Consider the following 56,417-nt stretch of genomic DNA (forward strand, 5'->3'; position numbering starts at 1 on the left):
GAGGAGTGGGCGTTGCCGTGATGTTGGTGGGGGTTGCGGCTCATTTGATTAAGCGGGTGTCCAGGCCAAAACGCTCCTGGGAGACAAGCTTGAACTTGTCGTCAGCCAGGTCACAACTCACCAGTAAATTCCAAGAGTGACCCGTTACCGCAGAAGGGATGAGCACGAAAGGATGGCGGGCCAGTAACAAATCGGCAAACTGCTGCTGATTGGGCGAGGGTTGCGACGGGATGAGCCAGTTCGGGTTAGGCACATCTTCGGGCTGAACAACCTTGATGATGTCGGGATCTATCACTTCGAAACAAGTCAGCACGTGCGGAACCCTGTCGAGGCTATCGAAGCCAACGTGGGCCGCAACTTCCAGGATCGCGGTGGACGGGTCGGCCGATGCATAAATCACCCGGCGACCGGGAGGGTTCCATCGGCCACCGGATCGTTGTGCGCCAACGCCACTGTTCCAGGTGTCCTTGAAGACCTCGCGGTCAAGTCGCCAGGCATGCCACGTCCCGTCCCAGGGCAGAGGATTCATTGATAGACCCCGTATTCAATCCGGGTCAGGTAGTCCTCAACCGCTTGAAAACCCAGCGAGTTATCGATGAGATTCAGCGGAACATGACCGTCCAGGTACTTGCAGGGTTTCTGCAGCCATTCCTCCGCCAACGACAAATTGCCGAATACGTCGGTGGCGTGCTCCAGTGTCTGCGCGTATTGGAAGGCGACGGTGCTCTGCTGCTGATTGAGGCGCACCTTTTGAGTCTCTTTCGTCAGGCGTTGGACAGTCCTGATAGATTTTCCGGTGATGCGTTGAATGAGGTCGTGCTCCATGTACAGCGTTGATATGGCCAGCATGTCCCTGACATCGCTCAAGTCAAAACCTTCCAATGTGTACCGGATTACCAGCATGCGCGTGTCACCTTTGCGGCCATGCAAAAGCACTTCAGTAGGCTTTCTGGGTTTCTTTGCCCCCACCGCCACTGCTGACTTGTTTGCTTGATTCGCTGCGGGCATATCAATGACCTCCCTACGACATTTGACGCAAGCATAGCGCCAAATGTCGTAGTCTGGGCAACTGTGTGTTGTCGGTTTTTGCGTGTCTTACTTGCTGAGCCCATTCATCCGTACTCCATGAAATGAAATCTTCCAGCCACCTGATCGGCGACGCCGTCTTCCCTGATTGCACCCACCACGCTACCCGCCTCGCTTCCGAGCGCCAACCTTAAAATCGTGTGGGATGTTTCCTCGATTTCATGAAAAATTTCATGCGTCTTACAAAGCTGTTTAAGGAAACTCGGTGTTATTTCCGGGAGGCTACAAGACCTTGCGTCTTTCCCTACGACATCGCCTGAATCCACGGGCGTGCGTCTCTATGACCTGCCCTTCAAATCAAGACAATACGTGTAATACCCCTCATCACGCACATACCCCAACGCCTCATACAACCGCTGCGCACCCACATTGTCGGTGGCGGTTTCCAGCACCATGCCCTTGGCACCGCTCGATACCGCAAACTCACGGGCGGTGTTCATCAGCAACGTTCCCACCCCTAGCCCACGGGCCTCGGGGGTGGTGAACAGGTCGCTGAGCAACCAGGTGCGGTGGGCGTCGATGGAGGAAAACGTCGGGTACAACTGCACGAAACCCAACGCGTGGCCCGCAGTGTCTTCGGCGAGGAAAATCACCGATTCGTTGCGGGCGATGCGTTCGGCGATGAAATCCCGGGACTGGATGGGGTTCGAAGGCTGGCCGTAAAAGCCTCGGTAGGCGTCGAAAAGGCGCGCCACCTTATCGAGATGGCTGGCGTCGACGCGCAGGGCTTTTACGTCCATTTTGGGGATCCCTCGAAGGTTGGATTACTTGGGCTGCGCCACAGTGCGCAAGTACGGCTTGATGGTTTTGAAACCGTCCGGGTATTTTTTCCGTGCGTCTTCATCGGACACCGATGTCGGGATGATCACGTCTTCGCCCGGACGCCAGTTCACCGGGGTGGCGACGGTGTGTTTGGCATTCAGTTGCAGGGAATCGAGCAGTCGCAGCACTTCATCGAAGTTGCGCCCGGCACTCATCGGGTAGATGAGCATGGCCTTGACCTTTTTGTCCGGGCCGATGATGAACACCGAACGCACCGTGGCGTTATCGACGGCGGTGCGGGTGCCGCCACTGGCATTCGGGTGGATCATGTCGTAGAGCTTCGCCACCACCAGGTTTTCGTCACCGATCATCGGGTAGTTGACCGCGTGCCCCTGGGTTTCCTCGATGTCCTTGGCCCAGCTTGCATGGTTGCTGACCGGGTCGACGCTCAGGCCGACGATCTTGGTGTTGCGCTTGTCGAACTCAGGCTTGAGCCCGGCCATGTAGCCAAGTTCAGTGGTGCACACCGGGGTGAAGTCCTTGGGGTGCGAAAACAGGATGGCCCACTTGTCGCCAATCCATTCGTGGAAATGCAGCGTGCCTTCGGTGCTCTCGACGGTAAAGTCCGGTGCCTCGTCGCCAATGCGGATTGCCATGTTCGTTCTCCTTACTGTGGGGTCGTAGGGAAAACCGTCGGAGTGCTGGGTGCGTCTCCAACGGCATTCAGGATCGGTGTTGGACCTGCCAACGCGGAACAGTATAGGAGACGCTGCAAGACAAGGCCGTTACCGCTAAAACCGGCCTCAAAAACACAAAAAAGCCAGATCGACTCGGCGTCGACCTGGCTGTTGTTGAGCAAAGAACAACGCCATTAAACCCGGACGTTGCGCCCCGGCAGCGTCGAGCGCTGGCTGTTTTCCCAATTCTCCACCAGGCCGACCGGTGCATCCGAGGCCGGCAGCATGTTGCGTCCGCGCACCAGGTCGCTGGCCCGCTCGGCGAGCATGATGGTTGGCGCGTTGAGGTTGCCGTTCGGCTCGGTCGGGAACACCGACGAGTCGATCACGCGCAACCCGGCGATGCCATGCACGCGCAATTCGGAGTCCACCACCGCCATGTCATCCTCGCCCATGCGGCACGAACCGCACGGATGGTAGGTGCTTTCGAGGTTGTCACGTACGAAGGCATCGAGCTCTTCATCGGTGTTCACCAGCGGGCCGGGAGCGATTTCGCCGTCGCGGAAACGGTCCATGGCTTTCTGGCCGATGATCTCCCTGGTCAGGCGGATGCAGCGGCGGAAACCTTCGCGATCCTCTTCCCGTTGCAAGTAATTGAACTGGATCTGCGGATGCTCGTATGGGTCCGCCGAAACGGCGCGCACATAGCCGCGGCTCTTGGGTTTGTTCGGCCCGGTGAGCACCATGAAGCCGTGGCCCTTGATCGGCTTGTTGCCGTCGTAACGCATGGCGGCGGGCAGGAAGTGGAACTGGATGTCCGGCCACCGCAGGCCCTTGTCCGAGCGAATGAAACCACCGGCCTCGAAATGGTTGGTGGCGCCGAGCCCGTCCTTGAACAGCAGCCAGCGCAGACCGATCATCAGTTTGCTCAGCGGGTCCATTTTGCTGTTGAGGGTCACCGGTTCCTTGCAGCCGAACTGGATGTACACCTCGGCGTGATCCTGCAGGTTCTCCCCTACCCCCGGCAGGTCATGGCGCACGCCGATCCCGGCTTTGCGCAGGACCTCGGCCGGGCCGATACCGGAGCGTTGCAGCAGGTGCGGCGAACCGATGGGGCCGGAAGAAATCAACACTTCGCGGTGGCAGTAAACCTGGTGGGTCTGGCCATCGTGGTCATACATGACACCGACCGCGCGTTTGCCTTCAAGGATGATCTGGCGGGTCATCGCGTGGGTGATCACCGTCAGGTTCGGACGGCCCATGGCCGGGCGCAAATAGGCGTTGGCCGTGGAGCAGCGCACGCCGTTTTTCACGGTCATGTGCATGGCGCCGAACCCTTCTTGCATGTAGCCGTTGCAGTCTTCGGTCTTGATATAACCGGCCTCGGCACCGGCTTCGACCCACGCCCCATACAAAGGGTTTTTCATGTGGTTGCCGTTGGTGGTGTGCAACGGCCCGGTGCCGCCGCGATAGCCGTCGCCACCCTCTTCGTAATGCTCTGCCCGCTTGAAATAAGGCAGGCAATTGCGGTAGCCCCAGCCCTGGGCGCCGAGGGATTCCCACTCGTCGAAGTCGTAAGCGTGGCCACGGATGTAGACCAGGCCGTTGATCGACGACGAGCCGCCCAGCACCTTGCCGCGTGGGCAATGGATGCGCCGCCCGTTGAGGAACGGTTCTGGCTCGGTTTCGTAGCGCCAGTTGTACTTCTTGGTGTTCATCGGGATCGAGAAGGCGCTCGGCATCTGGATCACCACGCTGCGGTCGCTGCCACCGAACTCCAGCACCAACACCGAAGTAGCAGGATCTTCGCTCAAGCGGTTGGCCAACACACAACCCGCCGAGCCGGCGCCAATGATGATGTAGTCGTATTTTTGCGTAGCCATGGTTATCTCCCGGCTTCCGATTCGTTGAACACAGGCGTCGAGCGAAAGGTCAGCGAGTCGCCAGTGGTGTATTGCGGAGAGGTTTTCTCGATGTGCTGGATCACGGTTTCTTCACGCTTGAGATCAATCGAGCGGCTGAACCAGTAGTAGACCAACCCCGAGACGATCAGCCCGACCAGCCAGGCGATGTCGATGCTGCCCAGCGCTTTGGCGAGCGGACCGACGTAGACTTCGCGCTGCTCGACGCCGTCGTAGATGTAGAAGAACGGGATCATCGACACAAAACCGATGGCGTACGCAGCAATGCCACGCAGGCCCCAGTTGCCGTAGATGTTGCCGTGGGGCATGAAGAAGTGCGGGATGGCGTATCGGCCCTTGCGCACGAAGAAGTAGTCCGTCAGGTTGACCGAAGTCCAGGGCACCAGGAAGTACAGCATCACCACCAGGTAGATCCCCAGCACCGACAAGCCTTTGCCCGAACTCTGGATGCTCAGGGCCACGCCGAGTTGCAGCAGGATCACAAAACCGATCGCCAGGATGCGTGCCTTGCGGGTTGGCTCGATGTGCTTGATGGAGTCGACGCAGGTCAGCGTGGTCAGTTTCGCGCTGTAGATGTTCATCGCGATCACCGGCAGGAACGCGAGGATGGTGATCACCACCACCGCGGTGCCGATCAGTGGCGAGACGACGTTGCCGACTTGTCCGAGAGCGACCAGCACATCCGTAGAGTGCAGGTGATCAGCCAACCAGCCACCCACCGAAATCATCCACGCGCCGGACAGCGACGCACCGAGAAACACCACGGCAATCAGCTTGCCGCTGGAGGTGTTCTTCGGCAGGTAGCGGGAATAATCGGACACGTACGGGGCATAAGCGATGTTGTAGCTGGCCGCTGCGGCGAACTGGGCGATGAACCCGGTCCAGTTGAAGCCCAACGGCGCCGGCGCGACTTCTCCTGCAGCGAGGACCGGCATCGCGGCATCCGGCACCCAGCCCATCAGCACCGCCAGCGTCACCAGGCCGTACAACGGAATCGACAGGTACAACGCCCATTTGAAGCTGCGGTGCATCCAGTCATGACCGAGGATCGCCAGGACTGCCGCCGGTATCGTCACCGCCACCGCGATCGCCCAGGGGTGGAAGCCGAAGAGCGTGTGCAATCCCTGCATCATCAACACCAGGTTAACGATGTTGAACCCGGCAAACACAAACAGCGTTGCCAGCAACACGAGGATTACACCGCGATAGCCAAACTGCGCCCGCGACTGGATCATTTGCGGCAAGCCCAGGTGCGGGCCCTGTGAACCATGGAACGCCATGAACAGCGTGCCGAACATGATGCCCAGCGTGCCGGCGAGTGTGGTCCAGAGCGCGGTCAGGCCGACGCTTGGGCCGACGAAGCCGATGGTCATGGTGAAGAACGTGAAATTGCCGAGGAACCAGAACGGGCCCTGGCTCGCCAGTTTGTCGGTGCGTTCGTGTTCCGGGATGAAGTCGATCGAATGGCTTTCGACGATCGGTTTGTCGTCGAGAAGCGACACGCTAGGAGCGGCTTTGGCGTCAGTGTTCATGATGGACTCTTATTGTTGGAAGATCATGACGGAACTGCATTCCTTGCGATGAGCACCTTGTGGTGAGGGGTTTGTTCCCGCGCCACAGGTGCTGCGTGCTTAAGGCAACGTGATCCAGACGGCTTTGGTCTCGAGCAGGTAATCGAGCTGCTCGGCACCCAGGTCCTTGCCAAACCCGGACTGCTTGTAGCCACCGAACGGCATCGACGGGTCGAGGGTGCCGTGGGCGTTGACGTAGACCGAACCGGCCTTTAACCGTGGGATCAGGCTGTGCACCTTGCCCAGGTCGTTGGAATACAGCGCAGCGGCCAAGCCGTACACCGAGTCATTGGCCAGGGCCAGCGCCTCTTCTTCATCGTCGAACGGTGCGGTGACCAGCACCGGCCCAAAAATCTCTTCCTGGACAATGCGCATGTCGTTGCGGCAATGGGCGAAGATGGTTGGCTCGACGAAGTAGCCTGGGCCATCGACGGGCTGGCCGCCGTAGACCAGTTCGGCGCCTTCCTGCTTGCCGGTTTCGATGTACTCGGTGACCCGCTGTTTTTGCAGCGCCGAGACCAGCGGGCCGATGAAACAGTCTGGATCCAGACCCGGTGCAATCTTCAGCGTGCGGGTGTAGGCGATCAGTTCGCGCAAAAATTCGTCGTAGACACTGCGATGAATATAGGCGCGTGTACCGGCATCGCACACCTGGCCCGAGTTGAAAAACACACCGTTGGCGACTGCTTGCGCCGCCGCTGGAATATCGGCATCGGCCAACACGATTACCGGTGATTTTCCTCCCAGTTCCAGGGTTAGTCGCTTCATTTCGTCCAGCGCCGCGCGCCCGACGGTACGGCCGACCGGGGTCGAGCCGGTAAAGGTCAATTTGTCGATGCCGGGGTGCGTGGCCATTGCCGCGCCGACCACGCTACCGCGTCCCGAAACGATGTTGATCACGCCGTCGGGAATCCCGGCTTCCTGCACCAGTTCAGCAAATCGCAGGGCCGACAGCGAAGTCAGTTCAGCGGGTTTGACCACCACGGTGCAACCGGTGGCCAACGCGGCGCCGAGCTTCCAGGCCATGGTTTGCAGCGGGAAGTTCCACGGCACGATCGCGCCGACCACCCCCACCGCTTCCTTGCGCGTATACGCCAGGTAGTTGCCCGGCAGCGAAGGCTCGACGGTGCGCCCGTGCAGCTTGGTCGCCCACCCGGCGAAATAGCGCAGGGTATCGACGGTGCCCTGGATATCGACGTCCTTGGCAAACGCGACCGACTTGCCCATGTCGATCGATTCGATTTCCGCCAGTTCTGCGGCGTTCTGCTCGATCAGGTCCGCCAGGCGTTGCATCAAGCGCTCGCGTTCAACCGGTTTCGCCTGGCTCCAGGCGCCGCCGTCAAACTGCGCGCGAGCAGCTTGCACGGCGCGGTCCAGGTCCTCGGTGGTGCCCATCGGAATCCGAGTAATCAGGCCCTCGGTCGACGGCTCAATGACGTCGGACGTCTGTCCGTCGCTGGCCTCGACAAAGGCGCCACCGATGAACATTTTCTGCACCTTGCTGAGGAAGGTCTGGGTCGCTTCGGATACACCGAATTTCTGCAGGTACTGCTTAACACTCGCGTCCATTTTTCATGCCCTCTGTGCGGCGGTCAGTTCACGCCGATTCGGTGGTGGTTGCGCTCACGGCGTGCTTTGCCTGAGCCCGTTCATGGAAGATGAAACCGATACTGTTGAGCAGCAGTTGCGCCGCCAAAATTGAGGTCATACCGCTCGGGTCATACACCGGTGCAACCTCCACCAGGTCCATGCCGACGATGTTGCCTTTGCTGCGCTTGGCCAGGGCCTGGATGATTTCCAGCACTTCGTAGTAGAGGAAACCGCCGTGGCTCGGAGTGCCGGTGCCGGGGGCGATGGACGGGTCGAAACCGTCGATGTCGATGGTGATGTAGTAGTTGATGTTCTGCGGAATCAGCGCCAGCACACCCTCGACACCGAGCCGACGAACATCACGCACCGAGAGGATTTTCGAACCGGCGGCGTGGGCGGCTTCGTAGTCATCGCGGTTGGACGACGAGACGTTGCGAATGCCCATCTGGGTCATGCCGACAATGTGGTTCATTTCCGAAGCGCGGCGCAGCGGGTTGCCGTGGCCGTAGCGCACACCGTGGCGTTCGTCGACGAAATCAAGGTGCGCATCGAAGTGGATGATGTGGATCGGGCCGCGGCCCTCGAAGGCCTTGATCACTGGCGCGTGCACCGAGTGGTCGCCGCCGAGAACGACGGGCATGACGCCGGCATCGAGGATTTTGCGCACGGCGTATTCGGTGTTTTCGTTACTGGTGACCATGTCGGTGTGCACGATGTCGGCGTCACCGACGTCGACCATGCGCACGTCGGCGGCCGTCAGGTACATCACGTCGTCTTCGTGGTCGTAGGCGCCGGCGTGGCCGAAGGAAAACAGCGTCGATGCCTCACGAATCCCGCGAGGCCCAAAGCGTGCACCGGAGCGCCACTGGGTGCCCATGTCGTTGGGCACACCGAGCACCGCAACGTCGGCATCCAGTGCGTCCCAATCGGTGCACACCGGGGATTTGCCAAAGGTGCAATGACCTACGAATGGCAGGTTCAGGCGACCGGATTCATAACCGTTATTCGACATTTCTAGCCTCTCCACTTCTTGTTATCGGCTTGACGGACTGCAAGGCGACCGCCGTTGGAATGACTATGGGCGCAGGTTTTCGTGGAAAAAATGCTAAACATCAGATACTCATATCGGCATTACCGATGCATCCACGTGCGGGAGGTTCAAGGTGATTCAGCTACACGATGTCGATCTGAAACTGCTCAGGGTGTTTGCGACGATTGTCCGCTGCGGGGGCTTTTCCGCCGCGCAGGCGGCGTTGAACGCCGGCCAGTCGACGATCAGCGAACAGATGACGCATCTGGAAACCCGCCTCGGGGTCAAACTCTGCCAGCGCGGGCGCAGCGGGTTTCGCCTGACCGAGCAAGGCGTGGCGATTCATGAAGCCACCCAACGCCTGCTCTCGGCGGTGGAAAATTTCTGCATGGACGCCGACGTGCTCAAGCAGCACATCAGCGGCAAGCTCAACCTGGGCATCATCGACACCACCATCACCGACCCCGATTCGCCGCTGCCGCGCACCACCCAGCGCTTCGTGTCCCGGGGGCATGACGTGCACCTCAACGTCTACGTCGGTACCCCCGCCGAACTCGAAGAACGGGTGCTCGACGGCCGCCTTCACCTGGCCATCGGGCACTTCCCGATCCATGTGCCGGGGTTGCTGCACACACCGCTGTACCAGGAAGCCTTGGGCTTGTATTGCGGGCGGCGGCATCCGCTGTATGGCAACAAGGCCGAAGGCGACGAACTGCTCGAAGAAATCGCCGCCAGCCGGATTGTCGTGCGCGGCTACATGCAGCAATACGACCTCGAGCATTTGGGCGTCAGCAAAGCCGCCGCGACCGTGGACAACATCGAGGCGCTGGCTATTTTGCTGATCTCCGGGGCCTACCTGGGTTTTCTGCCGGCGCACTTCGCCGCGCAGTGGATCAAGACCGGGGAGATGCATCAACTGGCGCCGAACACCTTGCAACTGGTGTCGCCGTTCGACGTGATTACCCGACGCGGCACGGCCCCGCCGCCGATCCTCCAGGCCTTCCTTGAAGACCTGGCGGCCAGTGCGCGCAAAACCGCCAATGGCTGATATCCGCTCGCCACACGCGAGCGGTGCCCGGCATACTCACTGACGCAACCACCTCGCTCACCACCCTTGCAGGCCCGTTATGCGCATCCACGTCACCTTCATCGACCGCGTCGGCATCACCCAGGAAGTGCTGGCCCTGCTCGGTGGGCGCCGGTTCAATCTGGACGCCGTCGAGATGGTGCCGCCGAACGTTTACATCGATGCGCCGACCCTCGGCGCCGAGGTGCTGGAAGAGTTGCGCGAGGCCTTTCTCGGCGTGCAGGGCGTGCAAGCGGTGACGATGGTCGACATCCTTCCGGGGCAACGCCGCAGCTTGCAGCTCGATGCCTTGCTCGCTGCCAGCACCGACGCGGTCTTGGCCGTGGATGACCGTGGTTTTGTACTGCTGGCCAACCCGGCGTTGATTGCTTTGTGTGGTCGCGAACCGGCCGGTGAATCGCTGGCGAATTTGTTTGATGATCCATCCCTGCACCACACGCTGATCGAACATCACTTCCGCCTGCCCATGCACGAGGTCAGCCTGGGTGGCCAGACGCTGTTGCTCGACGCCATGCCGATCACCGATGCCGGCGCGCTGCTGACCCTGTATCACCCGAGCCGCATCGGCGAACGCCTGTCGGCGCTGCACCATGACCATGCCGAAGGGTTCGATGCGCTGCTGGGCGAGTCCCCGGCGATTCGCACGCTCAAGGCCCGTGCCCAGCGCGTGGCCACTCTCGATGCGCCGCTGTTGATCCAGGGCGAAACCGGCACCGGCAAAGAGTTGGTGGCCCGTGCCTGCCACGCGATCAGCGCACGGCGGGAGGCGCCGTTTCTCGCCCTGAACTGCGCGGCCCTCCCGGAAAGCCTCGCCGAAAGCGAACTGTTCGGCTACGCCGCCGGCGCGTTCACTGGCGCCCAGCGCGGCGGCAAACTCGGCCTGCTGGAACTGGCGGATCAGGGCACGGTGTTTCTCGATGAAGTCGGTGAGATGTCGCCTTACCTGCAAGCCAAGTTGCTGCGTTTTTTGAGCGACGGGTGCTTCCGCCGGGTGGGGGGTGATCGCGAGGTCAAGGTCAACGTTCGGGTGCTGAGCGCGACCCACCGGGATCTGGAAAAAATGGTCAGCGAAGGCCACTTTCGCGAAGACCTGTTCTACCGCCTCAACGTGCTCAACCTGCACGTACCGCCGCTGCGCGAACGTGGCCACGACATCCTGCTGATGGCCAATCATTTCATGCAACAGGCCTGTGCGCAGATCCAGCGCCCGGTCTGCCGTTTGGCCCCGAGCACCTTCGCCGCCCTGCTCGGCAACCGCTGGCCGGGCAATGTGCGCCAGCTGCAAAACGTGATTTTCCGCGCGGCGGCGATTTGTGAGAACCCGTTGGTGGACATCGACGATCTGGACATCGCGAGGACGGCGGTAGAGCGCCAGAACGACGGTGAAGTCGGCAGCCTGGAAGAAGCCGTCGAAGGGTTTGAAAAAAAACTGCTGGAGCAGCTCTACCGCAGCTACCCGTCCAGCCGCCTGCTCGCCGCCCGCCTGCAAACCTCCCATAGCGCCATCGCCATTCGCCTGCGCAAATATGGCATCCCCACCAAGCCCTGAATACAACACGGGGGAATGTCGTCCGCCACAAAATCTGTGTTCCCTCCAGGTCAAATGTGGGGGCGGGCTTGCTCGCGAAAGCGTCCTGTCAGGCAACTTTTTCAGCGACTGACCCACCGCATTCGCGAGCAAGCCCGCTCCCACAGGGGTTATGTGGTGTGCCGGGGGATTCTGTTTGCAAATCGATACAGCGTATCGAATTCAAGACATACCGCCACCACCCCGTTTTTTCCTGCCCTGCTCGCTACACGTCTATTGCCCGTATTGATTTCAATACAGACGGCCTCAGCCCCTTCACTCAAAAACTAACTAAGTCATTGATTTAATTCACCTAATCAACATTGGCACCACCCTTGCTATCACTCCCTGCAACCACGCTCGCTGCCCCGCACGAGCCTGTAAACGTCATCCGCCACCAGCAGCGGATGGGTCAGAACAATGAGGAGTGGGTATGAGCGAATTGCGTTTTACCGTCGATCACGAATGGCTGCGGCTTGAGCGTGATGGCCTGGTCACCGTTGGCATCACGCCGTACGCGCAGCAGGCGTTGGGCGATGTGGTGTTCGTGCAAGTGCCGGAGTTGGGGACGTTTGGCGCCGGTGATGAAGTGGCGGTGCTGGAGTCGGTGAAAGCGGCCAGCAACATCGGCATGCCGCTTGACGGTGAAGTGGTCGAGGTCAACGCGACGCTGGAATCCTCACCGGAATTGGTCAACGAAGACTCACTGGGCGAAGGCTGGTTCTTTCGTTTCAAACCGGCCGACACCGAGGCCATTCACCACCTGCTGGATCAGGACGCCTACGCGCGCCTGACCCAGGAATCCGCCGAAGCCTGAAACCCCTTCCCGCTTACCACACAGGACACCACCATGTTCAGCAAACACGACCAGATCAAAGGCTACGACGACGAACTGCTGGCAGCGATGAACGCTGAAGACGCACGGCAGGAACACCACATCGAGTTGATCGCCTCCGAGAACTACACCAGCCAACGGGTGATGGAAGCGCAAGGCAGCGGCCTGACCAACAAGTACGCCGAAGGCTATCCGGGCAAGCGTTATTACGGCGGTTGTGAACACGTTGACGTGGTCGAGCAACTGGCGATTGATCGCGCCAAACAATTGTTCGGCGCCGACTACGCCAACGTCCAGCCGCATTCCGGTTCTTCGGCTAACAGTGCCGTGTATCTGGCCCTGATCCAGCCTGGCGACACCATCCTCGGCATGAGCCTGGCCCACGGTGGTCACCTGACCCACGGCGCCAAAGTGTCGTCCTCGGGCAAGCTGTACAACGCCGTGCAGTACGGCATCGACACCAAAACCGGGTTGATCGATTACGACGAAGTCGAACGCCTGGCCGTCGAGTGCAAGCCAAAGTTGATCGTTGCCGGTTTCTCGGCTTACTCCAAGACCCTCGACTTCCCTCGCTTCCGTCAGATCGCCGACAAAGTCGGTGCCCTGCTGTTCGTCGACATGGCCCACGTCGCGGGGCTGGTGGCGACCGGTTTGTACCCGAACCCGATCCCCTTCGCCGACGTCGTCACCACCACCACGCACAAAACCCTGCGCGGTCCGCGTGGCGGCCTGATCCTGGCCAAGGCCAATCCGGAACTGGAAAAAAAGCTCAACGCCGCGGTGTTCCCCGGCGGCCAGGGCGGCCCGCTGATGCACGTAATCGCGGCCAAAGCGGTGTGCTTCAAGGAAGCGCTGGAGCCTGGCTTCAAAACCTATCAGGCGCAGGTGATCCGCAATGCCCAGGCCATGGCCGAGGTGTTTATCGACCGTGGATTCGACGTGGTGTCCGGCGGCACCGACAATCACCTGTTCCTGGTCAGCCTGATTCGTCAGGGCCTGACCGGCAAAGACGCCGACGCCGCCCTCGGCCGCGCCGGGATTACGGTGAACAAGAATGCTGTGCCCAATGACCCGCAATCACCGTTCGTGACGTCGGGGTTGCGCATTGGTACGCCGGCGATCACCAGCCGTGGATTCAAGGAAGCGCAGAGCATCGAGTTGGCGGGATGGATCTGCGACTTGCTTGATCACCTTGGTGATACCGATGTCGAGGCGCAGGTCGCCAAACAAGCGGCCGCCATGTGCAGCGACTTCCCGGTCTACCGCGACTGATCAGCCCCCACTAACCCCCTGTGGGAGCGAGCCTGCTCGCGATGGCGGAGTGTCAGTCGACATTGATGTTGACGGGTCGACCGCTATCTCGAGCAGGCTCACTCCTACAATGGATGTGTGTTGGCTCGCCTCTGCCTCTCGAAGAAAGAAAATACTCATGAGCCTATCTGTGGAATCAACCAACCCCGCCCCGGCAAAAATGCAAGTCGGCGTCAAACTGCGCGGTGCGGAGAAGGTCGCGCGGATCCCGGTCAAGATCATCCCGACCGATGAGTTCCCGCGTAAACCCGACTGGATCCGCGTGCGCATGCCGATCTCGCCCGAGGTCGACCGAATCAAGCAACTGCTGCGCAAACACAAGCTGCACAGCGTCTGCGAAGAAGCCTCGTGCCCCAACCTCGGCGAATGTTTCTCCGGTGGCACCGCGACCTTCATGATCATGGGCGACATCTGCACCCGCCGTTGCCCGTTCTGCGATGTCGGCCACGGCCGGCCAAAACCGCTGGACGCCGATGAGCCGATGAACCTCGCCGTGGCCATTGCCGACCTGCGCTTGAAGTACGTGGTGATTACCTCGGTGGACCGCGACGATTTGCGCGACGGCGGCGCCCGGCACTTCGTCGATTGCCTGCGCGAGATCCGCAAGCTGTCGCCGGGTGTGCAACTGGAAACCCTGGTCCCGGATTACCGTGGGCGCATGGACGTTGCGCTGGCGATCACCGCGACGGAGCCGCCGGATGTGTTCAACCACAATCTGGAAACCGTGCCGCGCCTGTACAAAGCCGCGCGGCCAGGTTCGGATTTCGAGTGGTCGCTGGACCTGTTGCAGAAATTCAAATTGCTGGTCCCGTCAGTACCGACCAAGTCCGGCCTGATGCTCGGCCTTGGCGAAACCGATGAGGAAGTGCTCGAGGTCATGCAGCGAATGCGTGAACACGACGTCGACATGCTCACCCTCGGCCAGTACCTGCAACCGTCGCGCAGCCATTTGCCGGTCCAGCGTTTCGTGCACCCGGACGTGTTCGCCTGGTTCGCCGAGGAAGGCACCAAAATGGGCTTCAAGAACGTCGCGTCCGGCCCGCTGGTACGCTCGTCTTACCATGCGGACCAACAAGTGCAAGGCGCAAAGGCAGGCTGAGGCGTATCGTCTGGAAGAAAGTGACGGGCATAAAAAAACGCCAGACCCGATAGGATCTGGCGTTTCTTGAAGATGGCAGGGGCGGCTGGATTTGAACCAACGCATGGCAGGATCAAAACCTGCTGCCTTACCGCTTGGCGACGCCCCTGTAGCGCTTGCTACGTGTGGGCGGGAATTTAACAACTTTCTCGCCGTCGGGGAAGCCCCTGCTTAAAATATTTTTCTTCTAAAACAGCTACTTAACATTAATTGATTGCAGATACAACGGGCGCCGCTGCAGATTAAACCGGTGACTGATGACTGGTCACGCAGTGATCTGGCGCTACGATCTACTCCCGGTCTTTCGTTGTACGGATGAGATTGTTCCGCAGTTTCACAATTGCCTTTTGCATTTGCACGAAGTCGTCCGGATCAAGACCGGTTTGCGGGAAACCCTCTTCCGACAGGCCTTCACGTAGTTTGCGTCCCTCTTTTGTCAGGCGGATCCTCACCTGGCGCTCGTCCTCGGGGTCACGCTGACGCAACAAATAGCCCATCGCTTCCAGTTTCTTGAGGATCGGCGTGAGGGTGTTGGATTCGAGGAACAGCTTTTCGCCGAGGCTGCCAACGGTCTGGTTGTCCTCCTCCCAAAGTGCAACGAGGGTGATGTATTGCGTATAGGTCAGGCCGAGCCGTTCTAGCATCGGCTTGTAGGCCTTGCCGAAGGCCAGGTTTGAGGAATAGACCGCAAAACACAGGAAGTCGGCAAGCTTCAGGTCCAGTGCGGAGGTCTTTTCATTGGATTTCATGAGCATTCTCTGTGGCCAAAGACGGATGGATCGCGTGGGCAAACTATACATCGCATGCGATGGTGTCGGAAGTGCTCACACCATTGCAATCGTTATCCAGGTCCATCAAGCCCATGAGCGTCGACACCGGCTCGCCAAGGCTGCCCCTGGCGAGCTGATGGTGCATTGCGTTATGCCGTGAGGACGTTGATAGCGACATCAATGTTGCCGCGTGTTGCTTTGGAGTACGGGCAGATCTGATCGGCGTTGTGTGCCAGTTCAGTCGCGACACCGTGATCCAGACCCGGCACCCGCAGGGTCAGTCGGGCCTGGAGGAAGTAGGCTGGCCCGGTCTGGCCAAGATCCACCTCGATGTCGACGGCCGTGTCGTTCGGCAGCGTCACCTTCATCTGTTGCGCGGCCAGACCCACGGCGGCGATGTAGCAGGCCGACCATGCCCCGGCGAACAATTGTTCGGCTTTCGGGTGCGGCTGGACAGCGGTCAACTCGTGTTCCGGCTTGGCGCTGCCCGGCGATGACAGCGTGATGTCGAGGGTGCCGTTATGGCCGCGTGACGTATAGCCGGCGCTGTTGTGGGTGGTGTGGGTTTTGCCGGTGACCAGTACTTTTTCGATCTTGCTCATGATGATTTCCTCAGGTTTTCCAAATGAATGATTCGCGCGCGCTTGTATCGCTTGCGATGATATCGATGCGTCCCGGCATCACGCCGTAATAACGTTCAGGGCAACGTCGATATTGCCGCGTGTCGCTTTGGAGTACGGGCAGATGGAGTCGGCGATGTGCGCCAGTTCGGTCGCGACATCGTGTGACAGCCCCGGCACGCGCAGGGTCAGTCGGGCCTGAAGAAAATAGGCCGGACCAGTCTGGCCCAGGTCCACTTCGATGTCGACAGCCATGTCTGCCGGCAACACGATGTTGCGTTCCTGAGCGACCAGCCCGACCGCAGCGGTGTAGCAGGCCGACCATGCCCCGGCAAACAGCTGCTCGGCTTTCGGGTGTGGCTGGGTGGCGGCGAATACGTGGGCCGGTTGGGCGGAACCTGGCGAGGACAACTCGATGTCGAGGTTGCCGCTATGGCCGCGCAAGGTAATGTCGGCACCGCTCAGGGTGGTGTGGGTTTTGCCGGTGGCCAGTACTTTTTCGATCTTGCTCATGGGTGTTTCCTCAGGATTTTAGTATTGTGTGCGATTGCATCGCATGCGTCATTTATGGAGCTTAAAAAGACAATCTGTATCAGTTGCCCGCTGCGGTGATCCAGTTGTTGCCGTTGTGGCCATGGGAAGCGTGATCGGTAGTGAAGGACATTGTGTAGACGCTTCCGGTGTTCATGGCTGGATCTCCAAACGGCACATTGTGGGTTGTTGATCGCTTTCGATTAGATCGTATGCGATAGATAAATATTCAACCAAAGCCCGAATCATGTCAAAGACTATTTTGAGGTCCGGCGACGAACGGCAGGATTGGCATCAACCGCTGGTGGCGCGGTTCGGATCACGGTCACGCATGAGATCCGAACCGAGCCATCCTGATCAGTGCATAAAAATCAGGTATTCGATGCCTGTAAGCCTTGCCTTATCTCAAGGTCTTGAATCCAGCCCGGACTTCCTGCGAGAAAAGCACCGGCTGCTCCCACGCCGCAAAGTGCCCGCCTTTTGGCAGCCTGTTGTAATGCACGAGGTTGGGATAGGCCTGCTGCGTCCAGCTTTTCGGGGCCGCATACAACTCATCAGGAAAAACGCTGACCGCGACCGGGATGTTGACGCCCTTGACGGCGAAGAAGGTTGACTTGTTTTCCCAATAGAGACGCGCCGAGGAAACAGCCGTGTTGGTCAACCAGAACAACGTGATGTTGTCGAGCACATCATCGGGTGTGAGCCCTTCCGCGTTGCCGTCAATGGAGCGTGCGATCATCTCGTAGCTTTTTGGATCGTGGTCCAGCATGAAGGCCGCCAAACCAACGGGTGAGTCAGCAAGGCCTGTCAGCGACTGGGGCCTGTCCCCCATCATGATGGCGTAGCCAATGTGCTTGTAGGTGTTGGCGAGTTGATCCGCCGCCAGCTGCTCTTCCCCAGACAGACCGCTGGGTACCGGCTCGCCGCGAAACAGCGCCGCATCGAGCTCAGGCGGAATGACACCCGGCATATTGGAATGAATCCCGATCAAGCCCGGCGGTGCCTTTACCGCCATCAGATCGACAACGATAGAGCCCCAGTCACCACCTTGCGCGCCATACCGGGTGTAGCCCAGACGCTTCATCAACTCAATGTAGGCATCGGCGATACGAACGGGATTCCAACCGGCCACGGTGGGTTTCTCCGAGAAGCCATAACCCGGCATCGACGGGATCACCAGGCTGAACGCGTCGGCAGCACTGCCACCGTGTGACGTGGGATCGGTGAGTGGCCCGATGACTTTCATCAACTCGATGATCGATCCAGGCCACCCGTGCGCCATAAGCAGCGGCAAGGCATTTTCGTGCTTTGAGCGAACATGAATGAAATGTATATCCAGACCATCAATGTGAGTGATGAAGTTTGGAACGGCGTTTATTTTGGATTCAATCACTCGCCAGTCGTACTTTGTTGCCCAGTGCCTGGCTAACTTCTGGATCGTAGCCAGTTGTACGCCTTGGGAGGAGTCACTGACTAACTCCTTGTCCGGCCATCTCGTTGCTTGTATACGTCGGCGTAACTCTGAAAGATCTGTGTCTTTGGCGCTGAAATGGAATGGACGTATTTCAGTGGAAAAACCATCCGTTTTTTTTGTTGTATCAGTCATAGCATCAGCCTTGTTTGAAAAACCGAGTAACCCTAACGGTGCAACTGCACATGTCACTGCGGCAGCGCCGCAAAATGTACGTCTGGTCAGGGAAAGTTGTTTGGTGTGTCCTGGCATGCAGGCTCCTGAGAAACCCGGTCCATGGGAATTCCACGCGACAAAAGATGCCATCGGTAATGAGTGGTATTTAATTAGCTACTCAATGAATTCTTGATTTTCGCGCACGCAGATTCAGCGGGATTTAAACGTCTATCCGCTATAACCAGTCGCAAAAAATATCGATAAGTAGTTTAAAACCGGGATGGCACCCAGTCTGGACAGGCAGGTTTTTATAGTTGAGCTAAGGAGTTGCCAGTTCAATCACGACGTTTGAACATCAAAATAAACATCAATATTGCCGCGCGTTGCCTTCGAGTAAGGGCACATTTGGTCTGCTGCATGTGCGATGGCGCAAGCCATCTCATGCGTCAGGCCTGGCAGGCGCACATTGAAACCCGCTTGAAGGAGGTAACCGGTCCCGGTCTGGCCCAGATCGATCTCGATCTCGACGCAAACATCGGCCGGAATAGCCACCTTCAAGTCTTTGGCCGCAAGGCCAAGGGCTGCGATGTAGCAAGCGGACCACGCCCCGGCAAACAACTGCTCGGCGGTCGGGTGCGGTTGGGTATCGGCGAATACATGGGCCGGTTGGGCGCTGCCGGGCGTTGACAGTTCAATGTCGAGTTTGCCGTTGTGCCCGCGCGAAGTGGTGCCAGCGCGGTTCAAAGTGGTATGGGATTTACCGGTTGCCAAGACTTTTTCGATTTTGCTCATCGGTGATTCCTAAATGGTTTTGATGAAACTCAGATAGCGCAAAAAATACGTAACTATCTGACAGGACTGATTTTATAGGCACAGTTAAGGCGCCGAACAGAACGGAAAAACCGATCACGATAGGCGTTTCCGCCCTCCTCTCCTGATGAGTTCCAATAGCTCACCGCTCGTCGCCAGAACGCATTGTCAGCTTTGACATCGTCAGTTCTTTAATTGAATACTTGCGCATCTTATACGATTTGATCGCTTGCGATACAAATACACCCGAGAACCCCTTACTGTTGAAAATCAGCCAATGAACACCGCAGCTTTAAAGAAAAGCCCCACGAGCAAGATCAATCGCGTCCTGATAATCAGCAAAACCGGAGGCGGTGGATCATGAAACTGATCCAGTTGCGCGCCTTCTGCTCGGTTGTCGACATGGGCAGCTTTCGTGCGGCGGCACGAACGCTGGACACTGCTCAAAGTACGTTGACCGAGTCGATTCAAAGTCTGGAAAGAGAACTGGGCGTGACCTTGTTGGTGCGTTCCAATCAAGGCATCAGCCTGACCCTGGCCGGCAAGGTTTTCCTGACTCGGGCACGCTCGATCATCCTGGATTGCGATTGCGCGGTACAAGATGTCCGCCAATGGAATGGCATGCCTGAGGGGCGGGTCTCATTGGGTGTCACGGCGGAAGCATTGGCCGCCTGTTTGATGCCAGTCTTCAGCAGTTTTACCAGCCGATTTCCAAACGTGCAGTTGCACGTCGCCAGCGGCAAGACGAAGATGCTGATCGAGATGATTCGAGCAGGTCGGCTGGACTTCGTGATGTGCCCGCTGAGTCCCAAAGTCTGCGATATCGACCTGCACATCGAGCGGCTTTATCGCTCGAACGCAAGCGTCATTGCACGCAAGGGCCATCCTCTGGCAGATGCACGTTCAGTGCGCGACTTGGCCGATTGCCAGTGGATCAGCGTCCGGCCAGCCGGGGTTGCAGGCAGTGCGGAAAATCATCTGAACGAACTGTTCAAAGCCCAAGGCCTGCCCCCTCCGAAGATCGCGATCACTACCGAGTCGTTGCTGGAAATCCTTCACATCATCTCAGAGACTGACTACCTGACCATTGAGCCCTGCATGATTCCCGGCATGAAGTTATTTTCCTCCTCGCTAATCAGCATTTCGATTCGCGAGCCGCTGGAGTCATGCGAGGTGTGCTTGATCAGCCGTCGAGTGCCCTCCTCCAACCGAGTCACACAAGAACTGACCAGCATGCTGATTTCTTACTCGCGGCTGCGTCACCGGGCCAAGGGGTGAGCTGTTACAGATGCTCGCGTCAGCCCCATCTGTGGCGAGGGAAAAAAGGTTATGAAGCAATGACCTTAAATCCCCACAGGGCTGCCATTCCCACTGCCAGTGTCAGGACCGTACTCCGCGTCTTCCAGGCGATCCAGGCCGCCACAATGGCCGCGGGTATTTGAGGGTTGTCGAGCACAAACGCACCCTGTCCATGGGGGTACACCACCGCGGGCAAAACCAGAGCGGCCAGCACACTCGGCGGCACGTACACCAAGGCTCGACTCAGCAGCGTGGGAATTCGCCACCGGCCATAAATCTCGACAAACGAAAGACGCATGACAAACGTGCCGATGCCGACCGCGAGAAACATCCCCCATAAAACCAGGTCACTCATTGCGCTTCCCTCTCGACGTCATTCGTTGAAGCACTGCTCAGCGCTTTCTTGCGAATGCTTTCAATCAATAACCCTGCAATGACTCCGCCGATGGAAGCCGTGACCAACCCGAGGTTGTACGGCAGCGTTACGGCCAACACCGCGACCAGCCCCCCGACCATGGCGGCCCCCAGGCTCGCCGCCCCCCGGATGTTGGGGACGAGAAGCGCCAAAAACGAAAGCGGTACGGCAAAGCTCAACGACCACGTGTCCGGGATGCTTGCGCCCAGGTACACCCCGGCAAGCACCGACAACTGCCAGGTCAGCCACATGGCAACAGCGGTTCCTGCATAAAAATGGGGGGCAAATCGACCCAGCTCACCGGATGAAAATTTCACGGCGCACAGTGCATAGGACTGGTCAGAAAGCATGTACGACACAGGCCACGTCCAACGACGTGGCAAGTGGTGCAGGTAAGGCGCCAACGAAGCGCTGTACATGATAAAGCGCAGGTTGATGATCAAGGCTGTGACAACAACCGCCACGGGCACAGCACCATTTTGCAGGAGCTGGAGTGCAACCAGCTGAGCCGAACCCGAGTAGAAGAGCAACGTCATCCCCATACTCATGCCTGGCGACATGCCCATCTCGATCGCCATCACCCCGGTCACCAATCCGAAGGGAATGACGCCGGGCGTCAATGGAATCAGCGTTCGGACACCCTGAATGAACGCTTCGGTTCCTGTTTGGTACTTCATGTCGTCCCCTTACCTGACTAAGCGTTTTTCTTTGAACCACAACGGCGGCATCCGACAGCGTGGAATCGACAGGGGATTGCGCCTGCTTTGTTGCAGCAGACCTACGTCCGACCTTGTCATCGACTTGTAAGCCGATTCACGCTTACCATACGCCCAACTCGTATTACCGCGGCTGCTGAACCCGGTATTCACGAGGAAACGATTATGGAAAGAACCCGCGCCTGGCGACGTGTACAGGCCCGTAAACGCGGCAATGATAAAGCAGTTCGTCCGCTGAAATTCAAGCCGCAAAAGAACTGGAAGCTGATGTACACCCGTGCCGACAAGCTAGTCAGGGCACGCCAACTCGGCATGAGCTATCCCATCCGCACCACCCGCCAATTGTTGGATCAAGAGTGACAAACCTTCTGTTCGTCTGCAGTCGTAACCAATGGCGCAGCCCCACGGCGGAAGCGATCTGGCACCGCCGCCCCGGCTTCAATGCCCGCTCGGCGGGCACAAGCCCGAACGCACGCAAAACCATCAGCCCGGCGGATATTCGCTGGGCCGATGTCATCTTTGTCATGGAACGCAAACACCTGAATCGCCTGCAGGCCGAGTACGCCCGTCTGCTTGAACACAAGCGGATTCACTCTCTGGATATTCCCGACGACTATCGCTACATGGATCCTGAGCTGGTGGACATACTCGAAGACGCCGTAAAGCCCTACCTCACGGCCTAGGCTTCGTGCGTCTCCCCTGCCATCATTCAAGAACTGACACGCCGAGAAAAAAAATGAACCGCCGCAAAAAAATACAGCAGCTATTAAAGGCTCACGCTAAAAAGGCCAGCGCCAAACTGGCACCGCAAAGCAAAGAAAAATACATCAGCAAGGCTGACCGGTTGAAACTGGCGGCCGAGGCCAGTGCAGACTCAGCCGTTACCCCCGAAAGTTGAGCTATGCGTCTTTAACGCCATCAACCAATCTCACCCTGTGGCAGTCAGAGGGCGCAAGTTTTTGACCGTTTGAAGAGCGAACTTCAAGCGGCATCAGCGGCTGGCCAAGCTCGTTATCCAGCAGCACAGATCGCGTCTCTTGGGGCTTGAACAGAAAACGTTCGCCCCATTGCCTGATGCTGACCACAACCGGAAAGATCTCCCGCCCTTTTTCCGTCAGCACGTACTCCTTGTAGGCGCTGCCATCTGACGCCGGTCGAATGTCGAAGACCCCGACTTCAACCAACGTTTTCAGGCGCGACGCCAGAATATTTTTGGCCACGCCCAGACTCTTTTGAAATTCGCTGAATCGACGAATGTCGTCAAATGCGTCGCGAATGATCATCAGCGACCAACGGTCCCCGATGGCCTCCAGTGTTCTGGCGACCGGGCATTCGCTGCCTTGCGGTGAAGCGTCTTCGACCATTTTTTTGCCCTTCCCAAAGGTGGCTTTTCCGGTTGCAATTTGAAACCGGATACGACAACAATCGAATCCAGTTTTTAATTGAAACCAGTTTAGCGCCATGGAGGTGTGCATGAAAGCAGATGCCGACTTAATCACCCAACAACTTTCCACGCAGCCTGCCGGGCTTTCTCCGGCGCTCACGCTATTGTTTTCTGTCACCTGCGCGCTGGCCGTCGCCAACGTTTATTTCGCGCAGCCTTTACTTGATTCAATGGCTCAGAGCCTGGGTGTGGCCTCATCCATGATCGGGGTTGTGGTGACCGCTACTCAGGTCGGTTACGCGCTGGGGTTGCTGTTTATCGTGCCGCTGGGTGATTTGGTCAACCGCAAGCGGCTGATTCTTTCGCAAGTGTTTCTGTCTGCCGTGGCGCTCGCAGCGGTCGGCGCAGCGCAGCAATGGCTGGCCCTGTTGGGTGCGATGGTCGTGATGGGGTTGTTGGCCGTGGTCGTGCAGGTGCTGGTGGCTTATGCCGCCGTGCTGGCAACGCCCTCACAACGCGGGCATGCCGTGGGGACGGTCACCAGTGGCATTGTTCTGGGCATTCTTCTGGCGCGGTTTACTTCTGGCCTGATTGCGGACATCGCGGGCTGGCGCGCCGTGTACTTTGTGTCCTCAGGATTGATGCTGACTCTTGCGGCGGTGTTGTGGCGAGTGGTGCCGGTCACGGCTTCGCCAAGGCATGACGAATCCTATCTGGCGCTCATTCGTTCCCTGTTCAAACTGTTCATCACCGAACCTGCGTTGCGCGTCAGGGGCTTGCTGGCCCTGCTGATCTTTGCCGCTTTTTCCGTGCTGTGGACCGCCATGGTGCTGCCATTGAGCGCCCCGCCGCTGTCGCTTTCACACACGGCCATCGGCCTGTTTGGCTTGGCCGGCGTCGCCGGTGCCCTGGCGGCCAGAGGAGCCGGTCGCTGGGCCGATCAAGGTCTGGGACAGCGGGTGACCGGCATTTCGCTGGCACTCCTGACGTTGTCCTGGCTGCCCATCACGTTTGCCGAGACGTCCCTGATCGCGCTGGTCTGCGGCGTGGTGCTGCTCGACTTCGCGGTGCAGGCCGTACACGTCACCAACCAGAGCATCATTTTCGCTGCACGGCCGGACGCACAGAGTCGTATGGTCGGCGCCTACATGTGCTTCTACTCGGTTGGTAGTGCGCTGGGTGCCGTCGCTGCTACCCAGGTGTATGCGGTATGGGGATGGATGGCCGTCAGTTTGTTGGGCGCCTTGATTAGCGTGACTGCCTGGGTTGTTTGGTTTGTCACGTTGCAGCGGGGTGCGCAGTCGTGTCTGCCGATAGGCTGCCGACAATGATGGCGAGGACTGCGGGCTCAGCAGCTGCTACAAAATGGTGGTGCTACTTTGTCCTCTGTGGCGAGGGGGCTTGCCCCCGTTCGGTTGCGCAGCAGCCGTCGTTTTTTTGGGGCCGCTGCGCAGCCCAACGGGGGCAAGCCCCCTCGCCACAAAAGCTCCCTCACCACATAAAAGCGGTTACTTAGGGGGTTCTATTTTATCCAGCACGCCGTTTGCCGTGATCTCGGCCACCATGATGCTGTTTGAAATGCCCAGCAGTGCGTAGCGCGCCTCTCCCTCCAGATGATCCACCAACTGATGGACCATCACGTCGATCGAGGCCAGTGTCTCGACCAAAAATACGCCCAGGGTTTCGGCGGTGGCGTGCGGGTCCACGGAAAACAGCGTGCTGCGGGTTCGCGGTTTGGCTTTGATATCGGCGCTCGACGGGAAGTGGAAGTCGAGGGCGCGTTCGGCGGCTTCGTTGAGTTTTTTGGAATCGGGTTCGTATGGGGATGCCGGATCGGTGTCCGGTGGGTTCGGCGTTACTTTGAACATTTGCTTGCTTCTCTGATTGAGTGCCAACCCTCCTGCTGCTAAACGAGAGGGAGGCAGCTGTGCGCAGGTTAGCAGACCGGGGAAGCTAGCAAAGCCGGCGCGCCCGAAGGCGCCCTGCGCACAACCACCATCAAATTCAGGCATGGGAATGCCTGACTGACAAGCGCTTGTACACCTTGCTTATAACCCCGGGCTGCTAAACCCGACCACTGATGGGCAGTGGCAGGGAAACGATAGAGGCCAGGGCCAGAGCGCACAAGCCGGCGGATTCTGTCTTACCCGTAGGCGATGGCGCAAGGCGTTGTAGCCTCCGAGTGGTAACCGAAGGCTTCATTTAAACGCGGGTGATTTTTCTTGTTTAAGACAGCCTTCGCCTGAACACGCGTTGTACTAAGTGCTGCTACGCTTCAAACATTAACTTTCGCGCTTTCCAACACACTGGCGCACACACTCTCTGCAGGCTGATGGAACAGCCGAATGACCAGATCCTGCGCCCAAGCGAATCAGACTTCGTTGAGCAAAGGAGTGAACATGCCGCCCCGTAAAAACAAGCCTACCGACAGCAAGTCAGGGCAATCGCAAGACGACGGGGAAGAACGGGTCTTTCACTCACGCAAGGAACGTCTGTACGCCGGCGAGCAATTACGCGCGCGTTTGCCGCATGCCCTTCACGCCGAATGGAAACCCGCGCGCAAACACCGCGACCCAATCGCACTCCTCGAAGAATCCAATCGCTATCGACTGCCCAATCTGGTGCCCGTGCGCTACGGGCGCATGCTGGCCAGCCCCTTCACCTTTTTACGCGGTTCCTCGGGGTTGATGGCGCATGACCTGGCCGCAACGCCGACCACCGGCTACCAGGTGCAGGCGTGCGGTGATTGCCACCTGATGAACTTCGGGTTGTTCGCGACGCCTGAGCGCAATCTGATCTTCGACATCAACGACTTCGACGAAACCCTCCCCGCCCCTTGGGAATGGGATGTCAAACGCCTGGCAATCAGTTTCGCCGTGGCCGCCCGCGACAACCGCCTCAGCGACAAAGCAGCAAAAGCCAGTGCCGCCGAATGCGTGCGTGCCTACCGCGAGTACCTGCGCAAATTTTCCAAGATGAGCCCGATGGAAGTCTGGTACGACTGCCTGGATGCCCAAGCGATCGTCGACATGGCACCCAATGCTGAGATCAAGAAAATCCGTGAGCAATTGGTCGCCAAGGCCAAGCTGCGTGTTGGCGATTACCTTTATCCCAAAATCAGCGGTGAAGTCGGAGGGCGACGGCGCCTGATCGATCAACCGCCGATTCTGTTTCACGTCTATGAAAAGGGCTTCGTGCGTAACGTCCATCTGGCGCTGCAAGATTATCGATTGTCGCTGCCCCATGAACGGCGCGTGCTGTTCGATCGCTACCGTCTCGAAGACATTGCCGTCAAAGCGGTCGGCATCGGCAGCGTCGGTACTTATTGTTTCGTCGGCCTGTTCTTTTCCGCAGAAAATCACCCGTTGCTCCTGCAATTCAAGGAAGCCTGTCCCTCGGTACTCGCGCCTTATGCCGGCAAGAGCGACTACGAAAACCAGGGGCAGCGTGTCGTCACGGGGCAGCGTCTGATGCAGTCGTCCAGCGACATCTTTCTGGGCTGGACCCGCGGCCAGAACGGTCGCTACTACTTTGTGCGTCAGTTGCGAGACATGAAAATGTCAGCGCCCATCGAGGGCATTACCGCCGCACGATTGAAAATGTACGCCGAGTGGTGCGGTCTGACCCTGGCCCGTGCTCACGCGAAATCGGGGGATGCTGCGCTCATCAGTGGCTACCTGGGCAAGACAGACTCCTTCGACCAGGCCATCGGGAAATTTGCCCTCACCTATGCCGATCAAAACGCTAAAGACCATGCCACGCTGCTGGCCGCCGAGAAATCAGGGCGGATTATTGCGTTGAGAGAGGAGGAGTTATGAGGCCGGCGAGATAGTGCGCGTCTGTCATGAATAGCCAAGCGACTGTCGTCGAATGAAAAGCGCCCCCGATTCGGGGGCTTTTTAATGGGAGTCATAAAAAAGCATCTGGCGCTTGAGCCCGTCTGATCGCCCACAAGGCGAACACGATTGCTCCGCCTGAGCCACGAGTGGCCTGGTGCACCAAGCAAGAGAATAACAATATGAAAAGCTTGAAAAGTCTTCTGGCTGCTTCACTCCTGATGGCACTGGCCATTGATGCCCAGGCCTATGTATCGAGTCAGCAAGCTGCCGAACTGGGCACCAACCTGACGCTGGTCGGCGCTGAAAAGGCCGGTAATGCCGACGGCTCCATCCCGCCCTATAACGGTGGCCTGACCACTGCCCCTGCCAGTTTCAAGATCGGCGACAGCATGCGCCCCGATCCCTATGCGCACGAGAAACCGCTGCTGGTAATCAATGGCCGCAACGTTGATCAGTACAAGGGCATGCTGACCGCCACCACCATCGAGTTGGCCAAGCGCTACCCCGGTTACCGCATCGACGTGTTCCCGACCCACCGCACCGCATCGTTGCCGCAGACGGTGCTGGACAACAGCCGCAAGAACGCCACCGCCGCCCGGTCCCTCAATGGCGGAATTGCCTTCGACAATGTATTGCCCGGTGTGCCGTTCCCGATGCCGCAATCGGGTGCCGAAGCAATGTGGAATTTCCTGCTGCGCTACCAGGGCGTCAACATCCAATCCAAATACGACTCCTGGAATGTCGACTCGGCGGGGGTGGCAAGCCTGGCCGTCACCGGCGAAGCCTTCGTCTCCTTCCCGATCTACGAGAACCTGTCGAAGCCCATCAACAACTCCGACCTCTACTACCAGTTGAAGCTGTCCTATACCAGCCCTGCGCGGCGCGCTGGTGAGTCGATCATGCTGAAGAACGCCACCAACCCGCTGCAACGTCCTGGCCGTGCCTGGCAGTACATGCCGGCCCAGCGCCGGGTCAAACAGATTTCGATCCTGGCCTACGACACACCGAACCCAGGCACCGCCCGCGCCCTGGAACTGTATGACTGGACGCTGGTGGGCAAGCAAGAAATGATCGTGCCCTACAACACCTACAAACTGACCTACGCGCGGGAGGCCAAGTCGCTGACCACCCCCAATTACCTGTCCCCGGACTTCGTGCGCTGGGAGAAACATCGGGTCTACGTGGTGGAAGGCAACCTCAAGCCTGGCGCCAGTCACATCTACCAGAAGCGCCGCTTTTACCTGGATGAAGACACCTGGGCGGCGGTGGCCTCCGATCAGTACGACACAAGTGGCAAGCTGTACCGTGGCTCTTTCGCGTTCCTCAGCCAGAGCTATGACGAGCAGGTCCCGGATGCCACGCCTTTCATGACGTACGACCTGTCGCGCGGCTCCTACAACATCAATGGCGTGGTAGGCCCGCATGGCGGGATTCGGTATATCGAGCCGCTGTCGACGGCGCAATGGGTACCGGAGTCGATGGCGGGTGCGGGTATTCGTTAGTTGGGGGGGGTTTAGTGAGCGCTTGGCGAAAGCGCCAGGCTGGATGAGGTAATCAGCGAACTCGCCAACAACGCCTCCAACCCCATCGGCTTGGCGAAGTAGTAACCCTGGGCCTGCCCCGCGCCTATTTCGCGCAGCAGCTCCAGGGTCGCTTCATCCTCGACACCTTCGGCGACCACACTCAGGTCCAGCGATTCGGCCATCCGCACAATCGCCCGGACGATGGCGCGGCTGCGCGCACTGGTGGTCAGTTCGAGGATGAACGACTTGTCGATCTTCAAACCGCTAAACCGGTATTGATGCACATAGCTCAGGGATGAAAACCCTGCGCCGAAGTCATCGAGCACCACCGACATGCCGTTGTCGGCCAATTGCTGCATGGTCAGGCGTGCGATGGCCGGCTCGGCCACCAGCGCACCTTCGGTCAACTCCAGGCAGATCCGCGAGGGCGCGACCCCGTGCCGCGCCAACAGGGCAAGCACTTCACTGGCGAAGTCCGGGCGCGTCATGCTGTAGCTGGAGCAATTGACGTGCACCGCAGGCCAGCCTGCATGCTCGGGCTGTGCGAGGATCACCGCAATGCTGGTGAGCATGTACAGGTCCAGTCGACCGATCAGGCGCAAACCTTCGACATCCGGTAAAAACTCGCCCGGCGCGATCACCCGGCCGCCCGGTTGATGCCAGCGCACCAGCGCTTCAAGGGCGACCAGTTCGCCGGTTTCAACGCTGACGATCGGCTGGAAATACGGCAGCAGTTCATCGGTACGCTTGAGCGCGTTGCGCAAGGCCCCTTCCCGCTCGACCTGGTCCGAGACTTCCCGGCGCACTTCCTGGTTGAACACCGCGTAGCTATCACGCCCGGCGCTCTTGACCCGGTACATCGCCGCATCGGCATCGCGCAGCAAGTCGGCAGGCTCGTGATGAAACTGACTGTCGGCGCTGACGATACCGATGCTGCAGGACGAAAAAACTTCGTGGCCGTTGATGAAAAACGGCAGGTCGAACGCCACCAGAATCCGTTCGGCGATTTCGATCACCACCTCCAGCGAGGCCTCGGGCGCCAGCACCGAAAACTCATCGCCCCCCAGGCGTGCCAGCATGTCGGTTTCGCGCAGGCAACCACGCAGACGCTGGGCGGCCTGCATCAACAGCAGGTCGCCGAAGTGGTGGCCGAGGCTGTCGTTGACCATTTTGAAACGGTCGAGGTCGATGAACATTACCGCCAGGTGCCCGCCTGCGCGGCCGAACTCCGACCAGGCCTGACTCAGGCGCTGTTGCAGGTAGGTACGATTCGGCAGCCCGGTCAGCGCATCGTGGGAGTTTTCATGTTGCAACTTGGCATTGGCGTGATCGAGCTCGCGGGTGCGGTTCTGCACCCGGGCCTCCAGTTTGAGGTTGGCGGCATGGATCGCTTCGGCAGCCGTGCGGCGTGACAGCGCAGTGTCGATGTGCCGCGACACAAACGTGAGCAGCTCCTGGTCACGCAAGGAATACTTCACCTGCGAGGTATAGCTCTGCACCGCCAGCACGCCGCGCACCACATCGCCATCGAACAACGGAATGCCCAGCCACGAGTAAGACCGGACAGACGGATTGGCCAGTTCGATTTCACCGTTCGCCGCCAATCGTTCAGCCTCGCCGACGTTGATCAGGCAAGGTCGGCGCTGACGGATAACGTACTCGGTCAAGCCCCGGCAGTCACGGCGTGCCGGTGGGCAGATGGTCTGCCGCTCATCGACGTAATACGGAAAGGTCACTTCGCTGATCGCGTCATCAAACAGCGCGATATAGAAGTTTCGCGCGAACAGCAGATCACCGACGATGCCGTGCAAGGTTTGGAACAACTCAGCCATGTCGCCGGGCTGGCTCGACAGTTCGGCAATCTGGAACAGCGCGCTTTGCAGATGCTCGGCGCGCTGTCGGTCGGCCACTTCCTGCCGCAACGCGTCGTTGACGGCGGACAACTCCAGGGTGCGGCGCATCACCGTCTCTTCCAGGTCTTCGCGGTGCAGAATCCGGTCCAGCGCCATGGCCACGTGGCGGGCTACCACCAGAAACAGTGCTCGGTCTTCAGCGCTGTAGGTCCGGGAAACTTCATAGACCTGCATGGCCAGCATGCCAAAGACGTCGTCCGAGGCGTTTTTCAACGGTGCGCCCATCCAGAATTCGGGACGATCACCCACGCAGTAGAAACGGTCCTCGGCCTGCGCCGCGATGATGCCGGCGGCGTCGATCAGCAGCGGCTGGCCGGTGGTCAGTACCTGGCCGGTCAACGACAGGTGCGAAGGGTCGAGGTATTCGTAGTGCTGGGACTCCACGGCGTCCACGTCGATGATGTCGACGTAATACGGGTAGTCGATCTTGCCGGTGTGCGGGTCATACAGCGCGAGGTAGAAGTTCTCGGCGTCGATCAGGCTGGCCAGCAGCTGGTGAACTCCCACCAGGAACACCGAGCGGTCGCGGGTCGAACTGGCGAGGTAGGTAATTTCATACAGCACACGCTGAGTGATCTGCGCGCGGGCCAGGGTATTGGTCTGCACCTGAATGCCCAGGCGCAGGGCAAAATCGGCGAGCGCCGGTTCCGCGGATTCATTGAGGGGGGCGAGTAACCAGCCGAGCACGCTTTCGCCTTTACCGGTCGGCCAGCGGTGCAAGCGTTGGGCCTGGCAAAAGGTGTCGAAGTCTTCATTCGCCACGCTTGACGGCCACTGCACCAGCGGGTCGCCCTGCCCGACCAGGTGCATTTGTTCACCGGCACGGTAAACCGCCCACGCGGTGGTGTGCACCCAGGTGCGTGCCGGGTTCAGCAATTGTTCGATGGTGTCCTTGTTGCCAGCGTAGGGCATGCCGACCTTATCCAGATGTCCATTCAGTTGAGATGCGACAACGTCGCAATCGTTCGATTGCCGCGGGGCGTCGGTCGGACGAACACTCATCAGCGCTCCCTGAGCCAGTAACTGGCGATACTCACTTTCTGATTACTGGCAATGTGCCTGTTATCTTCCCGTTTAAAGCTAATGGGAGTTTTTTTCAATCGTTTTATTTTTTGATCACTCTAAATGGACGACCGTCTCACACCAGCAGCTCAGTGATCCACCGGGCCTGCCGGGCGACGTCTTGCAGCTTCTCCTCAGGCACGGCCTGCCGCGCCCGGGCGAAGTGGGTCAACGTCTTCTGTTTCTCGCGCAGCACACGCTGCCACTTGGCCAGAAATTCCGGGTTGCGTGCCTGCATTTGCAGCGGGCCGAAGTACAGTTCCTCGGCGGTGTACATCACCGGACCAGCGCGCTCGGCAACGATGATTTCGTAGTCGAAGCGATTTTCCCGCAGCAGTTCCTCGCAGAGAATGCTGTAGCCATTTTCCATCAGCCATTGGCGCAGTGGCTGCTCGCCACCGTTGGGCTGCAGGATCAAGCGCTCCTGCCCGCTCAGACGCGCCTTGCCGCTGTCGAGTATGTCGCGAATCGTCTCGCCGCCCATGCCGCAAATGCTGATCGCAGTGATCCCGTCGCCCGGCTCGATCGCCGCCAGCCCATTGGCCAGGCGCACGGTGATCCGCGCGTCCAGTTCGCTCTCGCGCACGGTGCGTTCGGCCGCGTGGAACGGCGTCAACGCCACCTCACCGGCAACTGCCGCCGCGATGGCGCCACGGCGCATCAACGCCACCGGCAAGTAGCCGTGATCCGAGCCGATATCCGCCAGTCGCGCACCGGCGGGCACATGCGCCGCCACGCGTTCCAGGCGCATGGACAATGTCTGTTCGTTCAACTGTAGATCCCTTTACCACGAATGTCCGGCACCGTTGGCCGGATCGGGACGCGATTGTGTCGGGCAATGCTGCGTATTACAAATCCCCTCGACCGGGGCCATGGTTTGTCCCTCCATGGCCCCCGCGATCACCTTGCGTTACACCGAAAATCTCGCCACCAGACCGTTAAGCGAAACCGCCAGCCGCGACAGCTCCTGACTGGCAGCGCTGGTTTGTGTCGCGCCGGCGGAGGTCTGCGACGCCAGCTCACGGATATTGGCGAGGTTGCCATCGACTTCCCGGGCGACTTGTGCCTGCTGCTCAGCCGCACTGGCGATCACCAGGTTGCGCTCATTGATCTGTGTGAACGACGAAGCAATCTGATCCAGTGCCTGCCCCGCGGCCTGGGCCACTTCCAGGGTGTCGCGTGCGCGGGTATTACTGCCTTGCATCGCATTGACCGCCTGCACCGTCCCTTGCTCGATGGCGCTGACCAGTTGCTCGATTTCCTGAGTCGAGCGCTGGGTACGATGCGCCAGACTGCGCACTTCATCGGCGACCACCGCAAAACCACGCCCGGCTTCCCCTGCCCTGGCCGCTTCGATGGCGGCGTTGAGTGCCAGTAGATTGGTTTGCTCGGCCACCGTGCGAATGACATCGACGACCTGGCTGATGTCGCGGACCCGGCCCGCCAGGTTTTCAACCTCTCCGGCCGTGGCCGTAACGCCGCTGGCCAGTTCGACAATCGCGTCGACGGTCCGCAACACCTGCTGCCGGCCGTGCTGCGCGGTCAGGTCCGACGCCCGTGTGGCATCGGCCGTGGAGCTCGCGTTGCGGGCAACATCTTCCGCGGCGCTGGTCATTTCGTTGATCGCCGTGGCCGCCTGTTCGATCTCGCCATTTTGCTGATGCAGCCCACGGCTGGCATCTTCGGTCACGGCGCTCAATTCTTCGGCCGCCGACGCCAGTTGGTTCGACGACTCGGCAATGGCCATGATGGTGTCGCGCAGATTGCCCTGCATGGTGACCAATGCCGTCATCAACCGCGCCGGCTCGTCACTGCCGATCACCACGGTGCGCGTGGTGAGGTCACCGGTCGCCACCGTCTCGGCCAACCGGACCGATTGCAGCAGTGGCAGGACGATGCTGCGGATCAGGCCGACAGCCACGACGCATGACGCCAGCGCGACAACCAGCAGCACCCCGATCACGCCACTGCGGGCACTGTTGAAGACGTCGACGCTGTGGGCCGCAGCGCCACTGGCACCACGGTTGTTGAATTCGATCAGGTCGGTGAGGGTCTTGCTCAGCGCATCCGCACGCGGGTTCATCTCACCATTGATCATGTCCCGCGCTTCGTCGAGTTGATCCTTGCGCGACAAATCGATCACTTTGGCCTGAAGCGACATGTAGGCCGCTTCGGCAGCCTTGAAGCGCTCGAACATCGCCCGGTCTTCATCGACAAGAATGGTTTTCTCGTACTGTCCCATCGCTTTTCGGGTTTCGGCCTTGAGCACGTCGATCTTGCTGTAGTTCTGCTCAAGGCTCTGTGGGTCGCGGCTGATCATGACGCGCAGGGTCAGGGCGCGGATACGTTGCACATTTTGCGCGCCATTACTCAAGGCCATCACGCCGGGCAGCCAATCGTCACTGATTTGCCGGGTGCTCTCACGCATATCGTCCAGTTTGGATAACGCAAAGATCCCCAACCCTGCGGTCAACGCCGCAACCAGGGCGAAACCAATGGAGGCACGCCAAGCGATACTGATATTCCTGAGCATATTTGTTTCTTCTTATTCGTCGTCGAGCAGTGGGTTGAAGCTCTGGTTGATAACGACCGAGCTAAATTGCAGGCGACTTATCTACGCGAGTTTTTTTGTGGCTGAGCATTCACTCGACGACAATCTCTTTTCATTTCATGACAGATTCGCGACGTTAATTGAGGGTCATGCCGGGTGTGAATTCAGGTAGACCGCGTGTTCCGGATGGCGAGGACTTCGTCCTCGAACGCAGCCTCGCGGGCTCGTCAGCTGCTACAGATGCGGGGGCGACGGGTAGGTTTTTACCTGCCTGCTATGCTGCATCCACTGTTCGTTGACTCAGGTCTAAACGCTGAACGGTCGAATCCTGATAATGATTTTTCATATTTTTAGGCAGGCTTTGAATGACTCCACAGATCTTCCAGATTCACGGCCTCGTGAGTTTTACCCTCGCCATCCTCCTGCTTTTCCTCGGCAAATCCCTTGTCCAGCGCAACGCCATGCTGCGCCAATACTGTATTCCCGAGTCGGTGGTCGGCGGTTTCGTCTGTGCGGCGGTGACGACCCTGTTTTATTTCGGCCTCAACATCGAGATCGAATTTGATCTGGATGTTCGCGACACCCTGCTGCTGTATTTCTTTGCCGGCATTGGCTTGAATTCGGACATGCGCCAACTGCTCAAGGGCGGCGTCCCGCTGCTGATCCTGCTGGTGCTCGCGGGGGTGTTCATCGTCCTGCAAAACGCGCTGGGCATGGGCATGGCCGAGGCATTTGGACTCGATCCCAAGGCGGGTTTGATGGTGGGCTCCATTTCCCTGACGGGTGGCGCCGGCACGACCCTGGCCTGGGCGCCGCTGTTCGTCGACAGGCTGGGCATCAATAACGCGCATGAACTGGGCATGGCCAGTAACACCGTCGGCCTGATTGCCGCTTGCGTGATCGGCGGTCCGATCGCCAACCGACTGATACGTCGTCATCAACTGACGCCTTCCGGGGATGGCAGCCTGGAAGTCGGTGTCCTTGAGCAACAACCCCACCAGTCAATGGACTACTACGACGTGCTCTGGGCGTGGATGTGGCTCAACCTGACCCTGATGCTCGGCTACGGACTTAACCTGCTGCTGGTCGATGCCGGCATCACCCTGCCCAAATTCGTCAGTTGCCTGTTCGCGGGTATCGTCATTCACCACATCGTTCTCGCGGTGATGGATGAACAACGGCTGAAATCCTGGGGCGGCGCCCGCCTGGGGCTGTCGCTGATCTCCGATATCTGCCTGGGCATGTTTCTAACCATGGCGCTGATGGGGCTTCAGCTATGGCAGCTCAGCGGCGCGTTGCTGTTCATTCTGTGCGCCTTGACCCTGCAAATCCTGCTGACGGTGCTCTATACGTACTTCGTCGTTTTCCGTTGTATGGGCCGCAATTACGAAGCCAGCGTGATTGCGTCCGGCTTCGGCGGGATTGCCCTCGGGTCCACGGCGACAGCCATCGTCAACATGACGACCGTGACGCAAAAATACGGCGCGGCACACCAGGCCTTCCTGATCGTGCCGCTGGTGTGTGGCTTTTTCATTGACCTGGTCAACGCGGTGATCATTGGCATGTTCAGTGGAATCTAGCAGCGCCCCGGTCCATCGCGATCGGCATCAGGTCATCAATATTTGATGTCCCGGGCAGTGCGGCGCGTGTCCTGTTTGGTGCTGCGCTTGTCCTGGCGGCATTGCGCGTTGCTTTTCTCACTGGCCTGTCTGCAATCAACCTTGGTTTGCCGTGCATCCGAGCGCCCTGTCTGCCGTGTATCCCGCGCTTCACGCCGCTGTTCGCCCTGCTCGGTCGCGTAAGCCGTCATCGATACTGACTGCACACCCACGGCGACGACCAGTGTCGCCAGGGCCATCATGCTGTATTTGCGAATCATGATATTCCTCCCGTTCAAACGCATAGCTGGCTCACTCGCCAATCAGTTTAGTCGCCCTCCCGGACTACCGGATACACCGCGAGGTAGCTGTCGACGGCCGTGTCTATCGTTGGAAAAAACGCCGTTTCGCCGAACTGAGAGAACAGCCCGAACCGCTTCAGTTTGTCCTTGACCGGGTCTTTCATCTCGGCGAGGCACAACTCGATGCCCGCCGCGCGCAGGGTTTCGTCCAGTTCAGCCAACATGTCGGCCGACGTCACGTCCACGCTGGTCATCGGTTCTGCCGCCACGACTACCCAGCGCACGGGCGTCGGCGACGTTGCCACCGCGTCCAGCACCCGGTCATTGAACAATTCGGCATTGGCGAAAAACAACGGCGCGTCCCAGCGAAACAGGACCAGGCCGGGGATGAGCCGGGCATTGGGAAAACGCTTGATGTCGTGGAAGCCCTGGACCTCATCGGCGCGGCCCAACACAGCGGAATACGGCCGCCAGCCATCCCAGAGAAATTCGATCACCGCCAGCAGGATGGCCAGGCCAATGCCCTCGATGGCACCAAACACCGCAACGCCAACGGTGCAGGCGATGGACAGCCAGAACTCCCAGCGCTGAATACGGTAGATGCGACGCAGATCAGTGATCTCGATCAAGCCGATGGCCGAGGCGATCACCACCGCCGCCAGCGCGCTGTTGGGCAGGTCCTGCAACAGGTTCGGCGCCACCATCAACAACAAGGCCACCGCCAGCGCACCGACGACGCCGGACAATTGGGTTTTGGCGCCAGCGGCCTCGGCCACTGGAGTGCGTGACGAGCTGCTGCTGATGGGAAAACCCTGGAAAAAACCGGCCGCCAGGTTGGCGACGCCGAGCCCGACCATCTCCTGGTTGGGATCGACGTACGTGCGCGATCGCGCCGCATAGACTCGCGAGAGCACGCTGGTATCGGCGAACGAAACCAGCGCGACGGCGCAGCCACCGATCAGCACCGGGACTATATCGGCGGACGTGATCCAGGGAATGGCGAACGCGGGCATGCCTTGTGGAAGCTCGCCGAGCACCGATATGCCGTATTTCGTCGCAAGGTCCAGCACACCGACGAAGAGGGTGGCGCCAGCCACGGCGATCAAGATACCCGGGATACGTTTGTGCCCCTTGAGCGCCATGATGACCACCAATGTGGCGGCGCCGACCGCGAAGGTGACCCAGTTGGTTTTTCCGTGCAGCACGGCGGTGGCGATCGCCCATAGGTTTCTCAGCGGCCCCTCGGTTTCGATCTTGAAGCCGAAAAATTTGGGCAACTGGCTGATCAGTACGGTCAGCGCGATACCGTTCATGTAGCCGTAGCGGATCGGTTTGGAGAGGAGTTCGGTGATGAAGCCCAGGCGCGCGATGCCGGCGAGGATGCAGACCACCCCCGAGACAATCGCCATCATTCCCGCCAGGGCGACGGCGCGATACGGGTCGCCGCCGGACAGTGGCAGGATCACCGCAAGGATGACCGCTGCCAGCGAGGAATCCGGTCCCAGCACCAGAATCCGGCTGGGCCCGAATAACGCATAGGCGAGCAGCGGAATGATGGTCGCGTAGAGGCCGTATATACCGGGGACGCCCGAGGCCACCGCGTAGGCAATACCGACCGGCACCAGCATGGTGGTCAGGACGAGCCCGGCGACAATGTCATTTCGCAGCCAGGCAATTTGATAGTGGCGCAGCGTGTTCAGCCCTGGCAGCCAGCGGGCCCAGCGGCCTTGGCCGGCGCCTGCAACGCGGCGTGCAATACGCCCCGGTTCCGGGGCGGAAGATGAAGAATCCAAATCGCTCATAGAACTGTAACCCCTTGGCGTACAGCGCATATTGGCTGAAGAGGACACCCGCAGACCTGCTGCGCCCTCCTCTGTTCTTCAGCCACCGAGTGCGATGATTGCAACGATCAGCACAGCGCCAGTGACTGCCATCGCCACCCCGCCCTGCCAAGGCTTTGCGCCGGCGTATCGGGCCAGCATCCAGCCCGCGATGAACAGCACCGCCAGCCCGACCAGATTGGATAAACGAACGGCGAGCGCCGTGTCTTCGAGTAACAGGAAAGGCACGACCAGTGGAAAGGTCGAGGCCACCACCAACAGAAATACGCCTACCGCACCCTTGAAATCCTCCCAGCCAAGGCCTGACGGCACTGATGTGGCGGGGTACTGGACCAGGCGACTGCGTAACAATTCCAGAGTCTCAGGCTTGGCCGCTGCAGCCACGTGCGACGGTAATGCAGCCGCCACAAGCGCCTGACCGGTGGTCGCGTCCGCCCCGCCGAGTTTTGCGAATAAGGTGCTTTTGCGCGTGCGGTCGATCAAGGCGCGCAACAGATACATCACCGCGTCCGCAAGCCCCCAGGCCAGGTTGCAACCGAGCGCGGCGAACATCATGGTCCGTTCCGCCTCCTGGCCTGAAGTCGCCACGCTGATCGTTCCGGTGAACGTCATCGCCATGAGCAAGCCGAAAATCACTTCTGTGACTCGATCAACCGGGTCGAGTATCCGTGCCCGCTTTTGTTCTCCGGTGTTCGGCATGCGTCCTACCTCGCTGAAAAGTACCCGCGGTGCAAGCGTCCAAGGCCAGAGCACAGCACTTTCAGGCGGCGCTCTTTTTTGATTTCACTTCATTGTAGTGACAAAAAAAATTGTCGCTGCCGGTGTGCGCGAGTCTCCAAGACAACACGATTGCCTATGAGCGAAATCGCACGGACGGTGTTGTTCCTTGTATATCGGCAGCAACGACTAAGCTTTTTAAAGTCAGTCCCGTCTCCCCGGGAGATTCCGATGCACGCCGCGCCCCTTTCAGAACTCGATGCCGCCCTGCCCGGTCTGGCCCGCAAGATCCGCGTGCTGGATGCCCTGTCCTGGCCGGAGGGTGTCGAAGAAACCTTCCTGGCGAACTGGCGGGCCGGAAAAGCAGCGCTGCCTGACGTCGAACTGCGCCCGCGTGACCACAGCGCCGACATCACCGCCCTGGAAGCCTTTATTGAGCGATGCGATGTGGGGCATCCCGCCGGTAACCACCTCGCCATGACCGCACGAAGTTATGCCACGGCCGGCCGCATGCTCGGGGCTATTGGCACGCCGGCCTTTACCGACTATTCGTCAGCGCTGTATCGGCGTCCGGACTTCTATTACCACCGTCTGAAACTGAGCATGCTTGAAGCCGCCCGGTTTTTTCTCAACACCACAGACGCGCTTCTGGGTGGCGCGCGGATTCCACCGAGTCCGGCCGAGATACCGGCCGAGGTCTTCGCCGCCTGGATGCAACCGGAACTGGACCGTTTCTTCGGCGAGGGGCGGATCAAGGTCGTGCTCGATCCGACCCTCGCCGCCAAAGCCATCGCCGGGTCGAGCCGCATCCGCCTGCGGGCCAGCGCCCTGTTCTCGGAACTGGACAAGAACCAGTTGCTGCAACACGAGGCATTCGTGCATGTCGCCACGGCGCAAAACGGCGCGCTCCAACCCAACCTCAAAAGCCTCGGCCTCGGAGCGCCGCGCACGACCCAGACCCAGGAAGGCATTGCCACCCTGGCCGAGCTGTTCACCGGCAGCATGGACATCAACCGTTTGCGTCGCCTGGCCCTGCGCGTGCTGGCGGTCCAACAAGCGCTGGATGGCGCCGATTTCATCCAGGTATTCGAAGGATTCCTGGCGGCCGGCCAGTCGCAAGAGGAGTCGTTTCGCTCAACCCAACGGGTGTTTCGCGGCGCCAACCTGCGGGGCGGTTCGGCGTTTACCAAGGATGCGGCATACCTGACCGGCCTGCTCGGCGTCCACACCCTGTTGCGCATCGCGATCCGCGACAACCGGCCGGACCTGGTGGGCCATTTGTTTGCCGGTCGTCTCAGTCTGGGTGACACGGTACGTTTGGCCCCCCTGTTCGAGTCCGGCTGGCTCAAGGCGCCGGTCCATGTTCCGGCGTGGGCCTGCGATCTGCGCCTGCTCGCCGCCAACCTCGCCTTCTCTGCCTTCATCGCCAGGATCCCGCTGGATGTGCTGGATCTGGACGTGCTCATGGCGTTTGCAGACGAGCACGAAACCGATGCCAGTGGTGGAGCCAGACCGAGTGAACGTAAATAAATGGCAGATATTTTTTGTTTGCTACGCTTAGTGAGCGGCGTCGAAGTCAGGACCTGTGGCTGGCACAGTCGGCTTCTACGTCCAGGGCATTGATCCACTTATTTCAAACCTGCCTGACTACATGGAGTTGCAATGCGCATTCCATTAATTTACGCGCTGTCGGCTGTCCTTTTGTTGAGCGGGTCTAACTGCATCGCAGGTGCGACCGCACCTGCGCCGGCAAACGCTGGCGCTACGGCACCGGCCCCCGCGCCCGTCACGCCGCCTCCTAAAGATCCTGTGTTTACCGAGGAACAGCTGGATCAAATGCTGGCGCCCATTGCGCTTTATCCCGATCCACTGCTCGCCCAGCTTTTAATGGCCTCCACGTACCCCGGGGAAGTTGCCGAAGCGGTCACTTGGTCCAAAGCCCACCCGGACGCCAAGGGCGACGATGCAGTCAAACAAGTGGCGAATCAGCCTTGGGACCCGAGTGTGCAGGCGCTCGTCGCCTTCCCGCAGGTGTTGGCAACGCTGGGGCAGGACCCCGTCTGGGTACAACGCCTGGGTGACGCCTTCCTCGCGCAGCCCGACGATGTCATGAACGGGGTGCAACGCTTGCGGCGTCAGGCCAAGGAAGCCGGCAACCTGCAGAGCAACCAGTATCAGAACGTGACGATTCAGAATGTTGCGCCACCGGCAGCAGAACCCGCCGCGCAATCCGCTCCCGCAGCGCCCGCTCCGCCCCAAACCATCATCATTCAGCCCGCCGACCCGCAGGTGGTGTACGTCCCCACGTATAACCCGACAACCACTTACGGCACCTGGCCGTACCCGGCGTCGCCGCCAGCCTACTACCCGCCACCGCCAGCCTATTACCCTGGCCAGGCCTTGATGGCCGGGTTGGCGTTTGGTACCGGTGTGGCCATCGTCGGTGCTTTGTGGGGTGAATGTGACTGGGGCAATAACGACGTCGACATCGACGTTGAGCGCTACAACAACATCAATGGCAACAACCGCATCAACGTGAATCAGAACAAGTGGCAGCACAATTCCGCGCACCGCAATGGCGTGCCCTATCGCGATACCCGCAGCCGCGAGCAGTACGGCCGCCAGCTGGACGGTGCCAGTCAGCGTCAGGCTTATCGAGGGGACAACGCCCAGCGCGCCCAAGCGCGTGAAAACGCTCGTGGTTCCATGGACAGGGCCGGTATCGAACGACCTCCCACCAGCAACCGCGAAGCCCGCGATCAAGCCCGCGATGCCTCCAGAGCGACGGCCGGCAATCGGATGCAGGCCGGTTCGGACAGACCGAATACGGCCAATAGACCGCAGACCTCCGACAGACAAAACGCAACCAATAGGGCGCAGACCTCCGACAGACAAAACGCAGCTGATAGACAGAAAGCCGCTGACCGAGCAAAGGCGTCTGACAGAAGCCAGGGCACCGCCAGAAATAATCAGGCCAATCAGCAGCCCAGAAAACAGACCGCCCAGACGAACCAGCGACAGGGCAATGCGCAGGCGCGCCAAACCACGCAGAACCGGCCTTCCCCGACGGCTGCCAACAGGGGCAGTGCCCGCGACAATGCCTTCGCCGGCGCGCGCTCACCGTCCCAAACCAGCGCACAAGCCAGTCGTGGCCGGGCCAGCCAGGCATCCGCCCAGCGCCCCAGTGCCTCACGAGCCGCCGGCCATCAAGTCAGTCGGCCGTCCAATCCACCAGCGCGTCAAAGTCAAAGGGGTGGCCGTCGTTGAATAACTCTCCTCGAGTGAAGGCACGCCTGGGCGTGCTCCTTCAGGCCCTGGCGATCACTGCCGGGCTGGCATGGTCGTGCATGGCGATGGCACAGCAGGAATTTCCAACCCCGGAAAAAGCCGCTCAAGCGTTCGTCGATGCACTGGGCACGACCCACGCCGATCACGAGCGCCTGACCGAGTTGCTGGGTAAGGAATGGCGCAGTTTCATCCCGCGTGAAGGCGCAGAACGCAAAGATGTGGATGCGTTTCTGAAGCAGTACCACGAGCAAAATAAAATTGAAAAAACCAACGACCGCACAGCGATTCTGTCGGTCGGTCCTAATCACTGGACGCTGCCAATCCCTATCGTGAAAAGCACCAACGGCTGGCGCTTCGACGTCAAGGCCGGCAGTGCCGAAGTCCGTGCACGTCAAATCGGCCGCAACGAACTGGCCACGGTACAAGCGGCGCTGGCCTATCACGACGCCCAGATGGACTACGCCTCAGTGGATCGCGACGGTGACGGCGCGCTTGAGTATGCGCAGAATATCTACAGCACCCCCGGCACCCATGACGGTCTGTATTGGGCGGACGACGACACCGGACAAATCAGCCCGCTGGGCCCCGAGTTCGGCAAAACCATTGCCGGCGAAGCCTGGCATGGTTACCACTTCCGCATCCTGGATGGCCAGGGTCCTTCGGCCCCGGGTGGCGCCTACAGCTACCTCATCGGCGACAAGATGAGCCGGGGCTTTGCACTGATCGCCTGGCCAGAGAAATACGATGACACCGGCGTGATGAGTTTCATGATCAGTCATGAAGGTCAGGTGTTCGAGAAGGATTTGGGGCCGGACAGTGAAAAAGTGGCAAAGGCGATGAAGCTTTTTGATCCGGATGACAGCTGGACGGTGGTGGATGCGGATCAGGAGTAGGTGATGTTGGTTCAAAATCAGACTTTGAAACGGGGCGGATTTATTTTCCCTTCACCTTCTGGAAAATATATCCGTCCCCTTTTTTCTCTTTTTCTCTCCCCGGCGATGCGTCTGCTGCTTTGAAAAACCTGCTATTGATCCCGCCCCGACAGTCGATCGGTCGCAGACCGCAATCCCGACTGCATACCGGGCGCTGCTTCAAACGGTTCGCCAAAGTTGCCTTCCGTGATTGCCGTCTTCGTTCGCTGACCGCGTGACTCATAAGACTGCCGACGTTCAATCCAGCGACGCAGTGCCAACAGCAACGCACTGACAAACCCGTACATCACCGTGACGATAAACGCCGATTGCAGCAGCGACTGAGGCGCGAAGCTCGATATCTGCTGTGAACGACGCAACAATTCTTCGTACGGAATGATGTACCCCAGAGACGTATCCTGGACGATCGCCAGAACGGAACTGACCAGAGCTGGCAACATCAGCTTTAGCGCCTGTGGCAATACCACCCATATCATCGCTTGATGATCGCGCATGCCTATGGAAAGCGCGGCCTCCTTCTGCCCGCGCCCCAATGAAAGAATACCCGCACGTACCACCTCCGCCGTCATCGCGCTGTGATGCAGCACCATGCCTAAAATCAGGTAGCCCAGAGCCGACCAGTGCAGTCCGAGCGAAGGCAGCAGGATGACGGTAAACAGAATCAGCAACAGCAACGGTACCGCACGGAAGCAGCCAATGTAGCCTGCCGCCAGCGTGCGCACCCATAGCCTGTTCGACAACCGCGCCAGCGCTAGAGGTACGGCAAGGCTGAAGGCCAACACCGTGCTGATCAATGCAGCCAGCAAGGTGGCCATCAGACCGTCAAACAAGAACTTCAAGGTGCCCGGATGCAGGAAGATTTTCCAACGATGGGCATCGAACTGACCACTCGCCTCCAGGCGATGCCCGATCGCACAAATAAAGCAGAACAACAGGACCACGCCAATCACCGAAATGATCCGGTTACGCCGTCTGGCAATCGGACCCGGCGGTTCGTAAAGCAGGTTATCTGCGTTCATCGCAGCACCGCCATTTTTTGCTCAAGGAAGCGGAAAAACAGGCCCGAGGGAAGGGTCAACAGAAAATAGGCCGCCATTGCTCCGAGAAACGTCGGCACTGCCAGGGCGGTGTCGAAGTTGATTTTTTGCGCGGTGTAGGTGATATCTGCCACACCGATCGCGGCGCCGATGGCGGACGCCTTGATCTGAATGATGAAAAGATTGCCCAGCGGGGCGATCACCGACTGCACCGCTTGTGGCAAGACCACTTCGCCCAGTATCTGGTCGAATCGCATGCCGATACTTCGGGCCGCTTCAATCTGCCCGATGGGCACGGTGTTGATGCCCGACCGCACCACTTCGCAGATCCAGGCCGCGCTGTACAGCCCCAGCACCAGAACCGTAGAGGTGAACAGCGAGTACATGAAGCCCAGCTTCGGCAGGCCGAAAGTGAACAGCAGCAACAACGCCAGAAGCGGCATCATCCTCATGAGCTCTACGTAACTGCTGGCAAACCAGCGAAAGGGTGGCCATGGGCTCACCCTCATGATTGCCAGAAGCAGTCCGAGAACGATCGCAATGGCAAAGGACAGCAGGGTCAGCTGCACGCTGACCGCAATGCCCCCCAGGAAGCGTTCGATATAAGACATCAGGCTCACCTCTGCCTATCTTTACTGTTCGATCACTGGTACCTGTGGCGCACCTAGACCCTCTTGCAGATCCTTACCGTACATTTCCTTCCACTGGCCATTTTCGATGGTGGCGCTCAACTGGCTGTTGAGCCAGTCACGCCACACCGTATCCTCCTTGATGACTGCAATGCCGTAAGGCTCTTCGGTGAACGGCGTCCCGACCACTCGCAATTTTCCGGGTTGACGCATGGACTCGCCGACCAGCGTCGCACCGTCGTCGACATAGGCGTCGAAACGCTTGTCGATCAGCCCCTCGACGCAAGCCGAGGCATCGCTGAACGTCACGATCTTGGCCGTAGGCGCCAATGGCTTGAGGTTGCGTTCTACCGTGGTGCCACTCAGAACGCAGACCGTCTTGCCATCCAGGTCGGCAGTCTTTTTGATCGAATCGTCATCCGCGCGGACCAGGGAATCCTGGCCAGCGAGATAGTACGGACCCGCGAAGCCGATGACTTTTTTGCGCTCATCGGTCACGGTCATGGTTGCGATGACCATGTCCACACGTTTGTTTTCGACCAGCGGAATGCGGTTCTCCGGTGTGGTGCTGACCCATTCGATGTTGTCTTCGGAGCCGGTGAGCTTCTTCGCCAGCATTCGGGTCAGGTCAGCCTCGAAACCTTCAACCTCCCCGGTCATGGGGTTGCGAGACGAAAACATCAGGGTATTGAGCGAGCTGCCAACGACCAGCTTGCCGCGCTTCTGGACCTTGGCCATGGTCGAATCGGCCGGGAACTGCTCAACGGTAGAGGCCGATGCGAACGAGGCGAAAATGCAGGTAGCCATGAGGGAGACGCCGAGGGAAGCGATTCGATTTAAGCGCATGGTAGTTATCTCTTGTTCTTGTGATGTTTTTGAGTGAATCAGTGTGCAAGGACCTTGGACAGGAACTCGCGGGCGCGCTCCGAGCGAGGGGCGCTGAAAAATATCTCGGGCGGCGCGCTTTCGACGATCCGACCGGCATCCATGAAAATGATGCGATCGGCGGCGGAGCGTGCAAAGCCCATTTCATGGGTGACGACCACCATCGTCATCCCGGTGCGGGCCAGATCGACCATGACCTTGAGCACCTCGTTGACCATTTCCGGATCAAGCGCCGAGGTAGGTTCGTCGAACAGCATCACGCTGGGCTTCATCGCCAGTGACCGGGCCAGCGCCACACGCTGTTGCTGGCCGCCCGACAGCTCAGCGGGATAAGACGTCGCCTTGTGTGCCAGACCGACCTGGTCAAGCAGTTGCAAGGCCCATGCGTCTGCATCCGCGCCGCGCATGCCGAGGACTTTTCGTGGGCCCATTGCAACGTTCTGCAACGCGGTGCGATGAGAAAACAGGTTGAAACTCTGGAAGACCATTCCGACCTTCGCGCGCATCTTGGCCAGAGCCCCGCCCTCTTCCGGCAGGCGCTCGCCGTGCAGGAAGATATCGCCATTGGTGACGGTTTCCAGGCGATTGATGCAACGGCACAGGGTCGATTTGCCAGAGCCGGAGGGGCCGATGATCACCACCACCTCACCAGGCTGGACCTCCAGATCAACATCAAACAGCACTTGCTGACTGCCGAAAAACTTGTTCACGGCGCGCAGTGAAATGGCAGGCATTTGTTGAGTTAGCGATTGAGCCGATTGCATGGTTTCTGGTCTGCCTTATAGATCTGACACGTGCCCGGCAGGCACCCCGACTAGACGAACTTCAATTGCACCGTGGCTTTCAATTGACCGGCCCGCGAACCGTTGTAACTTCTCAACACCGGATCGGCCCACGGTGCCAGCAGCGGAATTTCGCCGTCCTGATCCAGCACACCCAGTTGCTTGAGCACAGCAATGGTCACCGCAAATACGCTGGGGAAATCGCCGTCACTGATCTTGACCGCCACGCCCAAACCACGGCTGCGGATGCCGACCGTCTGCACGCCATCGGCACCGGTTTTCGCGACCCAGTCGCCATTCGAAGACAGCGTAATGCCCAGGTCGGCGCGACCGGTCCCCGAGACCATTTCCGGATGGCTGCGCATGGCGTCGAATAGCCGCCGCAATACTGGATCGAGGCTGGCGTCGCCACCCCCATCAGCACTGGCCAACCGCGCCCACAACAGGGCCAGGCGCGACAACGGCATGCCCAGGTTTGGCGCGTTGCAGCCGTCGATTCCGGTCCAGAGCTGATTTTCGGCAACACCTGTCAACGTCGCGACCTGCCGCTGGATGTCCCGCTGCAAGGCATGTTCAGGGGACAGATAGGTTTCGGTGGGCAAGCCATGCAGGCAGCAATAGGCGAGGAAACCGCTGTGCTTGCCGGAACAGTTGTGGTGGCGCTGATCGTAGCGAAAACCCTGGGGCGGCAGATTGTCCGCTGTGTAGAAATCGGGCAGATGGCAACCACATCCCAGGTCGCTAGAGGCCCGCTGGATTTTCGAGAGAATGCCACTCACGGCATTCACGTGTGGGGTTTCGCCCGAGTGGCTCGCGCACATTATGGCCACTTGCTCATCGGAGAAGCCGAAGTGCTCGACACCGCCATCCCGGACGAACGGAATGGCCTGGAACGGCTTCAGCGTGGAGCGGGAAAACATCATGCTACCGGGATCGCCGGCATAGGCCAGCAAACATCCTTCGTTATCAACGACAGCCACCGATCCCCAGTGGATGCGCTCCACATGGTCGTTTCGGGTAGCAATGGCCAATGGAACGTGTGCGGGAAAATCCATGATGATCTCGATACTCCAAAGCTCGCCACAAGGATCTGCGTCCTGTCGGCGAATACGTGGTCGGTTGGATGAACGACGTGCGCACTTCGATCGAAAATGAGTCTATATTCAGTCAAATACCGATGGAATATCGCAAAACAGAATTCGGTTTTGCACATAGCGCAAAGGCATCCACTTCCAACATGACGTCTGAAACAGCACGTATCGATCACCTGGGGGTCATGAGAGCACTGGTCAAAGTGGTCGAATTGGGCACCTTTTCCGCAGCGGCCCGGGAGATGCACGTATCCCCTTCAACCCTGACCCGCATGATTTCGACGCTGGAAAAATCGCTGGGCACGACCCTGCTGCATCGCACCACGCACATCGTTGCCCTGACGGAAGCAGGCCAGATATATCACGCGCGGGCGTTGTCGATGATCGCAGATCTGGACGACACCCTGCGTGTCGTCAGCGATCTCAACCTTGCGCCCAGCGGCCCCTTGAAACTCGTTTCGCCGGTGGCGTTCGGCAGACGGTTCCTCGCACCGCTGATTGCACCCTTCCTGCAGATGTATCCGGGTATCCAAATGGATCTGCGGCTGACCGACAACCACAACGACATGATCGTAGGCGGCTTTGATCTCGATATTCACGAGGGTGAAAATCATCTGGAAAACCTGGTTGCCTATCCGATCTGCCGCAACGATTCATTGCTGTGCGCCACACCTGACTATCTGGCGCGCAACGGGTCTCCAGCCACTCCCGCCGAACTCAGCGCACACAACTGCCTGATCTATCTGCACCCCGACAGCGATCCCCACTGGTACTTCACAAAGGATGACGTAGAGCACTCGATTTTCCCCAAGGGCAATCTGCAATCGGACAACTCGGAGCTGCTGCTTGAAGCCGTCTGTGGCGGCCTGGGCATTGCAGAATTTGAAATTTGGCTGGTGCGTGACCTGCTCTTGAGCGGTGAATTGCAAATCGTGCTGCCTGAATATCGGTTTGTTAACTCACTGACCGGGAATCAAATTTATATGGCTTACCTTCCCAATCGACGTTACTCGACGAAAGTCAGGGTGCTCCGTGATTTTCTTGAAGACCGACTCAAGGGCATAGGTGAACTACCTCCTGAGCTTTTAGCAATGCGCCGGCCGGCTCCGTAAACTGAAAATCAGCAAGCCTTTGAAACGCATCAAGTCGACAAGGCAACCCGCCCTAGCCCGGCAAACTCAACTTCCACTTGCACCCCTGCCGACGCCCAGTAGATACCGGTCCAGCTACCACTAGCCACCAGGTCACCGGCTCGCAAGGGGCTGCCCAGTGCTGCAGCGTGACGCGCCAGCCACGGCAGCGAACTCAGCGGCTCACCAAATGGATGGCTGCCAACGCCGACGAACTGAGGCTCCCCGGCCACCCGCAAAGTCACCTGTTGTCTTGACCAATCCGGCATTTCCCTCAGCGTTTGCGGTGCACCGAGTACCAGCGCGCGGTTGAGTTGCTGGTCGGCCAGCCGAAGCAGTGGCGCGGCCTGATCGCCCTGCAGCCAGCGGGTGCCACACAGTTCGATGCCCGGCATCCACACATCGACCGCCGCATAGGCCATGGCCAGATCAGTGTGCTGGTCGAGGTCGCGCGACAGGCGCACGATCAGTTCTCCCTCAATCCCGAAACCGAAGGCATCGCCCGGCGGAACCTGCCAACCCGACGGGTGTACCGCCCTTGCCGGCACCCCGGCGGCGCTGATCAACCCTCCCGGAGCGCCGCCCAGTTTCCAGGCCGCTGGCGGCCCGGAGGCGAACCAGCCGAGGGCATCCGCTACCTGATGCTGCACGGCATAGGCTTCGGCTTCGCTAGCCAGTTCCAGGGTTGGCAACGGTTGTTGGCGCCCCTCGCGCCAACCACGAATCAGGGTGGCGGCGACCTGTGCGACAGCATTCACAATGGCAACTCGGTCTTGCGTCGGCGCAGTTGCGCGGGCGCCGGACGCTCGCACGGCAGAAACCGGCCGCGACCCGCCTCACCGCGCGGCGCGCCGTCCCAGACCACCTCACCGCGAGACAGGGTCATGGCCGGCCAGGCGCTCAACGTCATGCCGGCGTAAGGCGTGTAGTCGACGTTGTGGTGCAGCATTTCGTTGCACAGGTGCACCGACTCACCTTCGTTCCAGATCACCAGGTCGGCATCAGCACCAATAGCGATGCTGCCCTTGCGCGGATACAGCCCATACATCTTGGCGGCATTAGTTGAAGTCAGCGCAACAAAGCTTTGCGGGGTGATGCGCCCACTGCGCACGCCTTCGGACCAGAGCAGTGCCATGCGCGTTTCGACACCGGGAATGCCGTTGGCGATCTGGTCGAACGACACCTCTTCACCGTGGGCCTTTTTGCCATCCAGGCCATCGAAGCGAAAGGGTGCGTGGTCTGACGAGAAAATCTCGAACGAGCCGTTCTCCAGGCCATCCCAGATCACCTGCTGGTTTGCGGCATCGCGCGGCGGCGGGCTGCAGATGCACTTGGCACCTTCGAAGCTGTCGTCACACCCCAGCGAGTCGGCGGTCAGGAACAGGTACTGCGGGCAGGTTTCGGCGTACACCTTCAACCCCTGGCTCTGGGCCCAGCGAATCTGCTCCACGGCCTCACGACCCGACACGTGCACGATCAGGATCGGCACGTCCACCAGCTCGGCAAGGGCGATGGCACGATGGGTCGCTTCGCGCTCCACCAGCATCGGCCGCGACGCGCTGTGGTAGCGCGGCGCAGTCAGCCCGGCCGCCAGCAATCGCTCGGTCAGCCAGGCGATGCAATCGCTGTTTTCGGCGTGGAGCATCACCATGGCGCCCTCACGGCGCGCGACCGACAACGTCTCGAGAATCTCCCGGTCGCCCAGCTTCAGCGCATCGTAGGTCATGTAGATCTTGAACGATGTGTAGCCTTCAGCAATCAAGGCCGGCAGTTCTTCACGCAGCACCTGCGGGGTGGGGTCGGTGACGATCAGGTGGAAGGCATAATCGATCACCGGCTTGTTACCCGCCCGACGATGGTAGTCATCGACGGCAGAGCGCAGGCTTTCGCCCTTCTGCTGGCAGGCGAACGGAATGACGGTGGTGGTGCCGCCGCAGGCCGCCGAGACCGTGCCGCTGAAGAAGTCATCAGCCATCACCGAGCCGTCGCCAGTCGGCTGGTCGAGGTGCACGTGGCTGTCGATGCCACCGGGGGTGACATGCCGGCCTGCCGCGTCGATTTCCTGGTGACCTTGCGGCAGGTCCAGGCCAAGGGAGACGATGCGCCCATCACGAATACCGATATCGCTGGTGAACGTGTCCGCGGCGGTTACCACGCGGGCGTTGCGAATCACCGTATCAAAAGGTTGCATATCAGGCCTCTTCCAGAAGTCACCGGTCCCAGCCGTGGGGGAATAACGCATCAATTTTCTGATCCGGCGTAATTACCACGCCATCAAGTTCGTTCAAGCCAGGCACGGGCGATTTCTTCGCGCGTAGCAAACCAGACTCCGCCGTGTTGCTTGGCATACTCGATGAATTGCTTGATCGCCCTTACTCGGCCGGGACGGCCCACCATGCGTGGGTGCAGCCCGACCGACATCATGCGAGGGCCTTCGGCCGACTCTTCGTAAAGGACCTCAAAGCTTTCTTTCATGTACTCGAAAAAGTCCGATGCCTGGGAAAGCCCCGGCGAGTTCCAGTAGCGGAAATCGTTCACGTCGGCGGTGTAAGGCACCACGAGATGGCGCTTGCCCTCGACCTCGACAAAGTAGGGAACATCGTCGTTGTAGGCATCGGAATCGTAGAGAAAACCGCCCTCCTCAGCGACCAGTCGACGGGTATTGACGCTGGCGCCATACCGGCAATACCAGCCAACGGGACGCTTGCCGCAGGTGCGTTCGAATGACTCGATGGCCAAACGCATGTGTTCTCGCTCCTGCTCTTCAGTCAGGCGAAAAACTTCCTCCCAGCGATACCCGTGACTGCAAATTTCATGACCACCGGCAACTGCAGCGTGAGCGACATCAGGGTTCTGCTCAAAGGCTACCGCGCAAGCATGAAAAGTCGCACGAACCGATTGCTGGTCGAGAATATCCAGGATTCGCCAGATTCCGACGCGAGAACCGTACTCATACATCGATTCCATCGCCAGATTGCGTGTGCCGTCGGGTATTGAATAGCTGCCCCACTCGGTCATGGATTCCTGGTCCGGGTCGCCCATGGCGAGCGAGCGTTCGGAGCCTTCTTCGTAATTGATCACCAGGCTGATGGCCAAACGTGCGCCATTCGGCCAAGTGCCTTGCGGGCGTTGTCTTGCGTAACCCACTAAATCGCGTGCAGGTGAAACCATCGGGATATTCTCCTGAAGTGACGGGTTTTATAAGTACGTGGCGAAAGTTGCGACTTAGCAGTCGATATCTTTCAGCCGGTCATGGCTAAAGGTGCTGTCCGATTGCCAATCGCTGAAGGCCAGCCCCATGGCCAGGGTTTGCGCAATACAGAACGAAGCCGTGAGGGAGCGAAAGCCCAGTAATTCGGCGTCGTTGACCTCTATAACCGTATCGGCCATCTGCCCGATAGGGCTTAGTACGCTGTCGGTGATCGCCACCAGCGTCACGCCTGCGTCGGTCGCCTGACGACACGCCTCGACGGTGTCTTTGGCGTACGGCGGGAAACTGACGGCAATCAACAAATCATCATCGGCAATGGCGCTGACCTGCTCCGGTAACGTGCCGCCCGCACCGCTGATGTGCACGGTTCGCCGGCCCACACGACTCAACGCGTAGCTCAGATACGCCGCCACCGGAAAGGCACGGCGCATGCCGATTACGAAAGTAGTGCGCGCGACTTGCAGATGGGCGATGGCGGCTTCGATATTGGCCTGTTCGCCGCCTTCGGCCAGATGTTCCAGAGAAACGATATTGGCCTGGCTGAACTCACGCAGAATCCCGCCGACGTCGCTAGGGTCCTCCAGCAATGTCTCACCGCCGTAGTGCCGAATGCGCTCGCTTTGGGTGTCGGCAGCCTGCTGCAACGGGGCGCGAAACAGGCGCTGCAAATCCTTGAAACCTGCAAAGCCAAGGGCCTGAGCCAGCCGAATATAGGCTGAAGGCGCAATGCTTGAGCGCTTACCCAGCTCGGCCACCGTATTGAGTGCGATCTCATGCGGGTTGTCGATCAGGAATCGGGCAGCATCGCGCAGGCGACCTGTCAGATGTTCGTGCTGGGCCGCGATACAGTCACGCAGCTCTGCAAGGGTTTCAGGTAAGGCCATAGTGAAGGCTCATAAAATTAGAAGTGTGTACGCCGGTCAACGCAACGCATTGATTGCTTGATCCAGTGCAGTGATGAGGCGGTCGACTTCTTCCAGTGTGTTGTAATGCGCCAACGACACCCGCACTACCCCGCCAAACTGGTCAAGCCCAAGGGCTTCGATAAGACGCCGCGCATAGAAGTCACCAAAGCGAATGCCGATCCGGTGCTCATCGACCCTGCGCACAACCTCCTCGGACTGCACGCCTTCAACCACGAAACTGATCGTTGGCACTCGATTGCGGGTATCCCTTTTGCCAATGATCCGAACGCCCTCGCGCTGACGCAAAAATGCCAGCAGACGCTCAGCGAGCAAATCCTCCTGCACCTCGAAGGCATCGAACGCAGCCTGCATGCACTGGCGTTCGCTGCCTTGCGCGTCAAGCCGGGTGCTGATGTCGAGCAGGTAGTCGGTAATGCCAATGCAACCGAAGGACAACTCATAGTTGACGTTGCCCGGCTGCAATTTGTAAGGCACCACATCCTGGCCGATAAAAAAATGGTTAAGGCTCGGCAACTCCAGCAACAGGTAACGACGCCCCCAGAGCACAGCAAAGTGTGGACCAAAGGTTTTGTAGAAGCTGTAGACGTAGAAATCGGCACCGCTGGCCTGCACATCAACCAGCCGGTGTGGCGCATAAGCAACAGCGTCCACGCACAGCTTGGCGCCCACCGCATGCACGCGGCGCGCAACCTCGGCGACTGGATTGATCGAGCCGAGAATATTCGAGGTGTGGGTCATGGCCACATAACGGGTTTTGTCATTGAGCAAGACCTGCAGGTCATCCAGCTCCAGCTCACAACTGTCCTGGTTGACCTGCCAAACGCGCAGGGTCGCACCGCGGCTTTCGCACAGCTTGACCCAAGGGCCGATATTCGCCTCGTGATCGCAATTGGTGACGATGATTTCATCGCCTGGAACGATTGACGGGGCGATGGCGCGACACAGTATTTGCAACAAGTGGGTGGTCGAGCCGCCCATGATCACTTCTTCGGGATGCTCGGCATTGATCAACTGCATCACCGAGTGCCGTGCCTGCATCACTCGCGTCCCAGCGTCGACGGAAGGCTGGTAGGAAGCGCCCAGTTGCACGCTGCTGTTGAGCATGTAATCAACGACCCGCTCAGCGACGGCGCTCAGCACCATCGAACCACCGGCGTTATCCATGTAGGCATAACCATCGGCCAGTCCTGGAAATTGCTTGCGAACGTAATCAATATCGAGAGATTTCACTCTACTTTCTCCAGCTGGATTCAATGATGCAAGATGGCCTGCAGGAACGCTTGTGTGCGAGGTTCCTGAGGTGCGGTAAAAAACGGTTCGGGGATGTTCTGCTCAACAATGCGTCCACTTTCCATGAAGATCACCCGGTCGGCGACCCGACGGGCAAAGCCCATTTCATGAGTGACCACGACCATCGTGACGCCGGAGCGAGCGAGGTTTTGCATGACATCGAGCACCTCACCAACCATTTCCGGGTCCAGCGCCGAAGTCGGTTCGTCGAACAGAATCGCGCGAGGTTCCATCGCCATGGTGCGGGCAATGGCAACACGCTGCTGTTGGCCCCCAGACAATTGGCTCGGGTATTTGTGCGCGTGATCGCCCATGCCGACCTTCATCAATAATTCCTTGGCCCGCGCATGCGCGTCACGCCGACTCAGACCGCGAACACGAATCGGCGCCAGCGACACATTGTCGAGGACAGTGAGGTGCGGATAGAGGTTGAAGCTCTGAAACACCATGCCCACTTCACTGCGTATTGCGCTCAGTCGCGGACCGTTTTCAACCCGCTCACCGGCCACGCGGATATGGCCTTGCTGGTAGTCTTCAAGCAGATTGATGCAACGGATCAAGGTCGATTTTCCCGAGCCGGACGGGCCAAGAATGACCACCACTTCACCTTCTTCTACCTGCAGGTTGATGTCGCTCAACGCTTTGAAATTGCCGTAGTACTTGTCAAGCTTTTCGATGTCGATCAACGTGCTCATGCAGTTTTTCCTCCAGAGGCGTTACGACGTTCAACCCAGCTGACCATTTGCACCAGCGGCAACAGCAGTAACAGATAGAGCAAGGCGGCTCCAACCAGCGGTGTCGGGTTCGCAGCCAGTGCCTGTGCCTGGGTCGCCTGCTTCAGCAAGTCAGGCATCGCTACCACCGAGGCGAGCGCCGTGTCTTTCATGACGTTGATGCAGTTGCTGGTCATGGGCGGCATTACGATGCGGATGGCTTGCGGCAAAACAACGTCGCGCATGGTGTTGAAAAAGCTCATGCCCTGAGAAGCCGATGCTTCGAACTGGCCACGGGGAATGGCCTCGATGCCTGAACGAAAAATCTCCGCGCTGTAGGCGCAGGAAACAAGCGAAAGCGCACTGGCAGCGGCCGCAAAAGAAGACAGTCGGATGCCGACAAAGGGCAGCGCGTAATAGATGAGTACCAGCAAAACCAGCAATGGAATGGAGCGCATGATATCGATGTAGATACGCGCAAGCGCTCGAACGGGGGCGTAGGAGTACAACCGCAGCAATGCCAGCAACAACCCGCCCACCAGGCCCAGGGCGATACTCACCACCCCAAGCAGAATGGTCACGCCCAGACCGCGCATCATCAGCGGAAGTGAATCGACGAGCACGTTCCAGTTAAAAAACGTCTGCAAAAGATCCATGGGATACCTCGGTCAATACAAGTGGCGAACGGGTGTCGCCACTTTGACGCATTATCGGCAGGGCTTACTTGAGGACAGCGGTCACTTTCATGGTGCTCGAATCTTTATCGGCATCGGCGCCGAACCACTGTTTATGGATTTTCCCCAAGGAACCGTCTTCTTTCATCTTGCTGATAATGTCGTTGACCTGATCGCTCATCGCCCAGCCTTTGGCGTGCATCAGCGAGTAACGCTCACCGGTAGGGATCCGAGCAACGATGGTGTATTGCGGCTTGTCCTTGATGTAGTAGAGCACTGCCGGAATGTCGCTGACGTAGCCATCGATTCGTCCGGATGCCAGATCGAGCATGGCGGGCGATAGTCCTTCATAACGCGAGACATCGGCAAACTTGTACTCATCCTTGTGTTGGTTAATCCACATGTCACCCGTCGAGCCGGTATCGACACCCACCACCTTGTCGTTCATGTCGGCCAGGCTCTTGACCTTGGAAGTGGTCAGTGCGGTGAGCGACTGGTCGCTGTCGAAGTAAGGCTGCGCAAAGGCTACCGACTCCAGGCGTTTGGGGGTAATGGTGATTGAGGAGATTGCGATATCGACACGTTTGGATTGCACGGCGCTGAACAGGCCGTTGAAGGGAATATTGACGAACTCGACGCTTTTTCCGGCGCGTTTGGCCACCTCTTTTACGACATCGACTTCGAAGCCGACAAACTCACCTTTGGAATCCTGAAACTCCCAGGGTACGTTGCCAACGTTAGCACCTACGGTCCAGTCCGCGGCCCAGGCTGGCAGTGAAACTGCGGCCGTCATGAACAATCCCAACATCACTTTCGCTTTCATGTTTGCTCCCGATTGATTGTTTTTGTAGGTGCTAACAGCGGTTGATCTCGTACAACGTGGGATTGAGATTAAGCCAGTGGAGTATTTATTTCAATACCATTTGTCTATGATTTTTTTGCTCCATAGCCGGTTTCCGCTTTACCCAAAGATCACGAGCAAATATGAGTTTTCAGGAAGATCGCGTTTGCCGGATGGCGAGGACTGCGTCTCTGTGGCGAGGGGGCTTGCCCCCGTTGGGTCGCGAAGCGGCCCCAAAAAGATGGGCCTGCTGCGCAGTCCAACGGGGGCAAGCCCCCTCGCCACAGGGCAGCGGTTATACAGACGGTTCGATTTTATCCAGCACTCCGTTCGCCGTGATTTCCGCCACCATGATGCTGTTTGAAATACCCAGCAGGGCGTAGCGGGCCTCCCCCTCCAGATGATCCACCAAGTGATGGACCATCACGTCGAGCGAGGCCAGTGTCTCGACCAGAAATACTGCCAGGGTTTCGGCTGTGGCTTTCGGGTCCACGGAAAACAGGGTACTGCGGGTTCGCGGTTTGGCTTTGATATCGGCGTTCGACGGGAAGTGGAAGTTGAGGGCACGTTCGGCGGCCTCGTTGAGTTTTTTTGAATCGGGTTCGTACGGGGACACTGGATCGGTGTCGGGTGGATTGGGTGTTACCTTGAACATAGTTGCAAACTCCCTGAATGGAGCCTCAACCACTTCGCGACTAAACGAAGGGGTGGCGGCTGTGCGCAGGTTAGTCGACCGGGGGAGTTAGCAAAACCGGCGCGCCCGAGGGCGCCCTGCGCACAACCACCATTAAGCACAGGACTGAAATGCCTGACTGAATGACGCGCTATGCATCTTACTAACAATCTCGGGCGACTAAACCCGATCACTGATGAGCAGTGACGGGAATCAAGTTA

55 protein-coding genes and 1 tRNA gene (1 of these 56 cut by a window edge) are annotated in these 56,417 nt (G+C 59.2%); 18 read left to right on the forward strand and 38 right to left on the reverse strand.

What is annotated here, in order from left to right:
• Nucleotides 1-21: the 3' end of a M15 family metallopeptidase gene (locus BK660_RS03280; protein WP_259698471.1), read on the forward strand. 1,401 nt of this gene lie to the left of the window's left edge; 21 of the gene's 1,422 nt are visible here — the last part of the coding sequence; the start codon falls outside the window, past its left edge; its stop codon occupies nt 19-21.
• Between the two features lie 19 nt (nt 22-40).
• Here the strand turns inward: BK660_RS03280 and BK660_RS03285 are convergent, their stop codons facing one another.
• The 8 genes from BK660_RS03285 to speB form a co-directional block, all read right to left on the reverse strand.
• Nucleotides 41-529, reverse strand: coding sequence for an RES family NAD+ phosphorylase (locus BK660_RS03285; RefSeq protein WP_123432059.1), 489 nt, complete (start codon nt 527-529; stop codon nt 41-43).
• Nucleotides 526-1,008 carry an antitoxin Xre/MbcA/ParS toxin-binding domain-containing protein gene (locus tag BK660_RS03290; RefSeq protein WP_123432060.1) on the reverse strand — a complete coding sequence of 161 codons (483 nt, stop codon included), beginning with the start codon at nt 1,006-1,008 and terminating at the stop codon, nt 526-528. The genes BK660_RS03285 and BK660_RS03290 overlap by 4 nt, the downstream gene beginning before the upstream one ends.
• Nucleotides 1,009-1,364: 356 nt before the next feature.
• Nucleotides 1,365-1,826 (reverse strand): GNAT family N-acetyltransferase, encoded by a 462-nt coding sequence (locus BK660_RS03300; RefSeq protein WP_123432062.1) that lies wholly within the window; start codon nt 1,824-1,826, stop codon nt 1,365-1,367.
• A 24-nt stretch (nt 1,827-1,850) separates the two neighbouring features.
• Nucleotides 1,851-2,504: a peroxiredoxin gene (locus BK660_RS03305; RefSeq protein WP_123432063.1), complete on the reverse strand. Its 654-nt coding sequence runs from the start codon at nt 2,502-2,504 to the stop codon at nt 1,851-1,853.
• 215 nt (nt 2,505-2,719) lie between these two features.
• Complete coding sequence (gene betA, locus BK660_RS03310) at nt 2,720-4,408, reverse strand: choline dehydrogenase (protein ID WP_123432064.1); 1,689 nt, start codon at nt 4,406-4,408, stop codon at nt 2,720-2,722.
• A gap of 2 nt (nt 4,409-4,410) precedes the next feature.
• Complete coding sequence (locus BK660_RS03315; protein ID WP_123432065.1) at nt 4,411-5,979, reverse strand: purine-cytosine permease family protein; 1,569 nt, start codon at nt 5,977-5,979, stop codon at nt 4,411-4,413.
• A 99-nt stretch (nt 5,980-6,078) separates the two neighbouring features.
• Entirely contained in the window at nt 6,079-7,587 is a 1,509-nt protein-coding gene (locus BK660_RS03320) for an aldehyde dehydrogenase family protein (protein WP_123432066.1), read from the reverse strand.
• A gap of 28 nt (nt 7,588-7,615) precedes the next feature.
• Nucleotides 7,616-8,620, reverse strand: coding sequence for an agmatinase (gene speB, locus BK660_RS03325; protein ID WP_027924755.1), 1,005 nt, complete (start codon nt 8,618-8,620; stop codon nt 7,616-7,618).
• Between the two features lie 151 nt (nt 8,621-8,771).
• Here speB and BK660_RS03330 point away from each other — a divergent pair, with 151 nt between their 5' ends.
• From BK660_RS03330 to lipA, 5 genes are all read left to right on the forward strand, one after another.
• Nucleotides 8,772-9,686, forward strand: coding sequence for a LysR family transcriptional regulator (locus BK660_RS03330; protein ID WP_123432067.1), 915 nt, complete (start codon nt 8,772-8,774; stop codon nt 9,684-9,686).
• A gap of 79 nt (nt 9,687-9,765) precedes the next feature.
• Nucleotides 9,766-11,274, forward strand: coding sequence for a sigma-54-dependent transcriptional regulator (locus tag BK660_RS03335; RefSeq protein WP_123432068.1), 1,509 nt, complete (start codon nt 9,766-9,768; stop codon nt 11,272-11,274).
• 451 nt (nt 11,275-11,725) lie between these two features.
• The gene (gcvH, locus tag BK660_RS03345) at nt 11,726-12,109 is read left to right on the forward strand and encodes a glycine cleavage system protein GcvH (protein WP_123432069.1); all 384 of its coding nucleotides are present in this window, start codon (nt 11,726-11,728) and stop codon (nt 12,107-12,109) included.
• A gap of 33 nt (nt 12,110-12,142) precedes the next feature.
• Nucleotides 12,143-13,399, forward strand: a complete 1,257-nt coding sequence (gene glyA, locus BK660_RS03350; protein ID WP_123432070.1) for a serine hydroxymethyltransferase — start codon at nt 12,143-12,145, stop codon at nt 13,397-13,399.
• A gap of 157 nt (nt 13,400-13,556) precedes the next feature.
• Nucleotides 13,557-14,537, forward strand: a complete 981-nt coding sequence (gene lipA / locus BK660_RS03355; protein ID WP_123432071.1) for a lipoyl synthase — start codon at nt 13,557-13,559, stop codon at nt 14,535-14,537.
• 73 nt (nt 14,538-14,610) lie between these two features.
• Here lipA and BK660_RS03360 read toward each other — a convergent pair.
• From BK660_RS03360 to BK660_RS03385, 6 genes are all read right to left on the reverse strand, one after another.
• Nucleotides 14,611-14,685, reverse strand: a tRNA-Gln gene (locus tag BK660_RS03360).
• 181 nt (nt 14,686-14,866) lie between these two features.
• Nucleotides 14,867-15,325: a MarR family winged helix-turn-helix transcriptional regulator gene (locus tag BK660_RS03365; RefSeq protein ID WP_123432072.1), complete on the reverse strand. Its 459-nt coding sequence runs from the start codon at nt 15,323-15,325 to the stop codon at nt 14,867-14,869.
• A gap of 170 nt (nt 15,326-15,495) precedes the next feature.
• Nucleotides 15,496-15,948 carry an Ohr family peroxiredoxin gene (locus tag BK660_RS03370; RefSeq protein WP_123432073.1) on the reverse strand — a complete coding sequence of 151 codons (453 nt, stop codon included), beginning with the start codon at nt 15,946-15,948 and terminating at the stop codon, nt 15,496-15,498.
• A 78-nt stretch (nt 15,949-16,026) separates the two neighbouring features.
• Nucleotides 16,027-16,479, reverse strand: a complete 453-nt coding sequence (locus tag BK660_RS03375; RefSeq protein WP_123432074.1) for an Ohr family peroxiredoxin — start codon at nt 16,477-16,479, stop codon at nt 16,027-16,029.
• Between the two features lie 418 nt (nt 16,480-16,897).
• Nucleotides 16,898-18,220: an epoxide hydrolase family protein gene (locus tag BK660_RS03380; protein WP_123432075.1), complete on the reverse strand. Its 1,323-nt coding sequence runs from the start codon at nt 18,218-18,220 to the stop codon at nt 16,898-16,900.
• A gap of 243 nt (nt 18,221-18,463) precedes the next feature.
• On the reverse strand, nt 18,464-18,916 hold the full coding sequence (locus BK660_RS03385) for an Ohr family peroxiredoxin (protein WP_123432076.1): 453 nt from the start codon (nt 18,914-18,916) through the stop codon (nt 18,464-18,466).
• Between the two features lie 378 nt (nt 18,917-19,294).
• Between BK660_RS03385 and BK660_RS03390 the strand changes: the two genes are divergently transcribed.
• Nucleotides 19,295-20,212, forward strand: coding sequence for a LysR substrate-binding domain-containing protein (locus BK660_RS03390; RefSeq protein ID WP_123432077.1), 918 nt, complete (start codon nt 19,295-19,297; stop codon nt 20,210-20,212).
• 49 nt (nt 20,213-20,261) lie between these two features.
• Here BK660_RS03390 and BK660_RS03395 read toward each other — a convergent pair whose 3' ends face one another.
• Together BK660_RS03395 and BK660_RS03400 are read right to left on the reverse strand one after the other, a co-directional pair.
• Entirely contained in the window at nt 20,262-20,588 is a 327-nt protein-coding gene (locus BK660_RS03395; RefSeq protein ID WP_123432078.1) for an AzlD domain-containing protein, read from the reverse strand.
• Nucleotides 20,585-21,325 carry an AzlC family ABC transporter permease gene (locus tag BK660_RS03400; protein WP_123432079.1) on the reverse strand — a complete coding sequence of 247 codons (741 nt, stop codon included), beginning with the start codon at nt 21,323-21,325 and terminating at the stop codon, nt 20,585-20,587. The genes BK660_RS03395 and BK660_RS03400 overlap by 4 nt, the downstream gene beginning before the upstream one ends.
• A gap of 204 nt (nt 21,326-21,529) precedes the next feature.
• Between BK660_RS03400 and BK660_RS03405 the strand changes: the two genes are divergently transcribed.
• The 3 genes from BK660_RS03405 to BK660_RS03415 are packed head-to-tail and all read left to right on the forward strand — an operon-like array spanning nt 21,530 to nt 22,262.
• Nucleotides 21,530-21,724: a hypothetical protein gene (locus tag BK660_RS03405; RefSeq protein ID WP_123432080.1), complete on the forward strand. Its 195-nt coding sequence runs from the start codon at nt 21,530-21,532 to the stop codon at nt 21,722-21,724.
• Nucleotides 21,721-22,047, forward strand: a complete 327-nt coding sequence (locus tag BK660_RS03410; protein ID WP_123432081.1) for a low molecular weight protein tyrosine phosphatase family protein — start codon at nt 21,721-21,723, stop codon at nt 22,045-22,047. The genes BK660_RS03405 and BK660_RS03410 overlap by 4 nt, the downstream gene beginning before the upstream one ends.
• Nucleotides 22,048-22,100: 53 nt before the next feature.
• A complete protein-coding gene (locus BK660_RS03415; RefSeq protein ID WP_123432082.1) occupies nt 22,101-22,262 on the forward strand; it encodes a DUF2986 domain-containing protein in 162 nt (53 codons plus the stop codon).
• Nucleotide 22,263: 1 nt separating this feature from the next.
• Here the strand turns inward: BK660_RS03415 and BK660_RS03420 are convergent, their stop codons facing one another.
• Nucleotides 22,264-22,728 carry a winged helix-turn-helix transcriptional regulator gene (locus BK660_RS03420; RefSeq protein WP_123432083.1) on the reverse strand — a complete coding sequence of 155 codons (465 nt, stop codon included), beginning with the start codon at nt 22,726-22,728 and terminating at the stop codon, nt 22,264-22,266.
• A gap of 109 nt (nt 22,729-22,837) precedes the next feature.
• On the opposite strand from BK660_RS03420, the gene BK660_RS03425 reads away from it, so the two are divergent.
• Nucleotides 22,838-24,079: an MFS transporter gene (locus tag BK660_RS03425; RefSeq protein ID WP_123432084.1), complete on the forward strand. Its 1,242-nt coding sequence runs from the start codon at nt 22,838-22,840 to the stop codon at nt 24,077-24,079.
• A 177-nt stretch (nt 24,080-24,256) separates the two neighbouring features.
• Here the strand turns inward: BK660_RS03425 and BK660_RS03430 are convergent, their stop codons facing one another.
• Nucleotides 24,257-24,616: a DUF6124 family protein gene (locus BK660_RS03430; RefSeq protein WP_123432085.1), complete on the reverse strand. Its 360-nt coding sequence runs from the start codon at nt 24,614-24,616 to the stop codon at nt 24,257-24,259.
• A 531-nt stretch (nt 24,617-25,147) separates the two neighbouring features.
• On the opposite strand from BK660_RS03430, the gene BK660_RS03435 reads away from it, so the two are divergent.
• Together BK660_RS03435 and BK660_RS03440 are read left to right on the forward strand one after the other, a co-directional pair.
• Entirely contained in the window at nt 25,148-26,566 is a 1,419-nt protein-coding gene (locus BK660_RS03435; RefSeq protein WP_123432086.1) for a DUF2252 domain-containing protein, read from the forward strand.
• A 200-nt stretch (nt 26,567-26,766) separates the two neighbouring features.
• On the forward strand, nt 26,767-28,089 hold the full coding sequence (locus BK660_RS03440) for a DUF1329 domain-containing protein (protein ID WP_123432087.1): 1,323 nt from the start codon (nt 26,767-26,769) through the stop codon (nt 28,087-28,089).
• Between the two features lie 11 nt (nt 28,090-28,100).
• On the opposite strand, the gene BK660_RS03445 is transcribed toward BK660_RS03440, so the two are convergent.
• The 3 genes from BK660_RS03445 to BK660_RS03455 form a co-directional block, all read right to left on the reverse strand.
• The gene (locus BK660_RS03445) at nt 28,101-31,025 is read right to left on the reverse strand and encodes an EAL domain-containing protein (RefSeq protein WP_123432088.1); all 2,925 of its coding nucleotides are present in this window, start codon (nt 31,023-31,025) and stop codon (nt 28,101-28,103) included.
• A 136-nt stretch (nt 31,026-31,161) separates the two neighbouring features.
• Nucleotides 31,162-31,857 carry a tRNA (adenine(22)-N(1))-methyltransferase gene (locus BK660_RS03450; protein WP_123432089.1) on the reverse strand — a complete coding sequence of 232 codons (696 nt, stop codon included), beginning with the start codon at nt 31,855-31,857 and terminating at the stop codon, nt 31,162-31,164.
• A 138-nt stretch (nt 31,858-31,995) separates the two neighbouring features.
• Entirely contained in the window at nt 31,996-33,618 is a 1,623-nt protein-coding gene (locus BK660_RS03455) for a methyl-accepting chemotaxis protein (RefSeq protein WP_123432090.1), read from the reverse strand.
• A 383-nt stretch (nt 33,619-34,001) separates the two neighbouring features.
• Between BK660_RS03455 and gltS the strand changes: the two genes are divergently transcribed.
• Nucleotides 34,002-35,216: a sodium/glutamate symporter gene (gene gltS, locus BK660_RS03460; protein ID WP_123432091.1), complete on the forward strand. Its 1,215-nt coding sequence runs from the start codon at nt 34,002-34,004 to the stop codon at nt 35,214-35,216.
• Between the two features lie 35 nt (nt 35,217-35,251).
• On the opposite strand, the gene BK660_RS03465 is transcribed toward gltS, so the two are convergent.
• From BK660_RS03465 to BK660_RS03475, 3 genes are all read right to left on the reverse strand, one after another.
• The gene (locus BK660_RS03465) at nt 35,252-35,515 is read right to left on the reverse strand and encodes a hypothetical protein (protein ID WP_123432092.1); all 264 of its coding nucleotides are present in this window, start codon (nt 35,513-35,515) and stop codon (nt 35,252-35,254) included.
• Between the two features lie 47 nt (nt 35,516-35,562).
• Nucleotides 35,563-37,338, reverse strand: coding sequence for a SulP family inorganic anion transporter (locus tag BK660_RS03470; RefSeq protein ID WP_123432093.1), 1,776 nt, complete (start codon nt 37,336-37,338; stop codon nt 35,563-35,565).
• A gap of 78 nt (nt 37,339-37,416) precedes the next feature.
• On the reverse strand, nt 37,417-38,076 hold the full coding sequence (locus tag BK660_RS03475; protein WP_123432094.1) for a VIT1/CCC1 transporter family protein: 660 nt from the start codon (nt 38,074-38,076) through the stop codon (nt 37,417-37,419).
• A gap of 249 nt (nt 38,077-38,325) precedes the next feature.
• Between BK660_RS03475 and BK660_RS03480 the strand changes: the two genes are divergently transcribed.
• The 3 genes from BK660_RS03480 (at nt 38,326) to BK660_RS03490 (ending at nt 42,275) form a co-directional block, all read left to right on the forward strand.
• Entirely contained in the window at nt 38,326-39,624 is a 1,299-nt protein-coding gene (locus tag BK660_RS03480; protein WP_123432095.1) for a peptidase MATCAP family protein, read from the forward strand.
• 132 nt (nt 39,625-39,756) lie between these two features.
• On the forward strand, nt 39,757-41,361 hold the full coding sequence (locus BK660_RS03485; RefSeq protein WP_123432096.1) for a DUF3300 domain-containing protein: 1,605 nt from the start codon (nt 39,757-39,759) through the stop codon (nt 41,359-41,361).
• Between the two features lie 80 nt (nt 41,362-41,441).
• Nucleotides 41,442-42,275, forward strand: coding sequence for a DUF2950 domain-containing protein (locus BK660_RS03490; RefSeq protein ID WP_404942934.1), 834 nt, complete (start codon nt 41,442-41,444; stop codon nt 42,273-42,275).
• A 131-nt stretch (nt 42,276-42,406) separates the two neighbouring features.
• Here BK660_RS03490 and BK660_RS03495 read toward each other — a convergent pair whose 3' ends face one another.
• The 5 genes from BK660_RS03495 to BK660_RS03515 all read right to left on the reverse strand — a co-directional run bounded on the left by BK660_RS03495 (nt 42,407) and on the right by BK660_RS03515 (nt 46,702).
• Nucleotides 42,407-43,333, reverse strand: a complete 927-nt coding sequence (locus BK660_RS03495) for an amino acid ABC transporter permease (RefSeq protein ID WP_123432097.1) — start codon at nt 43,331-43,333, stop codon at nt 42,407-42,409.
• Nucleotides 43,330-43,962 (reverse strand): amino acid ABC transporter permease, encoded by a 633-nt coding sequence (locus tag BK660_RS03500; RefSeq protein WP_148057420.1) that lies wholly within the window; start codon nt 43,960-43,962, stop codon nt 43,330-43,332. Before BK660_RS03500 ends, BK660_RS03495 begins: the two co-directional genes overlap by 4 nt.
• A gap of 21 nt (nt 43,963-43,983) precedes the next feature.
• Entirely contained in the window at nt 43,984-44,787 is an 804-nt protein-coding gene (locus BK660_RS03505) for a glutamate ABC transporter substrate-binding protein (RefSeq protein WP_185044954.1), read from the reverse strand.
• A gap of 77 nt (nt 44,788-44,864) precedes the next feature.
• Nucleotides 44,865-45,629: an amino acid ABC transporter ATP-binding protein gene (locus BK660_RS03510; RefSeq protein WP_311202901.1), complete on the reverse strand. Its 765-nt coding sequence runs from the start codon at nt 45,627-45,629 to the stop codon at nt 44,865-44,867.
• A gap of 50 nt (nt 45,630-45,679) precedes the next feature.
• Nucleotides 45,680-46,702, reverse strand: a complete 1,023-nt coding sequence (locus BK660_RS03515) for an asparaginase (RefSeq protein ID WP_123432101.1) — start codon at nt 46,700-46,702, stop codon at nt 45,680-45,682.
• 68 nt (nt 46,703-46,770) lie between these two features.
• Between BK660_RS03515 and BK660_RS03520 the strand changes: the two genes are divergently transcribed.
• Entirely contained in the window at nt 46,771-47,850 is a 1,080-nt protein-coding gene (locus BK660_RS03520; protein WP_259698472.1) for a LysR family transcriptional regulator, read from the forward strand.
• A 29-nt stretch (nt 47,851-47,879) separates the two neighbouring features.
• Here BK660_RS03520 and BK660_RS03525 read toward each other — a convergent pair whose 3' ends face one another.
• From BK660_RS03525 to BK660_RS03565, 9 genes are all read right to left on the reverse strand, one after another.
• The gene (locus BK660_RS03525) at nt 47,880-48,626 is read right to left on the reverse strand and encodes a 2-keto-4-pentenoate hydratase (RefSeq protein WP_123432102.1); all 747 of its coding nucleotides are present in this window, start codon (nt 48,624-48,626) and stop codon (nt 47,880-47,882) included.
• Nucleotides 48,623-50,059: a dihydropyrimidinase gene (gene hydA, locus BK660_RS03530; RefSeq protein ID WP_123432103.1), complete on the reverse strand. Its 1,437-nt coding sequence runs from the start codon at nt 50,057-50,059 to the stop codon at nt 48,623-48,625. Before hydA ends, BK660_RS03525 begins: the two co-directional genes overlap by 4 nt.
• A gap of 83 nt (nt 50,060-50,142) precedes the next feature.
• A complete protein-coding gene (locus tag BK660_RS03535) occupies nt 50,143-51,039 on the reverse strand; it encodes an allantoinase PuuE (protein ID WP_123432104.1) in 897 nt (298 codons plus the stop codon).
• 54 nt (nt 51,040-51,093) lie between these two features.
• Nucleotides 51,094-51,963, reverse strand: coding sequence for a MurR/RpiR family transcriptional regulator (locus tag BK660_RS03540; protein WP_123432105.1), 870 nt, complete (start codon nt 51,961-51,963; stop codon nt 51,094-51,096).
• Between the two features lie 36 nt (nt 51,964-51,999).
• On the reverse strand, nt 52,000-53,235 hold the full coding sequence (locus BK660_RS03545) for a cysteine desulfurase-like protein (RefSeq protein ID WP_123432106.1): 1,236 nt from the start codon (nt 53,233-53,235) through the stop codon (nt 52,000-52,002).
• Between the two features lie 20 nt (nt 53,236-53,255).
• Nucleotides 53,256-53,990 (reverse strand): amino acid ABC transporter ATP-binding protein, encoded by a 735-nt coding sequence (locus tag BK660_RS03550; protein ID WP_123432107.1) that lies wholly within the window; start codon nt 53,988-53,990, stop codon nt 53,256-53,258.
• A complete protein-coding gene (locus tag BK660_RS03555) occupies nt 53,987-54,664 on the reverse strand; it encodes an amino acid ABC transporter permease (protein ID WP_027923846.1) in 678 nt (225 codons plus the stop codon). The genes BK660_RS03550 and BK660_RS03555 overlap by 4 nt, the downstream gene beginning before the upstream one ends.
• Before the next feature lie 64 nt (nt 54,665-54,728).
• Nucleotides 54,729-55,505, reverse strand: a complete 777-nt coding sequence (locus tag BK660_RS03560; RefSeq protein ID WP_123432108.1) for a transporter substrate-binding domain-containing protein — start codon at nt 55,503-55,505, stop codon at nt 54,729-54,731.
• 313 nt (nt 55,506-55,818) lie between these two features.
• Nucleotides 55,819-56,178 (reverse strand): DUF6124 family protein, encoded by a 360-nt coding sequence (locus BK660_RS03565; RefSeq protein WP_123432109.1) that lies wholly within the window; start codon nt 56,176-56,178, stop codon nt 55,819-55,821.
• Between the last annotated feature and the right edge of the window lie 239 nt (nt 56,179-56,417).

This window comes from Pseudomonas brassicacearum (assembly GCF_003732265.1).
Lineage (GTDB): Bacteria > Pseudomonadota > Gammaproteobacteria > Pseudomonadales > Pseudomonadaceae > Aquipseudomonas > Aquipseudomonas brassicacearum_D.

What these genes read in the sequence shown, in the direction of transcription:
- BK660_RS03285 (WP_123432059.1), bottom strand. Translation starts at nt 529, where the DNA reads ATGAATCCTCTGCCCTGGGACGGGACGTGGCATGCCTGGCGACTTGAC.
- BK660_RS03290 (WP_123432060.1), bottom strand. Translation starts at nt 1,008, where the DNA reads ATGCCCGCAGCGAATCAAGCAAACAAGTCAGCAGTGGCGGTGGGGGCA.
- BK660_RS03300 (WP_123432062.1), bottom strand. Translation starts at nt 1,826, where the DNA reads ATGGACGTAAAAGCCCTGCGCGTCGACGCCAGCCATCTCGATAAGGTG.
- BK660_RS03305 (WP_123432063.1), bottom strand. Translation starts at nt 2,504, where the DNA reads ATGGCAATCCGCATTGGCGACGAGGCACCGGACTTTACCGTCGAGAGC.
- betA (WP_123432064.1), bottom strand. Translation starts at nt 4,408, where the DNA reads ATGGCTACGCAAAAATACGACTACATCATCATTGGCGCCGGCTCGGCG.
- BK660_RS03315 (WP_123432065.1), bottom strand. Translation starts at nt 5,979, where the DNA reads ATGAACACTGACGCCAAAGCCGCTCCTAGCGTGTCGCTTCTCGACGAC.
- BK660_RS03320 (WP_123432066.1), bottom strand. Translation starts at nt 7,587, where the DNA reads ATGGACGCGAGTGTTAAGCAGTACCTGCAGAAATTCGGTGTATCCGAA.
- speB (WP_027924755.1), bottom strand. Translation starts at nt 8,620, where the DNA reads ATGTCGAATAACGGTTATGAATCCGGTCGCCTGAACCTGCCATTCGTA.
- BK660_RS03335 (WP_123432068.1), top strand. Translation starts at nt 9,766, where the DNA reads ATGCGCATCCACGTCACCTTCATCGACCGCGTCGGCATCACCCAGGAA.
- gcvH (WP_123432069.1), top strand. Translation starts at nt 11,726, where the DNA reads ATGAGCGAATTGCGTTTTACCGTCGATCACGAATGGCTGCGGCTTGAG.
- glyA (WP_123432070.1), top strand. Translation starts at nt 12,143, where the DNA reads ATGTTCAGCAAACACGACCAGATCAAAGGCTACGACGACGAACTGCTG.
- lipA (WP_123432071.1), top strand. Translation starts at nt 13,557, where the DNA reads ATGAGCCTATCTGTGGAATCAACCAACCCCGCCCCGGCAAAAATGCAA.
- BK660_RS03365 (WP_123432072.1), bottom strand. Translation starts at nt 15,325, where the DNA reads ATGAAATCCAATGAAAAGACCTCCGCACTGGACCTGAAGCTTGCCGAC.
- BK660_RS03370 (WP_123432073.1), bottom strand. Translation starts at nt 15,948, where the DNA reads ATGAGCAAGATCGAAAAAGTACTGGTCACCGGCAAAACCCACACCACC.
- BK660_RS03375 (WP_123432074.1), bottom strand. Translation starts at nt 16,479, where the DNA reads ATGAGCAAGATCGAAAAAGTACTGGCCACCGGCAAAACCCACACCACC.
- BK660_RS03380 (WP_123432075.1), bottom strand. Translation starts at nt 18,220, where the DNA reads ATGCCAGGACACACCAAACAACTTTCCCTGACCAGACGTACATTTTGC.
- BK660_RS03385 (WP_123432076.1), bottom strand. Translation starts at nt 18,916, where the DNA reads ATGAGCAAAATCGAAAAAGTCTTGGCAACCGGTAAATCCCATACCACT.
- BK660_RS03390 (WP_123432077.1), top strand. Translation starts at nt 19,295, where the DNA reads ATGAAACTGATCCAGTTGCGCGCCTTCTGCTCGGTTGTCGACATGGGC.
- BK660_RS03395 (WP_123432078.1), bottom strand. Translation starts at nt 20,588, where the DNA reads ATGAGTGACCTGGTTTTATGGGGGATGTTTCTCGCGGTCGGCATCGGC.
- BK660_RS03400 (WP_123432079.1), bottom strand. Translation starts at nt 21,325, where the DNA reads ATGAAGTACCAAACAGGAACCGAAGCGTTCATTCAGGGTGTCCGAACG.
- BK660_RS03405 (WP_123432080.1), top strand. Translation starts at nt 21,530, where the DNA reads ATGGAAAGAACCCGCGCCTGGCGACGTGTACAGGCCCGTAAACGCGGC.
- BK660_RS03415 (WP_123432082.1), top strand. Translation starts at nt 22,101, where the DNA reads ATGAACCGCCGCAAAAAAATACAGCAGCTATTAAAGGCTCACGCTAAA.
- BK660_RS03420 (WP_123432083.1), bottom strand. Translation starts at nt 22,728, where the DNA reads ATGGTCGAAGACGCTTCACCGCAAGGCAGCGAATGCCCGGTCGCCAGA.
- BK660_RS03425 (WP_123432084.1), top strand. Translation starts at nt 22,838, where the DNA reads ATGAAAGCAGATGCCGACTTAATCACCCAACAACTTTCCACGCAGCCT.
- BK660_RS03430 (WP_123432085.1), bottom strand. Translation starts at nt 24,616, where the DNA reads ATGTTCAAAGTAACGCCGAACCCACCGGACACCGATCCGGCATCCCCA.
- BK660_RS03435 (WP_123432086.1), top strand. Translation starts at nt 25,148, where the DNA reads ATGCCGCCCCGTAAAAACAAGCCTACCGACAGCAAGTCAGGGCAATCG.
- BK660_RS03440 (WP_123432087.1), top strand. Translation starts at nt 26,767, where the DNA reads ATGAAAAGCTTGAAAAGTCTTCTGGCTGCTTCACTCCTGATGGCACTG.
- BK660_RS03445 (WP_123432088.1), bottom strand. Translation starts at nt 31,025, where the DNA reads ATGAGTGTTCGTCCGACCGACGCCCCGCGGCAATCGAACGATTGCGAC.
- BK660_RS03455 (WP_123432090.1), bottom strand. Translation starts at nt 33,618, where the DNA reads ATGCTCAGGAATATCAGTATCGCTTGGCGTGCCTCCATTGGTTTCGCC.
- gltS (WP_123432091.1), top strand. Translation starts at nt 34,002, where the DNA reads ATGACTCCACAGATCTTCCAGATTCACGGCCTCGTGAGTTTTACCCTC.
- BK660_RS03465 (WP_123432092.1), bottom strand. Translation starts at nt 35,515, where the DNA reads ATGATTCGCAAATACAGCATGATGGCCCTGGCGACACTGGTCGTCGCC.
- BK660_RS03470 (WP_123432093.1), bottom strand. Translation starts at nt 37,338, where the DNA reads ATGAGCGATTTGGATTCTTCATCTTCCGCCCCGGAACCGGGGCGTATT.
- BK660_RS03475 (WP_123432094.1), bottom strand. Translation starts at nt 38,076, where the DNA reads ATGCCGAACACCGGAGAACAAAAGCGGGCACGGATACTCGACCCGGTT.
- BK660_RS03480 (WP_123432095.1), top strand. Translation starts at nt 38,326, where the DNA reads ATGCACGCCGCGCCCCTTTCAGAACTCGATGCCGCCCTGCCCGGTCTG.
- BK660_RS03485 (WP_123432096.1), top strand. Translation starts at nt 39,757, where the DNA reads ATGCGCATTCCATTAATTTACGCGCTGTCGGCTGTCCTTTTGTTGAGC.
- BK660_RS03490 (WP_404942934.1), top strand. Translation starts at nt 41,442, where the DNA reads ATGGCGATGGCACAGCAGGAATTTCCAACCCCGGAAAAAGCCGCTCAA.
- BK660_RS03495 (WP_123432097.1), bottom strand. Translation starts at nt 43,333, where the DNA reads ATGAACGCAGATAACCTGCTTTACGAACCGCCGGGTCCGATTGCCAGA.
- BK660_RS03500 (WP_148057420.1), bottom strand. Translation starts at nt 43,962, where the DNA reads ATGTCTTATATCGAACGCTTCCTGGGGGGCATTGCGGTCAGCGTGCAG.
- BK660_RS03505 (WP_185044954.1), bottom strand. Translation starts at nt 44,787, where the DNA reads ATGGCTACCTGCATTTTCGCCTCGTTCGCATCGGCCTCTACCGTTGAG.
- BK660_RS03510 (WP_311202901.1), bottom strand. Translation starts at nt 45,629, where the DNA reads ATGCAATCGGCTCAATCGCTAACTCAACAAATGCCTGCCATTTCACTG.
- BK660_RS03515 (WP_123432101.1), bottom strand. Translation starts at nt 46,702, where the DNA reads ATGGATTTTCCCGCACACGTTCCATTGGCCATTGCTACCCGAAACGAC.
- BK660_RS03520 (WP_259698472.1), top strand. Translation starts at nt 46,771, where the DNA reads ATGAACGACGTGCGCACTTCGATCGAAAATGAGTCTATATTCAGTCAA.
- hydA (WP_123432103.1), bottom strand. Translation starts at nt 50,059, where the DNA reads ATGCAACCTTTTGATACGGTGATTCGCAACGCCCGCGTGGTAACCGCC.
- BK660_RS03535 (WP_123432104.1), bottom strand. Translation starts at nt 51,039, where the DNA reads ATGGTTTCACCTGCACGCGATTTAGTGGGTTACGCAAGACAACGCCCG.
- BK660_RS03540 (WP_123432105.1), bottom strand. Translation starts at nt 51,963, where the DNA reads ATGGCCTTACCTGAAACCCTTGCAGAGCTGCGTGACTGTATCGCGGCC.
- BK660_RS03550 (WP_123432107.1), bottom strand. Translation starts at nt 53,990, where the DNA reads ATGAGCACGTTGATCGACATCGAAAAGCTTGACAAGTACTACGGCAAT.
- BK660_RS03555 (WP_027923846.1), bottom strand. Translation starts at nt 54,664, where the DNA reads ATGGATCTTTTGCAGACGTTTTTTAACTGGAACGTGCTCGTCGATTCA.
- BK660_RS03560 (WP_123432108.1), bottom strand. Translation starts at nt 55,505, where the DNA reads ATGAAAGCGAAAGTGATGTTGGGATTGTTCATGACGGCCGCAGTTTCA.
- BK660_RS03565 (WP_123432109.1), bottom strand. Translation starts at nt 56,178, where the DNA reads ATGTTCAAGGTAACACCCAATCCACCCGACACCGATCCAGTGTCCCCG.